This is a genomic window from Lichenicola sp. (genome assembly GCF_965198575.1).
Lineage (GTDB): Bacteria > Pseudomonadota > Alphaproteobacteria > Acetobacterales > Acetobacteraceae > Lichenicola.
Genome location: NZ_OZ240671.1, coordinates 1624191 through 1680667, shown reverse-complemented (window position 1 = coordinate 1680667; position 56477 = coordinate 1624191). Strand labels below are relative to the sequence as shown.

Here is a 56477-nt window from a genome sequence, read left to right as displayed (position 1 = left end):
GATCTCCGGGTAGGCGTCGCGGAACAGCGGGATGATCAGCGCCGACATCGCACACACCACCCGCGCGCGTCGCTCGGCGGCGAAGCGGGCGGCGTATGGAAACCAGCCGATGGTGTCGCCGAGCGTGCCGACCGGAAACTGGATCAGCACGGGTTTTCCGGCAGCGTCGTACTCGTGCGCCAGTACCGGAGGCGAGCCTTCGGGCTGGCCCAGGTCCCACGCCTCGATGCCGATCCGCACGTAGTAGCGCTTGGCCGACAGGACCATCGCGCCGCTGTTCTCGTTCTGGAACAGGATGTTTCCGGTATCGAGGTCGCGCAGCCGCACTCGCCAGCGCCGCCCGGTGGGAAGCTGCACACGGGCGCCGGCATTGAAGTCGAAGCGGATGCCCTCGGCGCCGGTCTGCGTCGGCACGGAAGCCGGGGCAGGGAAGGCCGGCTTCTTCTGCGCCGCCCCGGGCGCGTCGCCGGAAGCAGGCTCGGCCGGCGGCGGCGGCATGATCGCGGTCACTGGAACGACCGCCCCCGCCTCCCGCAAGCCCGCCTCGCCCAGCCCCGCCTCGTCCAGCTTGGCCTCTCGCGAGCCGGCATCTTCATGATCCGGGGCGATCGGCCCGCCGCCGTCAGCCGGTGACCAGGAGCCGGTGGACATGTCCGCGGGTGCGCCAGGAATCCAGGCCATCGATCAGGGCTCCCAGCCGAAACGTGGAAACATCCAGCCGAGCCGCGCGAGGATCACCGCGTTCATGTCCTCGTCGAGGGTATCCCGCCAGCCGCCGGTGGTTCCCCGGCGCATGAAGGCGTCGGATCGCTCGACGCCGCGCGCCCGCCCGCCGCTCAGCCGCTCGAAGGAGGATCGCTCGACGCATTGCGCGGTGATCTCGGGATCGTCCGAAACGCCGAGAAACCGGAACGCGCCGGCCAGCAGCCCTGCCGTATCACGCAGCAGGCCCTCGTAGGTGAGCAGCAAACACGATCTCGGGTCGGCGGCCGCAATGCGAAACATCGAGCGCGCGCCGTCATCCATCGCATCGAGCGACATGCGCACGAATTCCGGCTTGCGCGCCGACATGTCCTGGTCCGGGTGCACGCGCTGGATGAAGGCGTGCCAGGCCGAGGCCAGCACATCGCGCGGATCGCGTGCGATCGCGATCAGCCGCGCATCGGGCAGCAGGTGCTTGAGGCGGGGGAACAGGAACACGTTCTCCGGGGTCTTCTCGCCCACCGCGCGGCAGCCGGCGCCGCCGTCCGGCCGCAGCCGCATCTGCCGGTCCAGCGCCGCGAGGATGCCGGTGCCGAGCAGGAGTTCGCAATCCTCGTCCCCCGGGATCGGATACCCGCCGGTATGGGCGAACAGCTGCTCGTTCTTGCCGGCGATGGCGACGCCGCGATCCTTCACCATCGCCTGCAGCGGCAAGGCCAGATGTTGCCAGAACAGCCCTTCGCCCCGGCACGAGATTTCGGGATGCCCGTCGAGCAGGTGCTGCAGCCAGGTGGTGCCGGACCGCGGCGCGCCGCCGACAAAGAACAGCTGCCGCTCGGCCACGTCCCGCAACCGGTCGAGCCTTCGCGTCATGTCCAGCGCGACGGGGGCGGCGGCGTGCGTCACTGCGTTCATGCCGCACTCGCTGCCGCGGCGGCCGGCCGGCAGCCGTCGATCGCCGTCTGTAGCGCGTCCCGCACGGTTGCGCGCCCGTGACGCCGACGGATCAGCCGCAGACCTTCGGCGCGTGCCGTCGCATGCAGGCCGGCGTCGGCATGCAGGCGGCAGATCCGGTCGGCCAGCGCCTCGGCCTCATCGGCGACCAGCGCCTCCCGCAGCGGCGCCGACAGCGTCAGCCCTTCCGCAGCCAGGGCCGTCATGAGGCAGGGCACCCCGGCGCCAAGGCTGTTCAGCACCTTGCCCTTGATGCCGGCGCCGAAGCGCAGCGGTGCCGCGGACAGCCGCACCCGACGCCAGAGGGGCGCCAGATCGGCAACGTGGCCGAGGATCTCCACACCGGGACGGCCCAGCGCGTGGATCCGCGGCGTGATGTCGCTGCCGGCCAGCAGGCACGGGATGCTCGGATCGCGGGCCCAGACCAGCGGCATGATGGTTTCCACCAGCCAGCAGGCCGCATCCTCGTTCGGCGCGTGCCCGTAATGGCCGATGAAGGCGACGCCGGCACGCGACGTGAAATCGGGTCCGCCCGCTGCATCGACCGCCTCCTCGTCGACGGCGACCGCCCAGGGCACCTCATAGACGGCGGCGGCGGGGACCGCGCGACGCAGCAGATCGGCCTCGACCGGCGAATGGGTCAGCACCGCATGCGCCTGCCAGGCGGCCGTGCATTCCTCCAGCCTGAGCCGGTGGCTCAACCCCAGCAGCTCCGGTCGCCGCTCCGCCTTGGCCTGCCGCGACAGGCGCACATGATGCAGGTCGGCCACGCTGTAGATCAGCCGCGCTGCCGGCATGTGCCGCCGGGCGAGCGCCATATAGGCAGAGGCGGTCGCGATCCGGTGCAGATAGACGACGTCGAAGCAGTTTGCCTGCCGGCGCAGCAGATCCTCGACCGAGCCATAGACGGGCGCGCCACAGACCGTGACGCCCTGCTCGCGGAGCCGCTGCGCTGCCGGCCCGTCGGTGTGGACGTCCTCGGTGGCGGCGAAGCTCACCGCGTAACCGAGCTCCTGCAGCGCCTGCATGTGCGACAGCAGGGCCTGCGACCCGGCATCCCGGTCGGCCGATGGCGTACGCTCGTCGATCACCAAGGCACGACGCATCGGCTGTGATGCATCCGCGTGGGGGCCCTGCAGCCGCCGCTCCCGGTGCGTCCGGTCCCGGGCTACTCGGCTGGCATCGTCGTCGGCCATCTGCTGGCGCACGCGGTCCGCCTCGGACAGCAGGAACGACAGCACCCGATTGCGATCCGGGGCGCCGGCGAGGCTGCCGACCGCGTCGGCCACCACCTTTTCCAGGGTCCCGTCGAACGCGGTTGCCGGCTCGATCGCGACCGGTGAGCCGAGCAGCTCGCGGTGGCTGTTCTCGATGCGGACGTGCAGCACGTGGCGGCTGCGCGGCGACAGCTCGGCCGGCAGCTCGACCTCGAAACCATGGCGTCCGCTGCCGATCCCGGCTGCCGCGAGGTCGTGGCGATAGGCGTTGGCGACCACCCGTACCAGCAGGTGACCATCGGCAAAGACCTGCACCGCAACAGGATGGTTCGGCTCGAGGCGGTTCCACGCCCAGCCCTTGATGAGGCCGCGCTCCACCCTGTCGAGGTGACCGTAGCGGCCATCCTCGACCTCCGCGTCGGCCAGCACCGGCAGGACGTGCGGGCCCGATCCGTCCGCATCGTCCGCCGCCGGATCGAGAAACACCGGCGATGAACCGAGCTCTGCCCCGCCCAGCACCCGCTGCACCTGGATCACGTGGCGCACTCGCGGATCGAGGCCGCCCGGCACGGCGAACTCGAAGGCGTGGCGGCCATCGCCGATGCCCGTCACGACAAGATCGGGCCGCAACAGGTCGGCGTCGACGATGCCGATGGTGCGGCCGTTATCGAGGATGCGGAGCCTGGCGACGGCGCCATCCGGCTCGCGCGCCCAGCCGCGGATCATCTGGTGATCGACCTGGTCGAGATGGCCATCCAGCGGTGTCCGGCCGGCCGGTGCGACCGGCGCGGCGGACCTGGCGCGGACGGCCAGGCGCTCGCGCAGCACCTCCAGCGCCTCGCCGGCTTCCAGATGCGGGGCGCAGTAGCGTGCCGGCTGCGGCACCGCCTGCGGGTAGAGCTCGGTATATTCGCCGGCATTGTGGAACATGCCGCGGCTGCCATCGTCGATGAAGCTTTCCGCGGGGGCATTCTCGGCCAGCAGGATGTCGTGCTCGTCGAGCTCGAGGTGGAAATACTCCACGGTATCGATGGCACCCGCCTGCCGGATGCTGCTGCCGTTGACCAGCAGCATCGCCGCAACCAGGTGGCCATCCAGGAACAGCGCGTGCAGCGGAGACACGAACAGGTCCCTGCGCGGAACACCGTCGGCGAGCGCGCCGGCGCGCACCATCACCGGCAGGATGTCGCTCTTTCCGGCAGCGAAATCGCGATCGTAGGAGCGGCGTCCGATCCAGCGCAGCGGCCGCATCGCGCCCGACGCGGTGACCAGCATGTCGCCGATGCGCAACCCCTCGACCGGTACGTCGCCGGTGTCTGTCCGGATCAGCGTCCCGCGGCCGTAGCACGGCGTGCCCTCGGCGGTGATGATCGTCGCGCCATCGGCGGCGTCGGACAGCCGGAAATACAGGCCGTCATAGCTGCCCTGGAGTGCGACATCGACGCTCCGGCCACCCTCGGTGACGACGAGGGTGTCGGTGTCGGCGTCCAGCACCGCCTGGCCGCCGGACGCGAAGGCCAGGTCGTCGAGCTGGATGCCTCCCCCGGACAGCAACATCGTCGCCAGTGCCAGGCCGCCTGCGGACACCACCTCCAGGCCGCCGGACGAGACCACGGCGCCGCTGGCCGCGGCACCGGAAGAGATCAGCAGGAAGCCGCCCGATCCGACCTGGGTGTCGTCAGCGACGCCACCGGCCGACAGGACGAGATAGCCGCCGGACTCGACCGTGTCGCCGATCGTTTCCGCGCCGAACGACGCGGTCTCCACGCCGCCGCCCGAGATCACGCCGCCACTGGCGACCGCCCCGTTTCCCAGCGCCTCGGTGCCGCCGTTCTCGACCGTGGTGCCGAGAGCGGCGCCGCCGGACGATACGGCGAGGTAACCACCGGACGAGACGATCGCCCCCTGGGCAAGCCCGTTCGAGAGCACGTAGGCCTCGCCGCCGTAGCCGATCGTCGTGCCGCTCGCGGTCCCGCCAGCCGAAACGATCTCGTATCCGCCCGAATCGACGACCGTTGCGATGGAGGTGCCGCCGGCGGACAGGACCTGCATCCCGAACGCGCCGATCGTGGTGCCGGAGGCGACGCCGCCCGACAGCACGATCTCGGTTCCGCCCGACGAGATCACGTCGTTTCGCGTTATGCCGCCGGCCGAGACGCGGATGTAGCCGCCGCTCGAGACCGTGCCGCCGCTGGCCTCGCCGCCGGCCGAGACGACCAGGTAGCCGCCGCTGCCGATGCCTGCCGCGATGCTGTCGCCGCCGCTCAGGACGGTCTCGATGCCGCCGCTGTCGATCATGGATGCGGATGCCACGCCGCCGGCAGAGATCGTGTCGAAGCCGCCGGAAACAAAGGTGTCCTGCGCCATTCCGCCCGACATCACGAGCTGCGTACCGCCGGCGGACAGTACGGAGGCGCTCGCCGTGCCGCCGGCGGAAATGGACAGGTAGCCGCCCGCCCGCACCTCGGCTTCGTACGCCAATCCGCCGGACAGCACGAACGCCTCGCCGCCCGACGCGACGATCGTGTCGATGGCGGTACCGTCCGAATAAACGAATTGCGCGGCCAGTGCTCCGACCGAGGTCGCGATCGCAGTACCGCCGGCCGATACCACCTCGGTCGCGAAGGCGAGCAGCGTCGTGTCGAGGCCGTCCCCGGCGATGATGTCGCTGCCGCCCGACGAGACGAGTGCATTCAGCGTCAGCCCCCCGTACAGGACGTCGAGCGTGTCACCGGGAGCCACCACGACGCCGGAAACACTCGTACCGGAACTGACAAACTGGTTCGTCATCGATCGGATCCTCGAAGCGTGTTCCCTTGACTGCCGCAGACCAGTGCGGTGTGCGGCATTCCGGGTTCGGATTGGATTTGCTTCGTCGGACCACCCCATCCGATAGTCCGAATGGCGGGCAAAGCATCGGGTCAGTCCGTAAACGGGACGTTCGACCTCGCGCCTATGGCGTGGTGGAAATGGCCAGACGATCTGGCCGTATTAATCAGGAAGTTCCAGGCAAACGTCTAAGAGTATCCAGTTGCCCACACCGGATAATCCAAGATCTTGCGAGCCAAGCGGTGGAACGAATGACATCGACCCGAGCTGCCTCTGTCTCATGGAACGTTGCGTGGAGGTGGTCGCAACTGCCTCTTGAAATCCGACGTTCGATATCGTCAGGCAACACTCTGCGCATCCGTTGCCAAGCGGTAAAGAGGGGATATGCGCTATTTGCTGGAATTTTGATCCCGCTGCACCGGGTCGATCAAGCGGTGAGCTATTTCCGCAAAAACTGAGCGGTCTTTAGGCATATGCCTGTCGCGTTCCGATGCGGGCGCATGGCCGTTCACCGTCCGACGATCCCGTCCGATCCCGACGCAGGGCGGCAGGTCCTGCGCAGCCGGACTGCGCGTGCCGGTACCGGCTAGAGTGCCAACCGGCTGAACTCCTCGGCGGTCGCGAAGGCCTTCTGCGTGCCGGGCCGGGTGACCGAGTCTGCGGCATAGCGCGTCGCCTGGCGCAGCGCCGCGTGCAGGTCGTTGTCCTGCACGTAGTGCGCGGCGAACGCGCCGATGAAGGCGTCGCCGGCGCCGCTGGTGTCGCGCGCCACCACCTTCACCGGCGGGATCAGGCTGACCTCGTCGGCGGTCACCAGCAGCGCGCCGTCTGCGCCGAGCGTCACCACGATCGTGCCGATGCCGCGATCGAGCAGCACCCGGGCAGCGGCCTCGGCTTCACGGGCGCTGGAGGTCGGCAGGCCGGTCAGGATCGACAGCTCGGTCTGGTTCGGCATGAAGAAATCGACGTGGGCGATGCGCTCCAGCGACAGCGCCTGGGTTGCGGGCGCCGGGTTGAGCAGCACGCGCTTGCCGGCGGCGTGCGCCCAGTCGATCGCGTGATAGACGGTCTCCAGCGGGATCTCGAGCTGCAGCACGATCAGCCCGCAATCCAGCAAGTCGGCGGCTGCCTCGTCGACGCCGTCCGGCAGCAGATGATCGTTGGCGCCCTTGATGATCAGGATGCTGTTGTCGCCATTCGCGTCGACAAAAATTGGTGCCACGCCACTCGAGGCGCCCGGCACCACGTGGACGTGGCGGGTGTCGATGCCGAGGCGTTGCATGTTGGCGATCGTGTCGGCGCCGAAGACATCGTCGCCGACACGGCTGACCATCAGCACGTCGGCGCCGAGCTTGGCCGCGGCGGCCGCCTGGTTGGCGCCCTTGCCGCCGTTGCCGATCGAGAACGCCGGCGCCTCGAGCGTCTCGCCGATGCGCGGCATGCGGTCGATGGTCGTGACCAGGTCGACCATGTTGCTGCCGATGACGCCGATGCGTGCGCTCATGGCCGATGCTCCGACGGGGGTTGCAGGGCGGCGATCGCCGTGGCGGCGGCGTCGCTTTCGGGGATGTCGAGGTGGCCGAGGCCGACGCTGAAGCTCGTGCGGCCACGCGGCGGCAGCAGGCGCACGTGGCCGCGTGCGCGCTCCGCGATGTAGCCCTCGGGCAGGCACGTGGAGGGCAGCGCGAACGCGCCGACGCTCTGGTCCGGGCCGTTCAGGATCCAGCGTACGCAGAACGGGAACTCGGACGGCGCGTACTCCAGCACGAACGCATCGCCTTCCGGCCGGCGCAGCATCAGGGCGGTGCGGCCGGTGGCGTCGGTGCCGAGGCCGCTGACGTAGAACACCTGCTCGGGGTCGTACGACGCGGGCTCCTCGAGCCGCTGCATCCGCTCCGGGGTGACGGCCAACGTATCGATGAGCGCGCGGTACTCATCGGTCGGCACGACATGCGCCGGGATGCTGGTGCGGACCGCGACCTGCGCCGGGGTGAATGGTGCCGCCTGCAGGATCGTGCCGCCGGCCACGAACGCGAAGTTCACGTGGGCCATGTACATCAGCTCCATCGGCCGCCCGGAGCGGTTCTCGACGTCGAGCGTGATGTCGAAGCGGCCGCTCGCCTCGGTCAGCGTGACCGCCGGACGCGCGAGGTAGTGCGGACCGAAGCCGACCACGTGATCGCGCTCGCTGACAACGCGCAACGCCAGCATGCCGTCGTGGTCGAACAGCTCGAGCCAGGCGCGGCGCATGCGGGCGGTAGGGAACTCGCCGTGCGCCGCATGGGTGTCGGCCGCCGAGGGCACGCCGTTGCGCAGCAGGCCGCTATGGAACGCGAAGCAGCCATAGGTGCCGCCGATGCTGTCCGCCGGCAGCGGCATCTCGAAGCCGCTGCGCATGGTGAGATCCACGCCGTCGAACTCGGCGTGCCAGATCATCTGGCCGAACCACGGCAGCACGATCAGCGATCCGCGGCCGTTGCGGATGCGGAGTGCCGCGATGCCGCTCGGGTAGCGGAACAGGCTGGCCGACAGCGTGCCGGCCTGGATCACCTGGCGCTCGGTGTTGCCGGAAAAGTCCGGGTCCAGCGGCAGGGTGGCGAGCAGGCGCATCGGTCAGCGCTTCCGGGTGCGCAGGGCGTTGAGCGCGATCGACAGCAGCAGGAAGGCGCCCCAGATGAAATCCACCAGGAAGTTGCTGAACCGCATGAGCTGTAATCCCGACGAGAGCAGCATCAGCGCCACCAGGGCCAACGCGATGCCGGCGACCGATCCCCTGCCGCCGGCCGGATTGGTGCCGCCCAGCACTGCGATCAGCACCGCTTCCAGCAGGTAGGAGACGCCGTAATCGGATTTGGCGGCATTGGTGCGGCCCGAGAGGATGATGCCGGCGATGCTGGCGAGCGTGCCGCTGAGCACGTACGAGAAGAAGATGGTGCGCCCGGTATGCAGCCCGGCGAAGGTGGCGGCGCGCAGGCTGGTGCCGATCAGCTTCAGCGAGATGCCGAAGCTGGTGCGGGTGAGCATCAGCGCCACCAGGATCGCCAGGCCCAGGAACACCAGCAGCGGGATCGCCACGCCGTGCAGGCTGCCGTTGCCGATCGCGCCCCATAGCGTCGGGAAGCCGACCACCGCCGGGCCGCCGGTCAGCACCAGGGCGATGCCGGTGAAGATCTGCCCGGAGCCGATCGTCGCCAGGATCGGGGTGATGCGCGCGCGTGCCACCAGCAGGCCGTTGATCGCGCCCCCTACCATTCCGGTGGCGATCGCGATCAGCACGCCGAACGCCACCGGGCCGGCGGCCATGTGCATCAGCCCGGGGCCGCGCGCGCCGCCATGGGCGTGGAAGTACAGCCCCGCCAGGATGCCGGCCAGGTTGGCGATGCCGATCACCGACAGGTCGATGCCGCCGGTCAGCATCGACAGCATCATCGCGATCGACAGCAGGCCGAGTTCCGGCGCCACGTAGGTGATGGACTCGAACACGTACGGCCGCAGGAACTTCGCCGGGTCGAGGATCGACATGGCGGCGAAGATCAGCACCGTCAGCGCCGCCATCTGCAGCAGCGCCGGGTCGATGCGCCGGAGCAATCCGGGCGTGCGGGTGCCGCTCATCGCGCGCGCCTCCGGTCACGCCATGAGGTCAGTCCGGCGGCGACGATCACGATGCTGCCGGTGACGATGCGCTGCCAGGTGGTGTCGATATGCATGATGATCAGGCTGTTGGTCAGCATCACCAGCGTGAACACCCCGAGCATGGTGCCGAGCACGCTGCCGCGGCCGCCGAAGATGCTGACGCCGCCCAGCACCACCGCGGCAATCACGTCGAGCTCCATGCCGACCATGTCGTGCGGATTGGCGATCCAGATCATCGAGCCGTGCAGCAGGCCGGTGAACCCGGCGAGCGCCCCCGCCAGCCCGTAGATGAAGAACACCGTGCCGCGCACGCTGAACCCGGCGCGCCGTGCCGCCTCCTCGCCGCCGCCGAGTGCGTAGATGCTGCGGCCGATCAGGGTGTAGCGCAGCATCAGGTGCACGCCGATCGCCAGCGCCAGATACACCAGCACCATCGCCGAGAGCCCAACATGCTCGCCATTGTTCAGGGTGACCTGCAACAGCTCGGTGCGGCCGAAAGCGATCAGGGCGGGCGGCATGTGGTCGATGTTGATCTGGCTGGCGCCGACCGCGCCGAGCAGCAGGCCACGCACCGCTGTGCCGGTGCCGAGCGTCACGATCAGCGGGATCATCCGGAGGCCGTGCACGAACACCGCGTTGACCAGCCCGAGCAGCAGTCCGATGCCGGTCGCCATCACGAACGGCAGCACCACGCCGTCGTACGGCCAGGCGATCATCGCCTTGATGGTCAGGTACATCGCGGCGATGGCGAAGGCCGGAAACGACACGTCGATGCCGCCGGACAGCATCACCAGCATCACGCCGAGCGCGAGGATGCCGATGATGACGTTGGCGCGCAGCAGGCTGAACAGGTTGCCGGCGTTCCAGAACGCCGGGTTGATGCTGCCGATCACCAGCATCGACACCAGCGCCAGCGCGCCCACCGCAAGCTCCGGCCGACGCAGCAGCGCGGCACCGAGTGTTGCAGCCCAGTTCCGGGTGGGGGCCCCGGCAGGTTCGAGGGTGGCGGTGGTCATGCCCCGGCCTTCGTCATGCGAGCACCTTCAGGTGGTCGGAGAGGGTGCGTTCGGCGTCGCGCAGGCCTTCCGTGCCCTGGTCGTGGAGCACGCCGGGCAGCTCCTCGGCGAGCCGGCCGCGATGCATCACCAGGACGCGGTTGCAGTTGCCGACCAGCTCGGGGAGGTCGTCGGAGATCATCAGCACGGCGAGGCCACGCTCGCGGGCGAGGGCGCGGATCGCGCGGTGGATGCCGGCCTTGGACCCGACATCGACGCCGACGGTCGGGCCGTTCAGGATCAGCAGCCGCGGCTCCTGCAACAGCCAGCGGCCGATCACCACGCGTTGCTGGTTGCCGCCGGAGAGCTGCGTCACCGGCCGGTCACCGGTGGGGGTGGCAATGGCCATCTCGCGAATTGTGGTGGCGGCCGCGTTCGCCATCTGCCCGGGCCGCATCACGCCGAACCGGCTGAGCACGTCGAGCGAGGCCGCGACGATGTTGCGGTCGATCGTCTCCGGCAGGAACAGCCCCTCGGTCAGCCGGTCCTCCGGAACGTAGGCGATGCGCTGCTCGATCGCCTTGTGCACGCTGGTGAGGCGCACCGCCTTGCCGTCCATACGGACCGTGCCGGTATGGCGCGGACGCAACCCGAACAGCGCCAGCGCCAGCTCGGTCCGACCGGAGCCGAGCAGCCCTGCGATGCCGACAATCTCGCCCGGCTGCACGGTGAGCGACACGTCCTCGAGTTCGCCAGGAACCGAGAGCCCCTGCACCTCCAGCACCGGTGCTGCGAAGCCGGTGGCCGTCCACACATACGGGTCCTCGGCGATATCGAGGCCGGTCATCGCGCGGGTGATCGCCGCCTCGTCGAACTTGCCGATCGGACCGCCGGCCACCACGCGGCCGGAGCGCAGGACCGTCAGCTGCTCGCTGATATCGAGCATCTCGCGCATCTTGTGGCTGACGAACAGCACCGCGATGCCGCGCGATTGGATGTCGCGCACCACCCCGAACAGGGTGGCCACCTCGCGTCCGGTGAGTGCCGTGGTCGGCTCGTCCATGATCAGCAGCCGCGGGTCGGCCATCAGCGCGCGGGCGATTGCCACCAACTGGCGGCCGGAGGTCGGCAGGCTGTCGACGGTGGCGTCGAGGTCCAGATGCACGCCGAGCCGCTGCACCGCGGCCTCGGCATGGGCGCGCATCCGCCGCCAGTTCACGATGCGCTTCCGTTCGCGCAGTTCGGCGCCGATGGAGAGGTTCTCGGCAACCGTCAGGTTCCCGAACAGCGAGAAATCCTGGTAGATCACCTGCACGCCGAGCGCGATCGCCAGCCGCGGCGTCATCTGCTCCACGGGCTTCCCGTCGATCAGGATTTCTCCCGCATCGACGGTATTTACCCCCGACACCACCTTGATCAGCGTCGACTTGCCGGAGCCGTTCTCGCCGGCGAGGCAATGGATCTCGCCGGCGGAAATGCTGAGCGACACACCGTCCAGCGCCTTTACGCCAGAGAAGTTCTTGGCGATGTCGCGCAGTTCGAGAAGCGGTGTGGTCATGCGCGGAGCAATATTTAGAAGTTGTACTGGCTCATGTTGTCCTTGGTGACGCCGACCCAGCCCTTGCCGTCCAGCACGTTCGTACGCTTCGGATCGGCAACGGCCAAACTCTCATAGCCCTTCAACCCAAGGTTCAGGCCCGACGCGATCGGCTTCTTGGTCAGCGCCATCACCGCCAGGATGTTCATGGCGTAGCCGGCGATCGCCGGGTCCCAGAACTGGATGTAGTCGATGTCGCCATCCTTGAGGTACTGGCCTGCAACGGAAACCAGGCCGGTGCCGGAGAAGAACAGCTTTCCTTTCAGCCCACGCTCGGCGATCAGCCGTCCGGCACCGGCCGAGGTCGGCATCGGCGCACCGAGGATGCCGCGCAGGTCCGGATAGGTGGTCAGGACTTCCTTCAGCTTGTTGTAGTCGGTGGTGGCGTCGTCGTTGGTTTCGATGCGCTGGGCGACCTGGTGCATCTTCGGGAAGTTCGCCTTCTGGTAGGCGACGCCGCCATCGATCCACTCGTTCTGCGAGGTCGAGGTCAGGCTGCCGACGGTGGCGATGTAGCCGCCCTCGCCCCCCATTTGCATGCCGAGATCCTGCATCAGCTTGGCGCCGTACGCGTGGTTGTCGAACGCCTCGATGTCGTAGTCCGTCGCGGCAAGGTTCGAGGCCTCGTGCGAGATCACCACGATGCCACGGTCGCGCGCCTTCTGTAGCACCGGCTCGACGGCCTCGACCGAGAACGGAACGATGCAGATCGCGTCCACACCTTGCGCGATCAGCGTCTCGACGATCTGCACCTGGGCGGCGGCATCCGCCTGGCTCGGCCCGACCATCCAGGTGTCGTGCCCGGTATCGGCGCCGAACTGCTTCACGCCCACCCGCATGCGGTCGAACCAGGCGATGCCGTCGACCTTCACCACCGTGCCGATCGAGTATTTCTTGGTGGCCTTGGCGGTGATGTCCTTGGACACCCCGGCGGTATCGACCGCCTGGTCCGCGGCGAAGGCCGGCAACCCGGACCCGGCGAGAAGGGCGCTCGAACCTGCAAGGAGGGAGAAGTGGCGACGCGTGATGTGGATCATGGTGGTTCCCCTGAAGGCTGCCGGCTTGTCGCTGCCGTGCTTGCCCGTGACGTTTGGTCTAATGTGAAACGCTCAATAGCTGCCGGCAACCGGTGCTGTCTGGGTCACCAGGGCGATGCCGGAGCTGGTGCCGATGCGGTTCGCGCCGGCGGCGATCATCGCGTGCGCCGCCTCGATCGTGCGAACTCCACCGGACGCCTTCACGCCGAGATCCGGCCCGACCACGCCGCGCATCAGGGCGACATCCTCGGTGGTGGCGCCACCGGTCGAGAAGCCGGTCGATGTCTTGACGAAATCCGCACCCGCCTCGACCGAAAGCCGGCACGCGTCGCGCTTCTCCTGGTCGTTCAGCAGGCAGGTCTCGATGATCACCTTCAGCACCGCACCGCCGCAGGCCTCGCGCACCGCGGCGATATCGTCGCGTACGTCGTCGAGCCGGCCCTCCTTCAGCGCGCCGATCTGGATCACCATGTCGATTTCCTGGGCCCCGGCCTCGATCGCCGCCCTGGTTTCCGCCGCCTTGACTGCGGCCGGCATGGCGCCGAGCGGGAAGCCCACCACCGAACAGACCCGCACGTCGCTGCCACGTAGCTGGTCGGCCACGAACGGCACATGCACCGAGTTGACGCACACCGAGCGGAAGCCGTGCTGCCTGGCCTCGTCGCAAAAGGTGCGGACCTGCGCGCGGGTGGCGTCGGGCTTCAGGATCGTGTGGTCGATCATCAGCGCCAGTGCGGCGCCTGATACTGCATCCGACATGACCGCGGTCCTTGTTAAATTGTTCACATTTGGTATTATAGTCACATGAAGCTGATCGACGTCAACCCGCCCGTTCAGTCGGGGGATCCCCGAAGCGATGCCGTCGATCGTCGTGCCATGCGGCTGCAGCGGTTGCGCGTGCTGGCCGGCCGCGACGGCTCGCTCCGGCTGGTCGATGCTGCGCGCGCACTCGGTGTGTCGACGATGACCCTCCGGCGCGACCTGGCGGATGGCGGCGCAGGGCTGGATCTGCTGGGCGGCCATGTCGTCGATCGCCGGCCGGGGAATGCTGCCGGCTATCGGCTGGATCTCGAGCAGGGCAGCCATCTGGGAGCCAAGGTTGAGGCAGGTCGGCGGGCGGCCGCGCTGGTCGAGCCGGGGGATACGATCTTCGTAGATTGCGGAACAACGATGCCGCATCTGATGGCGGCGTTGCCGATCGACCTCGACGTCACCATCGTCTGTTACGCGCTCAACGTCGCCAATGCCGCAAGCCGCATGCAGCGCGCGCAGCTGTTCATGCTCGGAGGGCTCTTCCATTCCGCTTCAGCAACTTTTTTGGCAGAGGAGGCGTTACGCAGCCTGGAGCGCCTCGGCATCAACAAGGCGTTCCTGTCGGCGGGCGGCTTGCACCCGACGCTCGGGGTGAGCTGTTCGAACTTCAACGAGGTGCCGGTGAAGCAGGCGGTCCTGGAACGGGCAATGCGCTCCTTCCTGGTGATCGATGCCAGCAAGCTGGACCGGGTGATGCCGGCCTGGTTCGCATCTGCCAACGCTTTCGAGCAGATCATCACAGATCGCGGCTGAAGGTGATTGACACAATGTCGCCGAGCGATTATCGCCATGCCTCATAAGAGCGAGAAACGCTCATATGTGAGGAAAGATCATGGTTGGGACGTTCCGGATTAGTATCGGTGCCGTGGCCCTTGGCGCTTTGGCGCTGGGCTCGGGGATGACTGCCGGCGGGAGTGCTTCCGCGGCCGGCCTGCTGATTGGCTTCAGCCAGGCAACGCTGCAGTCGCCCTTCTATGTACAGCTCAAGACCGGTGCGGAAGCTGCGGCCAAGGCGTCTGGCGACACGCTCGTGGTGCTCGATGCGAATGGCGACGTGAACAAGCAGAACAACGACATCCAGGACCTCATCACCCGCGGCGTGAAGGTGCTGATCATCAACCCGGTCAACCCCGATGCCGTGGCACCGGCGCTGTCCGCGGCGAGCGACGCCCATATCCCGGTCATGACCGTCGACCGCGCGATCCACGGCGATGTCGTCACCTATGTCGGCCGCGACAACGAGAAGATGGGCCAGATCGTGGGCGAGGTGGTGGCCGAGCGGCTGAAGCAGGCCGGATCCGGAGCCAAGATCATCGAGATCCAGGGCGATGCCGGCGGCACGGTGATGGCAGCCCGGCGCGATGGTTTCAACAAGGTCGTGCAGGCTGCCGGCGATAAAGTGGTTATGGGCCCGTACGCTGAATACGTGCGTTCGAATGCCGTCACGGCGATGCAGGATCTCTTGCAATCGAATCCGGACGTGAAGGCGGTTTATGCGCATAACGACGACATGGCGTTGGGCGCGCTGCAGGTGCTGCGCGAGAACAATCGCAAGGACGTGCTGGTAGCCGGCGTCGATGGGCTGTCCGAGGCGGTGAACGATATCGCCACTGGCAACCAGTATGTCGCAACCGCATCCAATGATCCGATCCGGCTCGGCGCCGTCACCATCGAGACCGCGCAGAAGATCGCAAGCGGCCAGAAGGTGCCGGCCTTCATCGATGCGGGGACAGCGCTGATCGACAAGCAGACGGTCGGACAATTCGACACCAGCGGTCTTTTCGCGAAGCGCAAGTAGGTTTACGAGGCGGCGCACCGAGACGCGGACGATCCTGACAAGATCCTGACAAAATTCAGGTCTTAGCCAAATCTCCAAAGGAGAGCCAACCGATGCGCGCAGCTGTCATGTACACCCCGGGCGATATCCGGGTCGAGGACGTGCCGAAGCCGGTGGCGGGACCGGACGACGTGCTTCTCAGGGTGGCAGCGTGCGGCGTGTGCGGTTCGGATATTCCGCGCATGCTAACCAAGGGCGCGCATCGCATGCCGATCATCTGTGGCCACGAGTTCTCCGGCCATATCGTCGAGATCGGCGACCACGTCGAGGGTTACGCCGATGGTGAGCTGGTGTCGGTGGCGCCGCTGATCCCGTGCCGGCGTTGCGACCAGTGCCTGACCGGCAATTTCTCGCGTTGCCGGGACTACGACTATTTCGGCAGCCGTCGTGATGGCGCCTACGCCGAATACGTTGCCGTGCCGCGCGGCAACCTGTTGAAGACGCCGGCCGGGATCGATCCGCGTGCCGCGGCAATGACCGATCCGGCCTCGATCGCCCTGCACGCGATCTGGAAGAGCCCGATCACCATCGGCAACACCGGCGGCGTGATCGGCTGCGGACCGATCGGGCTGTTCGCGATCCAGTGGATGCGCCTGATGGGTGCGTCGCAGGTGGTCGCGGTCGACGTCTCGGAGCAGAAACTGGAGCAGGCGCGCGAGGCCGGCGCCACCCACACCTTCCTGAGCCACGGCCCGCGTCCCGAAGTGCCGCCCTGCGACCTGGTGATCGAGGCGGCGGGTCACCCCTCGACGGCCAACCTGGCGGTGCAGTTGGCGGGGCCAGGCGGCCACGTGGTGTTCATCGGCATCCCGACCCAGGATGTCGGGCTCGAGGTCGCGACCTTCAATCACATGCTGCGGCAGGAAGTGTCCCTGCATGGATCGTGGAACTCCTTCGGCGCGCCGTTCCCCGGCCCGCAATGGACCACCACGCTCGAGAAACTCGGCACCGGCGAGTTGCGCTGGGAGTTCATGATCACCCATGAGCCCGGCCTCGACGAGTTGCCCAACACGATGAACAAATTCCGTGAGCGGAACGAGTTCATCTCCAAGGTGATGGTGCGGCCCTAGGCGGTCCAGCCGGGGAGCCATCGCATGGGCCTGCTCCTGGGGTTCGATTTCGGCACCGGCGGCGTTCGGGTCGGGCTGTTCGACCTGGACCGCCGCACGATCGTGGCGACCGCCGAGCAGACCTACGAGACGCACCATCCGCAGCCCGGTTGGGCCGAGCAGTCGCCGGCAGCCTGGTGGGATGCGCTCGGCCTCGCCTGCCGGCAGACCATGCAGCTGGCCGGCCACCCGACCATCGATGGCGTGGCCCTCGCCACCACCGCCTCCACCGTGGTCGCCTGCCGGATGGACGGCACGCCGTTGCGGCCGGCGCTGCTCTGGATGGATTGCCGCGCCGGCGCCGAAGCCGCGCGCACCGCCCTGAGCCGGCATCCGGTGATGGAGCAGAGCGGCGGCAGCGACGCGGCCGAGTGGCTTGTCCCCAAGGCGATGTGGCTCGCGGCGCATGAGCCGGACACCTACGCGGCCTCGGACGTCATCTGCGAGTGCCTGGACTGGCTGAATTACCGCCTGACCGGGCGCTGGGTCGGCTCGCGGATGAACGCCACCTGCAAATGGAACTATGACGGGAACGAGGGACGATTCCACCCGGAGCTCTATGACAGCTTCGGGGCCCCCGAACTGACCCGCCGGATGCCGGGCACAGTGCTGCCGGTCGGCACGGCGATCGAGGCGCTTTCGGACGCGGCAGCCGCCCATCTCGGTCTGGGCGGGCAGCGTCCGGTCGTGGCCCAGGGCGGCATCGACGCGCATATCGGCATCCTCGGCGCCGATACGGTCGACCCCGGCAACCTGCTGATGATCGGTGGCACCTCGGTGGTGCATCTGTTCCACCTCCCCGAGGACCGTCCGGTGCCGGGGTTCTGGGGCCCGTATCCACATGCGCTGATCGAGGGGCTGTGGCTGGTCGAGGGCGGGCAGGTATCGGCGGGTTCGGTGCTGTCCTGGCTCAGCGGGCAGATCTTCCAGCTCGACCGGGAAGGCACCCGGCTGCTGATCGAGGAGGCGGGCCGCCTGCCGCCGACGCATACCGGCCTGATGACGCTCGATTACTTCATGGGCAACCGCACCCCTTATCGTGATCCGCATCTGCGCGGCGCGCTGCTGGGGCTGTCGCTCGGGCATGATCGTGCGGCACTGTATCGGTCGGCGGTGGAGGGTGTGGCGCTGGCGTCGGCGAACGTGGTGGCGCAGGCGCGGTCGGTCGACGTGCCGATCGAGCGCATCGTCAGCGCCGGCGGGTATGCCAAGAACGCGCTGTGGCTGCGGGCGACGGTCGACGCGATCGGCTTGCCGGTGCAGCTCGCGGCGGAAGAGAACCTGACCATTGTCGGCACCGCAGCCGCGGCTGCGACCGGGGTGGGGCTGTTCCCCGACTTGCGCACGGCGAGCGCCGGTGTCGCGCGCGGCGGCCGGACGATCGAGCCGGACCTGTCGGTGCACCAGTACTATCTCGATGGGTTGGAGCGTTACCGGGAGGCGACCGCCTGCCTCACGCCGATCCTGCACAAGCTGGCGGCACAGGAAGTGCGCGCTGCCGGACCGCTGCCGGTGCAGCAACGACAGAAGGACACTCCTGATGCGCGAGCTTACTGACGTGTCCCCGACGGCACACGACGAGATCGACCTCCGCACCTTGTCCAGCGCCGGCCGCGAGTCGCTGATGGTGCAGGCGGCGAAGGGGTATTACGACCTCGACCGCACGATGGGCGACATCGCCAAGTCGCTCGGCCTGACCCGCTGGCAGGTCGCCCGCCTTCTCAAGGACGCGCGCGAGCAGGGGGTGGTGCGGATCGAGATCGTGCCGCGGGCGCAGCGCCGTCCGGATCTCGAGAGCCGGCTGCAGCGCGCGCACGGGCTGCGCGAGGCGATCGTCGTGCCGGTGGTGGGCAACGATGACGGGCTGATGGTCGACAGCGTGGCGCAGGCGGCGGGCCAGTTCCTTGCCGCCCTGACGCCGCGGCCGATGCTGGTCGGCGTGTCCTGGGGCCACACCATGGCCGCGGTGGCGCACTGGCTCCCGCGCGGCTGGAACGATGGCGTCGAGGTGGTGCTGCTGAACGGTGCGATGAACATCCGCGCCAGTGCCACGCGCACCAACAACATCGCTGAGCTGTTCGCGGTCGCCGGCAACGGGCGCGCGACCGTGCTGCCGGTGCCGGCCATCGTCGGCCGCGCCGAGACCCGCGCCGTGCTGGAGCAGGATCCGGTGATCGAGAGCGTGCTGGCGCTCGGCCGCGAGGCGCCGGTGGTGTGCTTCGGGCTTGGCGGCATGACCCCGGAATCCGTGCTGGTCGGGTCCGGCTACATCACCGAGGCGGAGATCGCGCGGCTGCGCAAGGCCGGTGCCGTCGGCGACGTGCTGGGCCGGTTCGTCGACCGCAACGGCGCCGTCGTCGACACCGCGCTGGACGCCCGCACCATCGGGCTGGATCCCGCCGAGCTCCCGGGCAAGGCGATCTCGATGGGCATCGCGGTCGGGCGGGCCAAGCATCCGGTGGTGCTGGCGGCCCTGAAGTCGCGGCTGATCAACGTGCTGGTGACCGACGAACAGACGGCGCTGGTCGCGATCGAGGCGGCCCGTGGCGCCTGACATCGTTCTCGCCGTCGACCGCGCTGCCAAGATCTTTCCCGGCAACGTGGTTGCGCTCGAGGAGGCCTCGCTGTCGATCCGGCGCGGCGAGGTGCATTGCCTGCTGGGTGCCAACGGGGCCGGCAAGAGCACGCTGCTCAAGGTGATCGCCGGCGCCCACGGCATGACTCGCGGCACCCTGACGCTCGACGGGGTGGAACGGCATTTCCGCACCCCGCTCGAAGCCGCCCAGGCCGGCATCTCGATGATCTACCAGGAGCTCGACCTGGTGCCGCAGCTGACCGTCGCCCAGAACATGCTGCTGGGCCGGGTGCCGGGACGTTTCGGGCTGATCGACCGGAGCCGCCGGCTGCGCATCGCCCAGGCGGCGCTGGATCGGGTCGGCGCCGGGTTCGGTCCGACCGCGCTGGTCGGATCATTGTCGATCGCCAACCAGCAGCTGACCGCCATCGCCCGCGCCCTGACGCTCGACGCCAAGGTGATCATCATGGACGAGCCCTCGGCGGCGCTGAACGAGACCGAGCTCGAGCGGGTGTTCGAGGTGATCCGCGAGCTTGCGCGGGCCGGCATCGCGATCCTGTATGTGAGCCACCGGATGAACGAGATCCGGGCGATCGGCGATCGCGTCACGGCCTTGCGCAACGGCCGCACGGTCGAGACCTTCGACGTCGCCGGGACGCCCGAGCAGACGCTGGTCGAGGCGGTGCTGGGTCGCAACCAGGCACTGCTGGAACGGAGTGCCCGCAAGCCGGCGCGCGACACCGTGGCGCTCTCGGTGCGTCGGCTGCAGGGTCCGCAGGGGCTCGACGTGCGCGACCTGTCGGTCCGCGAGGGCGAGATCATCGGGCTGTCGGGGCTGAACGGCTCCGGCCGCACCAGCTTCCTGCACGCGCTGTTCGGCGACCTCGCCAGCACCGGCGAGATCGAGCTCGGCGGCCAGGCGTATCGCCCGAGCCGGCCAGGTGAGGCGATCGCCCGCGGCGTGGCGCTGGTGCCGGAGGATCGCAAGACCCAGGGGCTGGTGCTGGACTCCGCGATCTACCGCAACGCCATGCTGCCCTCGCTCCGGCGCCGCCGCTTCATCTCGCACGAGCGGATGCGGCGCGGCGCGAGCCCGGTGCTGGCCGATCTCTCGACGCGCTACGGCACCCTCGACCAGCCGGTGCGGCAGTTGTCCGGCGGCAACCAGCAGAAGGTCGTGTTCTCGAAATGGGTGGTCGAGGGCAGCCGGATGCTGCTGCTCGACGAGCCCTCGCGCGGCCTCGATGTCGGCGCCAAGGCCGAGCTGTATGCGCTGATCCGCAGGCTGGCCGAGGACGGTGCCGCGATCATCGTCGCCAGCAGCGAGCTCGATGAGATCTACGTCAATTGCGACCGCATCTGGGTGTTCCACGAGGGGCGCAACGTGCGCTGCTTCGACCCCACCATCGCGTCGCGCGACGACATCCTGAAGGCGGGCCTGGTCGGCCATCGGACCACGGAGACCTGATCATGAGCACGCTCGCGCATCCCGCCAGTCCGAGACCCGCGACGCCGTCACTGTCCGGACGCCGCATCGTCGAGCTGATGCTGCGCTACAACTTCATCGTCATCTTCTTCGCCGTCGTGGTGATCGCGACGCTGCTGTCGAACGACTTCCTGACGGTGCGCAACATCTCGAACCTGTTCCAGCAGGCGAGCATCGTCGGCATCGTCGCGATCGGCATGACCTTCGTGATCCTGACGGCCAACATCGACCTGTCCGTCGGCAGCGTGGTCGCGTGCGGCGGCATGGTGGTGTCGCTGCTGATGGCGGCCGGCATTCCACCGCTGCTGGCGATCGCGGCGGCGCTGCTGACCGGTGCGGCGATCGGCGCCTTGCTCGGTGCCATTTCGGCCTATGCGGCGGTGCCGAGCTTCATCGTCACCCTGGCCGGGCTGGTGACGGTGCGCGGCGTCACCTACCTGATGTCGAACGGCGTGCCGATCGGCGGCCTGCCGCACGGCTTCGGCATGTTCGGCTCGCTGCAGGTGCCGCTGCTTCCCGGCTTCGCGTTCCCGGTGCTGGCGCTGCTGTTCCTGGCCGTCTGGGGCATCGCCGCCCTGGTGCTGCGTTACACCGTGTTCGGCGAATACGTGTTCGCGACTGGCGGAAACGCAGAAGCGGCGCGCCTTTCGGGGCTCCCGGTGAAGCTGATCGTGACCATCGTGTTCGCGGTGTCGGGGCTGCTCGCCTCGCTCTCCGGCGTGCTGCTGACCGCGCGGCTACGGATCGGCCAGCCGACCGCGGCGCAGGGGATGGAGCTCGACGCCATTGCGGCGGTGGTGCTGGGCGGCACCAGCCTGTTCGGTGGACGCGGCGGCGTGGTGGGCACGCTGTTCGCGGTGATGCTGCTGCAGGTGCTGCGCAACATCTTCAACCTGCTCGGGCTGGGCTCGTTCTACCAGATGACGATCACCGGCCTGATCATCATCGCCGCCATCCTGCTGAACCGCGCGATCGACAGCCGCCAGGGCAGGCGCTGAGACCGGGCAGGCTCGAGGGACGCCGGCGGTGATCGCCTGAATGGCGGTGCGTCAGCCGGGGCAGTCGCGGCCTAAGCAGGGAACGCGCCCGGGCAGGTGGCCGGTTGGAGACGTGAGGCTTATACGTCCTGGTCGGCAGCAATCCTGGTAAGCACCATGATGCAGGTCCCCGGAGAACCTGTGCGTTATTACCGTCGGCTGGCATTCCCCGCGTGTCTCGCGTCGGCGGTTCTAAGCAGTGCGTTCTTTTACATGCAGATAACCTTTCTGCTCTTGCTGCCCGTCCTGGCGCTCTTCTTCATCGTCTGCCTGACCCGCTTTGGCTTGCGGCCGAAATGGATCGCAGGCTGGCCGACCTTCTCGTCGGGGCTTGTCTGATCGGGATCTGGGTCGGCCTCCTCGAGGCGGGGGATCGTTTCGGGGACGGCTTGCGCTGGCTCGTCTGGTCGGAGAGCTACAAGCGGATAGTGAATTCTCGACCTGCATCGTTTGTGGATGCGTTCGACCCGAACCCGCGACACATGCTCTGGCGAGTTTGGGGCGGCCTCGGGACGGATGAGGAGGCAGATCTCGCGTTCGACCGGAGTGGCGCTCTTGCGCGCGTTGCTGCCGAGAGCTGGAACGCAAGGAAAATCGTCTATGATTGCCAGGTTGTGTATGTGCGTCAGCTCGAACCTGACTGGTTCATCGTGAGCCTATATGCAAACCAAGGATGGCCGGGCTGCTGAACCGCTGGCCGCTCAGCTGACCACGGTCGACATGGCCGAAAGCGGAGGCAGCGGCCCCGGGTCTCGCCGCCGGCTTCGAAAAGCTGAAGCGCCGCGCGACCGCAAGACATGCCTCAAGCAGGTCCAGGCTCGGGCGCGCCGTAGATGGGGCGTCAGCGGTCAGGCGCTGGTTGTCACCCCGGGGTGAAGCGCTTGACCAGCGCAGACAGCTTGTGTCGACGCAGCTCGGTGCGGGCCTTGGCGCTGGACGCCATGTAGTTCAGCTGGATGGCGTAGCGGCGCCCGACGAAGGTGCGATGGCCGTGATAGGTGGTCGGGCCGTTCGGGAACACCAGCAGCGTGCCATCGACCGGTGGCACCTCGACGGCGAAATCCTCGAGGTCGTCCGGGCCACGCAGCAGGCGCAAGCAGCCCTCCTGGCGGGTCCACTCGGCACTTGCCTTGTTCAGGTACAGCAGGACCGTGACCAGCTTGGCGGTCGAGTCGGTGTGGATCTGGCCGTCCTTCTCCCGGGTCCGGCCGCGCATGGTCAGCATCGTCAGGCTGCCCTCCAGGTCCAGTCCGAAGCGCGTGGCGATCGCGTCCCGCAGGGCCGGCCCTTCGAGTTCGTGCACCAGGTCGGCAGCCGCGCCCCGCAACCTGAGCGCCGACGGGGGATAGGAGCCACCGCCCGGGATCCCGGGCAACGACTGCAACACCGCCTCGAGCTGCGCCGGTGGAACGAAGTTCGGGATGACGATGTGAGGAAACGGGTCGGTCGCCACCGGACGAGCGAAGCCGGCATAGTCGAGGCCAAGATCGACATGCTGGCGTGGCGAGCGTGGCGGGAGGGTGTCTGGCATCGTCAGCGGATCCGCACTGGAGTGGCGGCTAGTTAGGTCCGCAGCTTCCGAGGGTGCAAGCTCGGGAAGGATGCAGGTTAGCCGCGCAGCGGATGGCTGGGATGCAGGATCGTGTTGGTCGACAGGAACTGCGCGCAGCCGATCTGGCCATCGCAGCAAGGCAAGGGTGCGTCGTCGCTGGTATTCCGCCGGGTCGCCCCCGACGCGTCGGCGCCTGGCACGTATGCGACATGTGACAGCAGCTGGCCGTGACCTTCGCACGTGAAATGCGGCTTCTCGACGGTCATCCGCAGCTCCGACGCCTGGGCACCTGCGGCGGTGAACGCCAGCATCAGCGGCAGGGCCAGCATTGTCTTCTTCATCGCACCGTCTCCGTCATCGGACAGACCATCGCAGAAACAATGGCCAAACCGCTGGAAAGGTTACATCGCTCGCATTTCGTTGAACCTGATACGAAATGAGACAGGCCACGCCCCGCTCTCACGCGAAGGGTTTTTGTGCAACGCGGCATAGATCATTGATCTTGCGAGGAACTCGATGTATCGGCGGCGGATGCCGTCTTTCCAAGTTATGACGCAGACCGGAGCACCGGACCTGGGGGCTGGTCCGGGACCGGACCCGCGAGGCAATGCGGCAGGCACTGGTAGAGCACCTCTCGACCCCAAGGGTGCGTTACAAGGCCCATTATCACTGTATCGTGATCGCGTCGGCCGAGGACTTCTCGAGGAAGACCCGGTGCAGCTCGACGCCGCAGCCCGGCTGGACCGGCTTTGGCAGGAACTGAACCAGCTCCAGGCTCCGGCGACAGCCCGCGCGCGTTCCCTGATCGGCCGGCTGACCGGCCGTGCTCCCCCCAAGGCGCCAAGGGGCGTTTACCTGGTCGGCCAGGTCGGGCGCGGTAAATCGATGCTGATGGACCTGTTTTTCGAGCAGGCGCCGGTCGCGGCAAAGCGACGCATCCACTTCCACCGGTTCATGCAGGAGACGCATGCCAAGGTGCATGCGTACAAGCGCGCCCACCCGGAGGTCGCCGACCCGATCCCGCCGTTGGCCGATGCCGTGGCCGCCGAGGCCATGCTGCTCTGCTTCGACGAGTTCCAGGTCAACGACATCGCCGATGCGATGATCCTCGGGCGGCTGTTCGATGCGCTGTTCCGGCGCGGCGTGGTGATCGTGGCGACCTCGAATACCGCGCCCGAGGCGCTGTTCCAGAACCGGCCAGGTGCCGACGCCTTCAAGCCGTTCATCGCGCGCATCAGGCAGGAACTCGACACCGTGCTGCTCGACAGTCCGCGCGACTACCGGCGCGGCAACCTCCGGGGCCTGCCGACCTGGCATGCGCCGGCGGACCAGCGTGCGGAGCAGGCCCTCGATGCGGCGTTCGAGCGGCTGGCCCGCGGGCAGGCACCGCATTCGGAGGCGCTGGAGGTGATGGGGCGCCAGGTCCCGGTGCCGATGGCCGCGGAAGGTGTCGCTCGATTCGACTTCGAGGCGCTGTGTGCGCGGGCCCTGGGCGCCGGCGACTACCTGGCCCTGGCCCGGCGCTTCCGCAGCGTGATCATCGACGGCATCCCGCGCCTCGGGCCGGAAAATTTCGACGTGGCGCGGCGCTTCATCGTGCTGATCGACGCCTTGTACGAGGCGCGGGTGAAGCTGATCGCCTCCGCCGCCGACCAGCCGGACCGGATCTACGAGCATGGCGAGGGGGCCGTCGCGTTCGAGCGCACCGCCTCCCGGCTCGAGGAGATGCAGACGCAGGCCTACCTGGAATTGCAGCACCTCGAGTAGCGGCGCTTGCGGAGCGGGGCATGAAGGACTAGCAAAACCGGCCTTCCGGCGGGTTCCGGGTTCTCCGGCGGGTCTTCATCCAACCACCCGCATACCTCGGGGACACGCATGGCTCGCAAGAAGATCGCCCTCATCGGCGCAGGCAATATCGGCGGCACGCTCGCCCATCTGATCGGCCTGAAGGAGCTGGGCGACGTCGTGATGTTCGACGTGTTCGGTGGTGTCGCCGCCGGCAAGGCGCTCGACCTGGCGCAGTCCTCACCCGTCGACGATTTCGACTGCGCCTTCAGCGGCGGGTCGGATTACGCCGCGATCGCCGGCTCCGACGTGGTGATCGTCACCGCCGGCTTCCCGCGCCTGCCGGGCATGTCGCGCGACGACCTGCTGTCGAAGAACGCCGAGGTCATCGGCCAGGTCGCCGACGGCATCCGCGCCCATGCCCCGGGCGCCTTCGTGATCGTCATCACCAACCCGCTCGATGTGATGGTCGCGGTGATGCAGGAGAAGTCCGGGCTGCCGGCGAACATGGTGGTCGGCATGGCCGGCGTGCTCGACAGCGCCCGCTTCCGGCTGTTCCTGGCGCAGGAATTCAACGTCTCGGTCGAGGATGTGACCGCGTTCGTGCTGGGCGGCCATGGCGACACCATGGTGCCGCTGACCCGCTACTCGACGGTGGCGGGCGTGCCGGTGACCGACCTGATCAAGATGGGCTGGACCACGCAGGAGCGCATCGACGCGATCGTGACCCGCACGGCCAATGGCGGCGGCGAGATCGTCAAGCTGCTGGAGAAGGGGTCGGCGTTCTATGCCCCGGCCGCGTCCGCGGTGGCGATGGCCGAGAGCTTCCTCAAGGACAAGAAGCGCGTCCTGCCGTGCGCGGTGAAGCTCAACGGCGAATACGGCCAGACCGACTTCTATGTCGGCGTGCCGGTGGTGATCGGGGCCGGTGGCGCCGAGCGGGTGCTCGAGGTCGAGTTCACACCCGAGGAGAAGGCGGCGTTCGAGAAGTCCTGCGACGCGGTAAAGAAGCTGCTCGCTGATTTCCGCGCGATCGGAGCCTGAAACGCCGGAAACCTGAAGGTTCTCCATGGTTTCGCCATCGAGTTGGCACAAACCATGCGTCTAGAGCATCCCTGGGGACAGTGATTGTTAACGTGTCGGTAGCTTCCGGCACGTTATCTCCAGGCTTGCAAACGACAGGTCCGGGTTTCGCGATGCACCGGGCAGACTAGGGAGTAGCTCCATGGCGGGCGTGGACGTTCTGGCGACGGCCTTCAGTGGCGGCAATGCGGCATATCTGGCTGATCTTTACGCACGCTGGGTGTCCGATCCGGGCAGCGTCGATCAGAGCTTCGTCACCCTGTTCGCCGCCCTCGACGAGGAGGCGGTCGCGGTTCTCCAGGACGCCTCCGGAGCCACATGGGCGCCTCGCCATTTCGAGGTCGAGCGGCCGGAGCCTACACCCGTCGCCGCCAAACCCACCGTGGCAAAGGACGCCAAGGCGCCGGCTCCCGCCAAGGTCGCGCCGGTCACCGCGTCCGCACCCGACGCCGACCAGCTTCGCGCCAGCGCCGATGACAGCCTGCGCGCCATGCAACTGATCCGGGCCTACCGGGTCCGCGGCCATCTCGAAGCGCGGCTCGATCCGCTGGGCCTGCAGATCCCGAAATCGCATGCCGATCTCGATCCGGCGACATACGGCTTCGGCCCGGAGGATTATGACCGGCCGATCTATCTCGGGAAAACCAAGTCGCTGCTGCTCGGCACCGAGATCGCCAGCATCCGCGAGATCCTGAGCGCCATCCGTGCGGCGTATTGCGGCCCGATCGGCGCCGAGTTCATGCACGTGCAGGATCCGGCCCAGCGGGAATGGATCCAGGCGCAGATCGAGGGCCGCAACTGGCGCGAGAGCTTCAGCACCGACCAGAAGAAGACCATCCTGCGTCAATTGGACGAGGCTGAGGGCTTCGAGGCGTTCTGCCAGAAGCGCTATGTCGGCACCAAGCGCTTCGGGCTCGAGGGCGGCGAAGTCGCGATCCCGGCGCTGCACACCATCATCCAGCAGGCGGCGCACGACGGCGTGCGTACCGTGGCGATCGGGATGCCGCATCGTGGCCGCCTCAACACGCTCGTGAACATCGTACGCAAGCCGTACACGGCGGTGTTCAGCGAGTTCGCCGGCGCCAGCTTCAAGCCGGACGACGTGCAGGGCTCGGGCGACGTGAAGTACCATCTGGGCACTTCGACCGATCTCGAGATCGAGGGCCATAAGGTCCATATCTCGCTGCAGCCAAACCCATCGCACCTGGAGGCGGTCGATCCGGTCGTGGTCGGCAAGATCCGCGCCGGCCAGGACATGATCGGCGACACCAAGGGCCGTCACTCCGGGCTCGGCATCCTGATGCACGGGGACGCCGCCTTTGCCGGGCAGGGCCTGGTGTACGAGACGATGGCGATGAGCCAGCTGATCGGCTATCGCACCGGCGGCACCATCCACCTGGTCGTCAACAACCAGATCGGCTTCACCACGGTCTCGGCGCATGCCTATTCCGGGCTGTATTGCACCGACATCGCCAAAGCGGTGCAGTCGGCGATCCTGCACGTGAACGGCGACGAGCCGGAAGCCGTGGTGTTCTGCGCCCGGCTCTGCGCCGAGTTCCGGCAGAAGTTTGCCGCCGACATCGTGCTCGACATCGTCTGCTACCGCCGCCACGGCCACAACGAGAGCGACGAGCCGGCCTTCACCCAGCCGACCATGTACAAGGCGATCCGCGGTCGGGCGACCACGCGCTCCCTCTATGCCGAACGCCTGGTGCGTGAGGGTGCGATGACCGCCGACGAGGCGCAGGCGGGCTGGGATGCATTCCAGGCTCAGCTCGAGGGCGACTACAGGGCGTCGCAGTCCTACCGCCCGAACAAGGCGGACTGGCTCGAGGGCCAGTGGGCCGGGATGAAGCAGTCGGCGGACAAGGCGGGCTCTTCGGACCAGGCGACCGGGCTGCCGGTGGAGACGCTGAGGCAGATCGGGCAGGCGCTTGGCACGGTGCCGGCGGACTTCAACGCGCATGGCAAGATCGTCCGGCAGCTCGAGGCCAAGCTGGCGATGTTCGAGAGCGGCGAGGGTATCGATTGGGCCACCGGCGAGGCGCTGGGGTTCGGCGGGCTGCTGCTGGAGGGCCACCGGGTGCGGCTGTCGGGCGAGGATTGCCAGCGCGGCACCTTCAGCCAGCGCCACGCGGTGCTGATCGACCAGACCAACCAGAACGAGTACGTGCCGCTGAACAACATCCGAGGCGCGGATGCGGGCGGCCAGGCCGGCATCGAGATCTACAACTCGCTGCTGTCGGAGTTCGGCGTGCTCGGCTTCGAGTATGGCTACAGCCTGGCCGACCCCAGGACGCTGGTGCTGTGGGAGGCGCAGTTCGGCGACTTCGCCAACGGCGCGCAGGTCATCATCGACCAGTTCATCGCGTCCGGCGAGACCAAGTGGCTGCGCATGTCGGGGCTGGTGATGCTGCTGCCGCATGGCTACGAGGGCCAGGGTCCGGAGCACTCGTCGGCGCGCCTGGAGCGCTACCTGCAGCTCTGCGCCGAGAACAACATGCAGGTCTGCAACATCACCACGCCGGCCAATTATTTCCATGCGCTGCGCCGGCAGATGAAGCGGACCTACCGCAAGCCGCTGGTGGTGATGACGCCGAAATCGCTGCTGCGTCACAAGCTGGCGGTGAGCCCGCTCTCCGAGATGGCGGCGGGAACCTGGTTCAAGCCGGTGATCGAGGAGACCGACGCGATCGGCGCCGCCGCCAAGGTGAAGCGTGTCGTGCTGTGCTCGGGCAAGGTCTATTACGATCTGCTGGCCGAGCGTCGCGAGCGCAACCTGCAGGACGTGGCGATCGTCCGGCTCGAGCAGATCTATCCGTTCCCCGACGAAGAGCTCGGGCGAGTGCTGGCCGCATACGGCAATGCCGAGATCATCTGGTGTCAGGAAGAACCGGAGAATGCCGGTGCCTGGACCTTCGTCGATCGTCGCATCGAGGCGGTGCTGAAGCGCCTGGGCCTGAAGTCGAGCCGGCCGAGCTATGCCGGCCGGATCGCCGCCGCCAGTCCCGCGACCGGGCTTGCGCGCACCCATGCGACGCAGCAGGCCGCACTGGTGCGCGAAGCTCTGGGTGTGCAGGCGGACGTCGACGAGAGGGCGGCCTAGTCGCGCAGGCTCGACACTCCGGCGTCTGGCCACTTCCGGGTGCCAGGGGTACAAATGGGCTGGCTGCGCGCGTCCGGCTACCACGATAGACGCCGATAGATAGACTGAAGGAAGCCGATGTCTGCCGAGATCAAGGTTCCGACGCTTGGAGAAAGCGTCACCAGTGCAATCATCGCGCGCTGGCTGAAGCAGCCGGGCGAGACGGTGTCCGTGGACGAGCCGGTCGTCGAGCTCGAGACCGACAAGGTCAGCGTCGAGGTATCGGCGCCGGAAGCTGGCGTGCTCGGGCCGCATGAGGTCGAGGAAGGCGCAGAGGTCGAAGTCGGCGCGCTGCTCTCGGTGGTGGAAGCCGGTGGTGCGGCGTCGCCCGCCCAGGCAAAACCGGCCGCGGCTCCGGTTGCTGCGGCGCCAGCACCGGCACCCGCATCCGCACCCGCCGGCGCGCCGACCGGTGGGATCCAGCCGCCGCGTCCGACCAGTGGTCCGGTCGCACGTCCGGCAACGCCGCCGGCCGACGTCCAGCGGGAGGGCCATGCACCGCTGCCTGCCGCCCAGAAGATGATGACCGAGAAGAAGGTCGACGCGTCTGCGGTCGGTGACGGCACCGGCAAGGACGGCCGCATCACCAAGGGCGACGTGCTGGCGTTCCTCGATCGTCCGACCCAGCCGGCTGCGAAAGCGCCCGCGGCGAAAGGTCCGGCGCGGACCGACGACCCGCGCGAGGAGCGGGTGAAGATGACCCGGCTGCGCAAGACCATCGCCAACCGGCTGAAGGATGCGCAGAACACCGCGGCGATCCTGACGACCTTCAACGAGGTCGACATGTCCGCGGCGATGGCGATGCGCGCCCAGTACAAGGAAGCCTTCGAGAAGAAGCACGACGGCGCCCGGCTCGGCTTCATGTCGATCTTCGTGCGCGCGTGCGTGGCGGCGCTGAAGGAATTTCCGGCGGTCAATGCCGAGATCGACGGCGACGACATCGTCTATCGCAACTTCGTGCATATGGGCATTGCGGTCGGTGGCCCGAACGGACTTGTGGTGCCGGTGCTGCGCGACGCCGATCGCATGGGGTTCGCCGAGATCGAGCGGTCGATCGCAGGCTTCGGCAAGCGGGCGCGCGACGGTGCGCTGAAGCTCGACGAGCTGACCGGTGGCACCTTCTCGATCACCAACGGCGGCATCTACGGCTCGCTGATGTCGACGCCGATCCTGAACCCGCCGCAATCGGCGATCCTGGGGATGCACAAGATCCAGGAGCGGCCGATCGCCGTCGCCGGCCAGGTGGTGATCCGGCCGATGATGTACGTGGCGCTCTCGTACGATCACCGCGTGATCGACGGCAAGGAGGCGGTAAGCTTCCTGGTGCGCATGAAGGAAGGCGTGGAGGATCCGCGCCGGCTGCTGCTGGAACTCTGACCCGCCGGCGTCCTGAGCCGCAGCTGTTTTTCCTAGCCACTCGAAAGACGTGACCCATGCCGGTTGAGATCAAGGTTCCCACGCTTGGTGAGAGCGTCACCACCGCGATCGTCTCGAAGTGGCTGAAGCAGCCTGGCGAGCAGGTCGCGGCCGACGAGGCGGTGGCCGAACTCGAGACCGACAAGGTGAGCGTCGAGGTGTCGGCGCCGGAGGCCGGCGTGCTGGGCGCTCACGCGGTGGCCGAGGGTGACGAGGTCGAGGTCGGGACGGTGCTGACCACGGTCGGTGGCGAGAGCGGCGCCGTTGCCGGCTCCGAGCCGCCGGCTGATGTTTCTGCCTCCGCAAGTGCCTCCGATGCGGGGGCAGCCCCCGCTTCTGCCGGTAGCTATCTGCCGCAGCCCGAGACCGCGGCGCCGTCTGCGTCGGTGCAGAGTGAGGTGCCCGCATCGTCCGGCCAGGCGGCAAAGCCTGCACCGCCGGCGCCGACCGGTGCGCCTGCGGCGGCTCCTGCCGAGGTGGGCGAGACGGATTACGACGTGATCGTGGTGGGTTCCGGTCCGGGCGGCTACGTCTGCGCGTTGCGTGCGGCTCAGCTCGGCATGAAGGTTGCCTGCGTCGAGAAGCGCGCGACCCTCGGCGGCACGTGCCTCAATATCGGCTGCATCCCGTCCAAGGCGCTGTTGCAGAGCTCGGAGAACTTCCATGAGGCGACGGAAGGCTTCGCGGCGCACGGCATCATCGTCGGCGAGGTGAAGCTTGATCTGGCGCGGATGCACGCCCGCAAGGCCGAGGTGGTCGGCGCCAACGTCAAGGGCGTCGAGTTCCTGTTCAAGAAGAACGGCGTCACCTGGCTCAAGGGTGCCGGCCGCATCAACGCGCCGCATACGATCGAGGTCACCGGCGAGGGTGGTGCGAAAAGCTTCCGGGCGAAACACATCGTCATCGCGACCGGTAGCGACAGTGTCTCGCTGCCCGGGATCGAGATCGACGAGAAGCGGATCGTCAGCTCGACCGGGGCGCTTGAGCTGGAGAGCGTGCCGAAGCACCTGGTGGTGATCGGCGGCGGCGTGATCGGGCTCGAGCTCGGCAGCGTCTGGAAGCGTCTCGGCGCCCAGGTGACGGTGATCGAGTATCTCGATCGGCTGGTGCCGGGCATCGATGGCGAGGTCGCCAAGGCGTTCGAGCGGGTGCTGACCAAGCAGGGGCTGAAGTTCAAGCTCGGGCACAAGGTCACCAAGGTCGAGGCGAGCGAGACCGGTACCGTCGTGACGGTGGAAAAGGCCAAGGGCGGCGCTGCGGAAACGATCGAGGCCGATATCGTGCTGGTGGCGATCGGCCGTCGCGCGGTGACCGACGGGCTTGGCCTCGCGGATGTCGGCGTGGCGCTCGACAACAAGGGCCGGGTCGAGGTCGATGCGCATTACGCGACCAATATCGAGGGCATCTACGCGATCGGTGACGTGATCGCCGGACCGATGCTCGCGCACAAGGCCGAGGACGAGGGCGTGGCGCTGGCCGAGATCCTGGCCGGGCAGGCGGGTCACGTGAATTACGGGGTGATCCCGGCGGTGGTTTACACGTGGCCGGAGGTTGCCGGCATCGGCAAGATCGAGGAGGAGCTGAAGGCGGAAGGCGTCGATTACGTGGTCGGCAAGTTCCCGTTCAGCGCCAATGGCCGTGCGCGGGCGATGAATTCGACCGACGGGTTCGTGAAGATCCTGGCCGACCGCAAGACCGACCGCCTGCTCGGCGCGCACATCCTCGGACCGGATGCCGGCACGCTGATCGCCGAGCTGGCGACGGCGATGGAGTTCGGTGCCAGTGCCGAGGACGTGGCACGGATCTGTCATGCCCATCCGACCCTCAACGAGGCCGTGAAGGAAGCGGCGCTGGCGACAGGCGGGCGCGCGCTGCACGTCTGACCGCACTGGTATCCGCGCCCATGCTTGCCTTGACCATGGGGGATCCGGCCGGGATCGGCATCGAGCTGACGTTCTGGGCCTGGCATGCCCTGCGGCGGACCGGTCCCGCCTTCGTGCTGCTGGCCGATCCCGACTGGGTCGCGGGGCTTGCCAAGGGTGTGGCCGAGATGCGCGCGGTCAGCTCGCCGGAAGAGGCGCGCGAGGTGTTCGGGCAGGCGCTGCCGGTGATGGCACTGTCCGGTGATGCAGCGCTCGCCAGCACTCCGGTTCCCGGTCGGCCTGATCCGGCGAACGCAGCCGCGATCACCGGCAGCATCGCGGAGGCGGTGCGGCTGGCGATGGATGGTCGGGTCGATGGTGTGGTGACCAACCCGATTGCCAAGTCGGTACTCAAGCAGGCGGGTTTTCCGCATCCCGGCCATACGGAATATCTGGCCGAGCTGACCGGAGCATCCGGCTCCGAGGTGATGATGCTGGCGGGGCCTAGCCTGCGTGTGGTGCCGGTGACGATCCACGTGTCGCTGCGCCAGGCGCTGGACAGCCTCACCTCAGGCGAGATCGTCCGGGTCGCGCGCACCACGGCCGCCAGCCTGCGCCGGGATTTCGGTGTCTCGAACCCCCGCCTGGCGGTGGCCGGGCTCAACCCGCATGCCGGCGAGGACGGCCACATGGGCACCGAGGAAATCACCATCATCCGGCCGGCGATCGAGCGGCTGCGGGCGGAGGGTCTGGATGTCAGCGGGCCGATGCCGCCGGACACCATGTTCACCGCACCGGCGCGGGCGCGCTACGATGCGGCGATCTGCATGTATCACGACCAGGCGTTGATCCCGCTCAAGACGCTCGACATGGCGCAGGGCGTGAATGTCACCCTCGGGCTCGATCTGGTGCGGACCTCGCCGGACCATGGCACCGCGTTCGACATCGCCGGCGAGGGCGTGGCGGACCCGGCCAGCCTGATCGCAGCGTTGCGCATGGCAGGGCTGATCGCCCGCAACAGGAGTGCCGCATGAGCGCTGCCCATCCACCGGTCAGGCTTGGCGTGAACATCGATCACGTGGCGACGGTGCGGAACGCCCGCGGGGGCGCGCATCCGGATCCGCTTGCTGCCGCGTTGCTCGCAGTCAGGTCCGGCGCGGATGGCATCACGTTGCACCTGCGCGAGGACCGACGACACATCCGCGACGACGATGTCGCGCGTATCCGTGCGGCTGTGTCGGCGCCGATCAACCTGGAGATGGCCGCCACCGACGAGATGGTCGAGATCGCGCTGCGTCACGCGCCGCATGCCTGCTGCATCGTGCCCGAGCGACGCGCCGAGGTGACCACCGAGGGCGGCCTGGACGCGGCCGGCCAGATGCGGTCGCTGGCGCCGAAGGTGGCCAGGCTCCGGGCGGCCGGCATCCGCGTGTCGCTGTTCATCGATCCCGATCCGCAGCAGATCGAGGCGGCGGTGCAGCTTCGTGCGCCGGTGGTCGAGTTGCATACCGGTGCCTATGCCGAGGGCCGGGAGGGCGAACTCGAGCGGTTGCAGGCCGGGGCTGCCCTGGCGGTCTCGCATGGCATCGAGGTCCATGCGGGACATGGGTTGACCTATGCGAATGTCGGCCCGGTTGCGGCAATTCCCGGGATTGCCGAGCTCAATATCGGCCACTTCCTGATCGGCCAGGCAATCCTGGAAGGGCTGCCCGACGTTATCGGGCGGATGAAGGCGTTGATCGACGGCGCCCGCTGAAAACCGGGAGATCCAACGATGGATTATGTTCGACTGGGCCGGACGGGCCTGAAGGTCTCGCGCCTCTGCCTTGGCTGCATGACCTACGGCGAGCCGAACCGTGGTCCGCACGAGTGGACGCTGGGCGAGGAGCAGAGCCGCCCGTTCATCCGCGAGGCGCTCGAGGCCGGCATTAACTTCTTCGACACCGCCAACGTGTATTCTGCGGGTTCGAGCGAGGAGATCGTCGGACGGGCATTGAAGGATTTTGCCAAGCGCGACGAGATCGTGCTGGCGACCAAGGTGCATGGCGTGATGGGCGAGGGCCCGAACGGTCGCGGCCTGTCGCGTAAGGCGATCCTGGCCGAGATCGATAACAGCCTCAGACGTCTGGGCACGGACTATGTCGACCTCTACCAGATCCACCGCTTCGACCACGAGACGCCGATCGAGGAGACACTGGAAGCGCTGCATGACGTCGTGAAGGCCGGCAAGGCCCGCTACATCGGCGCGTCGTCGATGTATGCGTGGGAGTTCTGCAAGGCGCTCTACGTGGCCGATCAGCATGGCTGGAGCCGGTTCGTCAGCATGCAGAACCACATGAACCTGCTCTACCGCGAGGAGGAGCGCGAGATGCTGGGCCTGTGCATCGAGGAGGGGATCGGGGTGATCCCGTGGAGCCCGCTGGCACGCGGCAAGCTTGCCCGGCCGAACGGCGAAGGCGGCACCGATCGCGATCGCACCGACAAGTTTTCGCGCACCCTCTACGACGCGACGGTGGATGCCGACGCCCGTGTGGTCGATGCGGTGGGCGAGGTTGCCGAGGCACACGGTGCATCGCGGGCGGCGGTGGCTCTGGCGTGGCTGCTGGCCAAGCCCGGGATCACCGCGCCGATCATCGGAGCCTCCAAGCCGCACCACCTGAAGGATGCGCTGGCCGCACTGACGCTAACCCTCACCACAGAGCAGATCGGCCGCCTCGAGGCCGACTACGTGCCGCACGCCGTCGCGGGCTTCTGAGCGCGAAGGCGGCCGTGACCGGAAGCGGCCGCCAATGACGGTGTTCTTTACCGCCGACACGCATTTCGGACATGGCGGGGCGCGCGGCCTGTATCGACGTCCATTTGCCAGCACCGCCGAGATGGACGTGGCGATGCTGCGCGCCTGGAACGAGACGGTCGGCCTCCTGGACGAAGTATGGCATCTGGGGGATTTCGCCGTCGGACCGACACCCGACCGGACGGCGTTGCTGCTCGAGGGCCTGTCGGGGATCAAGCATCTGGTGACCGGCAACAACGACAGCGCCGGCACGCGAGCGTTGCCCGGCTGGAGCACGGTGCAGGACTATGCCGAGCTGGTCATTGAAAATACCGGCCTCGTGCTGTGCCACTACGCCTTCCGGAGCTGGCGCAACATGCAGCGCGGCTGGCTGAACCTGCACGGCCATTCGCACGGTCGACTGGCGCCGCCGATGCCCCGGCAGTTCGATGTCGGCGTCGATTGTCGCGGCTTCCGACCGGTGCAACTCGCCGACTTGCAGCGTCGCTCACCTGCACGCGCGGGTGCCGCCCGCCGTACAGGTTCGTGATGCCGCCTGGTTGCGGGGTCTTCAGCCGGCTGTAGCCACGACCTGGATATGCACCGGCTTGAGCGCCGCCTCGATCCGCGGTTCCAGGACCGGGACGACCAGGGGCAGGAGCGGCAATACCCGATCGAGAGCTTCGGCGATTGCAGGCTTGGACTCGCTCTTGGCGATCGCGATCGCGCCGCCGATCAGTGCGGTGGCCAGGGCGGTGTAGCGGGCAGGGCCGGTGAGCGCGAGCGCGCCCGCCACGGTCAGGGCCAAGGCAGACAGCCCTGCATAGGTGGAGGGTTCATCAAGTCGCGCAAGCAGGGTCGACAGGAACGAGGTCATCGTTCGGAGCTCCTGAATAAAAAGGGAATGTGGCAATGCGGGTCAGGGTGGTGCTTCGTCGGAGCAGCGGCGGCGGCCGCAGCAGACGGCTCTTCACTGCGGAAAAACGATACCCGACCCTAGATCGATGCGATAACGTAATAGGATGGCGTGGTCGATCGCAGACTCTTTAGCCGCCACGTGTCACGTCGCGCAGATATTCCGGCCCCAGCTCGTCCAGGTCGCGGACGCCCAGCAGCGCCATGCCGATATCGACCTCCCGGGCCAGCAACGACAACGCCCGATGCAGGCCGGCCTCTCCCGCCAGTGCGGTCGCGTAGAGGAAGGGCCTGCCGACCAGGACAAAATCCGCGCCGAGTGCGATCGCCTTCAACACGTCGGTGCCACGCCGGAAGCCGCTATCGACGATCACCGACATCGCGCCGCTCTCTGCCTTGATCTCACGCAGCACGTCCATCGGCGACACCGCACTCCCGAGCTGCCTGCCGCCATGGTTGGAGACGACGATCCCGTCGATGCCGCTATCGCGCGCAATCCGGGCGTCCTCGGCGGCCAGCAAGCCTTTCAGCACGAACGGGCCTTTCCACAGCCGCCGGATCAACTCCACCTCGGTCCAGGTGAAGGAGCTGTATCCGGTGACACGACCGATCTGGCGCGAAAACAACCCGATCGGTTCGCCCACCTCGACGTTGCTGATCGCCGGCATGCCGCGCCTGGCCAGCGTGCGCAGGAAGGTGCCGCCGAGCCAACGCGGATGCAGCATCGCGTCCAGACTGAGCCGCGGTGTGGGACGCAGCGGCATGCTGTAGCCGGTGCGGACGTCGGCCGGCCGGTTCGACCCGACAGGCACGTCGACCGTGAGCACGAACACCTTGATGCCGGCATCGGCAACGCGCGCCACCATCCGCTCGATCTTCGCGTGGTCGGGCGACTGGTAGGCGGCGAACCACGTCTCCGGGTTGGCCTTCACCACCTCCTCCATCGGCGTCAGGGAGTTGGCGCTCAGCAGGAACGGGACGTTGGCGGCCGCCGCGGCGCGCGCCATCCGGTTGTCGCCGTCGAAGGCGATCAATGCGGACGATCCCATCGGCGCGATGCCGAACGGCGTTGCATAGGTGTGTCCGAACAGGGTGGTCGCCTGGCTGCGGGCGCTGACGTCGCGCAGCACCCGCGTCACCATGCGCCAGCGGTCGAAAACCGCCCGGTTGCTCTGGATCACGCCGCCATCATCGGCGCCGTTGACGACATAGCCATGCACCGCCCGCGGCAGGGAGGGCTTCACCAGGCGCTGGAAATCCTCGAGTTCGAGTGCCTGTCGGAGCCGCCGCATCACGCGCGCCCGCTCGCGACGGTTGCAGGCAGCGGCAGTGGTTCGATCCGGCCGACGACGAACAGGTAGGTCGCTGCGCCGAGCAGGCAGAGGCCGCCCGCAGTGGCCAGCGGGATCACGAACGAGCCGTGGGTGATGGTGAGCATCACGCCGGTGAAGCTGGTGGTGACGACGCCAGCGAGGTTGGACGCAAAGTTCTGGATGCCGCCGATCGACGCCACCTGCGCCTTGGTCGGCGCGACGTCGCCCGGCAGCGACCAGATGCTTGCCGCGGTGAAGGCCAATGCGGCGTAGGCGATGCCGAACAAGGCGAGCGCCATCCAGGCTGCCGGGACCACGGCGGCCAGGGTGATCACCGACGACAGCAGCATGCCGCCGACCAGGCAGGTCTTGCGCGCCGCGGTCAGGCTCCAGCCGCGACGATACAGCCAGTCCGAGGTCACGCCGCCGAGCCAGCCGCCGGGAATGGCGATCAGCCCCGGAATCAGGCCGAGCGTGCCGAACTGCTTGAGCGAGAAATGCCGCGCCGTCATCAGGTAGGTCGGGAACCAGGTGATGAAGAAATAGATCACGAAGTTCAGGCAGAAAAACCCGAGCATCATGCCCCAGATGGTGCGGTAGCGGAACAGATCGATCCAGCGCATCGGCGGATCGCCGGCATCCTGCACGGCGTGACCGGCCTCGATCTCGGCCAGCGCCTCGCGACTCACATCGGGGTGCAGCTCCGGCTTGCGGTAGATCAGCAGCCAGGCGACCGCCCAGACGAGCCCGAGCAAGCCGGTCACCACGAAGGAGGCGCGCCAGCCGAACGAGGCGATCAGCCAGGCGCAGAGCGGGATCGCCACGAGGTTTCCGACGCGCGATCCGGAATCGAAGATCGAGGAGGCGACGCTGCGCTCATGCGACGGGAACCAGCGCGCGACCACCCGGGCCGATGCGGGATAGGCGCCGGCCTCGCCCGCGCCGAGCAGCAGGCGGAAGCCGAACAGGGTTGCGGCCGAGTTCGCCAGGGCGGTCAGGCCGGTGAACAGCGACCACCAGCATACGGCGATCGGGAACATCAGCCTGGCGCCGAAGCGGTCGACCAGCCATCCCATCGGCAGCTGCATCACCGCGTAGGTCCAGAAGAACGACCCCAGCAGGAACCCCATCGTGGTGTCGTTGACGCCGAGCGCGTGCTTGATGCTGGGAGCCGCGACCGCAAGGTTGGCGCGGTCGGTGTAGTTGATCGCCAGCGCCATGAAGCACAGCCACACCATGATCCAGCGTGCCTGCGGCATCAGCGTGCGTGGTCGTGCCGGGGCGATCCGGCTGGTTTCCGCGTTCGACGACATGGACGTGCCTCCCGGCAAGTGTCGGAGGCCGTTTTCCGGCCTTCCGTGGTTTTGACGCGCGATCATTGCGCCGAAACCACCGTTCGCCCAGCCGGGATGATCACGGGGGCGGCTGCGTCGCCTCGTCGAGGCGCAGGATGGTGTGGACGTTGGTGAACGACGTCGCCAGCGTGTTGATCGCGCCCGTGCGCAACGCGCCCAGGATGGCCGGCGCCTTGGTGTTCTCCGACGCGATCGCAATCACATCGGGGATCCGGTTGAGGTCCTCGCGTGAGAGCCCGATCACCCGCCCCTGCATGCCGGTGTTGGCCGGCCGGCCGTGGATGTCGATGAAATCGTAGCCCATGGTGTCGCCGATGGTGCCGGACAGCCGCGCCTCGGCGATCTCCTGCGGCGAGAACCAGCCCATGCGAACCATGTTGCTGTCCTCCGACAGGTCGCCGATGCCGATCAGCGCCATGTCGGCCCGGCGTGCCCGGTCCAGCGTCAGCTTGACGGTGTCGTTACGGTAGAGCTCGGCCCGAAGATCGGCGTTGGTCACCAATGCCGGCGCATACAGCGTCTCGCTCTCGCCGCCGAAGCGCGCAGCCAGGCGGCGGCAGATATGGTCGGGGTTCATGTTCTCGCCCGCGCGCAACGAGCCGCCGATCGCACACACGAAGGTGACGCCGGCGCGGGGCGGCATGGCCAGGGCGTCGGCCACCGCGGCGACGTTGCGACCCATGCCGACCGCCACGATCGATCCGTTGACCAGCGATTTCTCCAGGTGGCCACCGACCATCCGTGCCACGGCGCTGCGCTGTGCGTCCGCATCGCGGTGGTCGACCGAGACCAGCAGGCGGGTGATGCCGAAGCGGCGGATGAACTCGCGCTCGAGTTCGACGCCGACGGAGGCGGGCTGGTGCACCCGGATCTCGACCAGGCCCTCCTCCCGGGCACGACGTAGCAGCCGGCTGATCTTCGCCCGTGACATCGAGAAGCGCTGCGACAGCGTCTCCTGGGTCACGTCCTCATAGTAATAGAGGGTAGCGATCTCGATCAGGGTTTCGGCCCTGACCTCACCACGCTCCGGCGGCCTGGCAGCTATGATCTGCATGCGACGATCAGGTCGGTGCCGGACTGGGATGAACAAGATTTTGCCGCGACCGGCATGCAGACGATCTCCAGGCAGTCGGCACGCTCGGAAAACGACGCCGGTGCACTATCGCCATGGCTCGACCTCCCCTCCCACGGCCTATGCCGCACCGCACAAACGTCACACCGTTGAACGATTTCTCACTATGATCATATCGAGAAGGAAGATCTAGCGTCGATCCCGCCCATGAAAGCGCATCGACGCAGCGACATGCCAAGCACCGTCGGTCTGCAGGTGAAAATCCGTTCAGCGGATTGACCATTGTGCAATCGGTCTGGCATCTTCAGGCATCGGTCGGGGCGGTCAGGCCCGGCCCGTGGCAGATCCGGACAGCCTAGCGAAAAGGGACGAGCGGCATGAACCGCGTGATCAACGATCCGAACCAGGTGACCGAGGATAGTCTTGCGGGCGTCATCGCCGCGCATCCCGACCTGCTCGTCGCCACTGATCATCCTCGCGTCCTGCGCGCGGCCGAGCGGGCTGGAGAGCCGCGGGTCGGCGTCGTGACCGGCGGCGGCTCCGGGCATGAGCCGGCGTTCTTGGGCTATGTCGGGCCCGGCCTGTGCGATGCCGTCGCGATCGGCGAGGTGTTCGCATCGCCCACGGCAAAGAGCTTCCACGCGGCATTCCGCGAGGCCGACCAGGGCCAGGGCGTTGCCTGCCTGTATGGCAACTATGCCGGCGACAACATGAACGTGAAGATGGCGGTGAAGCTCGCCGCCAAGGACGACATCCGGGTCGAAACCGTGGTCGCTAATGACGATGTCGCCTCCGCATCGCCGGACGAGGCCGACAAGCGGCGTGGCGTCGCCGGCGAGATCTTCATGTGGAAGGCCGGCGGCGCCCGTGCGGCCGAAGGTGCCGATCTCGGCGAGGTCATCGGGGCTGCCCGCAAGGCGATCGACAACACGCGCTCGATCGGCATCGGCCTGTCGGCGTGCACGATTGCGGCCAACGGCAAGCCCAACTTCACCATCGAGACCGGCACCATGGAGGTCGGCATCGGCCATCACGGCGAGCACGGCATCGCCGTGCTGCCGGTGGCGCCGGCGAAGGAGATGGCCGGCATCATGCTGGAGAAGATCCTCGCCGACCTGGCTTTCGGGGGCGAGGACGTCGCCGTACTGGTGTCCGGCCTCGGCGCCACGCCGCTGATGGAGCTCTATCTTCTCTACGGCCACATCGACGAGATGCTGCGCGCCCGCAACATCACGCCGCGCCACCGCTTCGTCGGCAACTACTTCACCTCGCTCGAGATGATGGGCGTCTCGGTGACGCTGACCAGGCTCGATGCCGAGCTCGACCGGCTGCTGCGGGCGCCGGCGCGTTCGATCGGCCTGACCGTTTCCGGCTCCTGAGGAATACGCCCATGTCCGACACCGTCTCCCTGCTCGATGCCGGTCCGATCACCCTCGACATCGCGCGCGTCGTGGTGGAGGCGCAGGACCACCTGTCCGAGATCGATGCCGCCACCGGCGACGGTGATCACGGCATCAACATGGCCAAGGGGTTCCGCCTGGTGCTGAGCCGGCTGGAGGGCAAGTCGTTCGACCTGGCCGAGGGCTTCACCACCATCGGCGACACCCTGCTCGGCGATATCGGCGGCTCGATGGGTCCGCTCTATGGCTCGTTCTTCACCGAGATGGCGGACACGCTGAAGGGCCGCACCGATCTGGATCGGGACAGCTTCCAGGCCATGCTGCAGGCCGGAGAGGCCGCCATCGTCGATCTCGGCGAGGCCAAGGTCGGTGACAAGACGCTGATCGACGTGCTCACGCCGGCACGTCTGGGGTTCGAGCAGGCGGCGGCATCCGGCAGCGATTTCGCCACCTGCCTGGCGGCGTTGCGGACCGCCGCGGCGACCGGACTGGAATCCACACGCGACATGGTGGCCCGCCTCGGACGCGCCAGCCGCCTCGGCGAGCGCTCGCGCGGTGTGCTCGATGCCGGCGCCGCATCCTCCGAACTCATTCTCAGGACGCTGGCGGACGGGCTGTCCCAGCGTCTCGCGCGCTGATCCGCTGCAGCCCCCTTTCAAGGAGCGTCACCATGGATAACCTGAGCACCGTGCCGTCCACGCCGTCGGTAAACCTGCCCGCCAAGATGATGGCCGTGGTTGCCTACGAACCCGGCGATTACCGCCTCGAGGAAGTCGACGTGCCGCGTGCCGGCCCCGACGACATCATCATCGAGGTCGAGGCGTGCGGTATCTGCGCCAGCGACATCAAGACCTTCCAGGGCGCACCGTCGTTCTGGGGCGACAACAAGGGCCAGGCTCGCTACGTCAAGGCGCCGATGATCCCGGGCCACGAGTTTCTCGGACGCGCTGTCGAGATCGGTGCCAACGTCGCGGCGGCCGGGAAATACAAGGTCGGCGACCGGCTGATCTCCGAGCAGATCGTGCCCTGCGAACATTGCCGCTACTGCTCGCGCGGCGAGTACTGGATGTGCGAGAAGCACGACGTCTACGGCTTCCAGAACAACGTCAATGGCGGCATGGCGAAATACATGCGGTTCCCCAAGGAGAGCCGCACGCATCATGTGCCGGACGGCATTCCGATGGAAAAGGCCGTTCTGGTCGAGCCGTATGCGTGCTCGGTGCATGCTGTGAATCGCGGGCTGATCCAGCTCGATGACGTGGTGGTGCTGTCCGGTGCGGGCCCGCTCGGGCTCGGCATGGTCGGGGCGGCGCGGCTGAAGAACCCCTCGAAGCTGATCGTGCTCGACGGCAAGGAGGACCGGCTCGCCCTTGCCAAGAAGTTCGGCGCCGACATCGTCATGAACCCGTTCAAGGAAGACGTGGTCACGAAGGTGAAGGAACTCACCGACGGCTATGGCTGTGACGTGTATATCGAGGCGACCGGGCACGAGGCGAGCGTCACGCAAGGCCTGAACATGATCCGCAAGCTCGGCCGCTTTGTCGAGTTCTCGGTGTTCGGGCATGAAGTCACTGCCGACTGGTCGATCATCAGCGATCGCAAGCAGCTCGATCTGTACGGCGCGCATCTCGGGCCGTATTGCTATCCGCTGACGATCGCTGCGATCGGCGATGGCCGCTTGCCGACCGAGGGCGTGGTGACGCACAAGCTGCCGCTGTCGGAGTTCAAGCAGGGCTTCGACCTGATGAAAAAGGGCGAGGGCTCGATCAAGATCGTCTTGATCCCGGAATAAGCGATTGGCACGGACTGCTGATGATACGAAGACGATGGTCGGAACCGTGAAACTGCCGCCTCGCCGTGCGCTGGCCGGGGCGGTGGCGGCCGTACTGGTCGTCGCGATGGCGGTCGATACCAAGGTCGTGCGGATCGGCTCGCCCGCGGACGTGCAGGCGGACGTGTTTTCGCCGGCCAAATTCGGCGCGTCGGAGTTTTCGAAGGTTCAGGCTGCGGTCGAGAGCAAGGCGGTCGACGCCGCCGCATTGGCGACCGCGATCGGCAAGGACCAGGACGCTGCGGCGAAGCAATACGGCGTCCCGGCGGATGCAGGTTCCGAGATCCCGGTGAAGTTCACCGGCAAGGTCAGCGGCGAGGATTCCGGTGTCTGCACCGTCACGGTGCCAGGCGTTCCGGACGGCACCCAGATCACCGTGCAGACCGGACCGGCGATCATCGGTACGGATCTGCGCGATGTGACCGGCACGATCACATTCGGCCAGTTCAGGAACCAGATCGAATATCAGAACGCCGGTGCCGCTCTGAACACCGTGATGAAGCAGCAGGTCCTTTCGAAGATCGATACGAGCAAGCTTACCGGCAAGACCATATCCGTCGTCGGCGTGCTGTTGTTGACCGATCCGGGAAACTGGGTCGTCACGCCCGTGCAGCTCACCGTGCAATGAGTGCGTCTGCCCATGCGGCGGTCGATGCGGATTCGGTGGTGCTGTCGGCCCGCAACATCGCCAAGATCTACGGCAGCACGCACGCCCTGAAAGGTGTCAACTTCGACATCCACCGCGGCAAGGTGACCACGCTGTTCGGAGAGAACGGCGCCGGCAAGTCGACACTGATGAAGATCCTGTCCGGTGTCGCGACGCCGACTTCGGGCGACATCCATCTCGATGGCCGCCCGGTCACGTTTCCATCGACGGTGGCGGCGCGGGATGCCGGCATCTCGATCATCCACCAGGAATTGAGCCTGGCACCGAACCTCAGCGTGCGGGACAACATCTTCCTGGGCCGCGAGCTGCGCCACGCGACCGGCGTCGACTTTGCCGAGGAGGCGCGACAGACCCGGACGCTGATGATGGAGCTCGAGGAGGATATCGAGCCGGAGACGCTGGTCGAGGATCTGCGGCTCGGGCAGCAGCAGATCGTCGAGATCGCACGCGCGCTGTCCGTCGATGCGCGCATCCTCATCATGGACGAGCCGACGTCCGCGCTGAGTGCGACCGAAGTCGAGGTGCTGTTCAAGGTGATCCGCGACCTCACCAGCCGTGGCGTGTCGATCGTGTATATCAGCCACCATCTCGAAGAGGCTTTGCAGATCACCGACTACGCCGTGGTGCTCCGCGACGGTGCGATCACCGCAACCGCGGAAGCGCGCGATATCGATCTGCAGTGGATCGTCCACAACATGGTCGGCGACCATTACGATCGCGGCTCACCGCCCTCCGGATACCAGTTCGGCGAAGTGGTGCTTTCGGTTCGCGATGTCTGCGTCGATGACACGTCCGGTTCCGGCGCCCTGGTGGTGGACCACCTGTCGCTCGACGTGCGCGCGGGCGAAATCGTGTGCATCTACGGCCTGATGGGCGCCGGGCGAACCGAGCTGCTGGAGTCGATCGCCGGCCGCGTGCCGATGGCGAGCGGCGAGGTGTTTCTCGAACGGCAGCCGCTTGCCGGACTGAGCATTGCGCAGCGTATCGCCAAAGGCCTGGTGCTGGTGCCGGAAGATCGCCAGCGGGACGGTCTCGTGCAGACGATGTCGGTGGGCGAGAATGTCTCGCTGGCGAATATCGGGGCGTTCACAAGGCGGTTGCTGACGTCGCGGACTCGCGAACGCGCCCTGGTCGACGCGTCGATCCGAAATGTCCATATCAAGACCGCCGGCGGCAGCGTCCCGATCGGGTCGCTGTCCGGCGGCAACCAGCAGAAGGTCGTCATCGGCAAGATGCTGGCGACCAACCCCAGGATGATCCTGCTGGACGAGCCGAGCCGCGGTATCGATATCGGCGCCAAGGCCGAGGTTTTCAGGCTGCTCGGAGAAAAGGCGGAGCAGGGTCTTGCTGTCCTGTTCTCGACCTCGGAGGTGCAGGAGTGCCTGAGCATCGCGCACCGGATCGTTGTCATGCGGCGGGGGCGGATCTCCGCCGAGTTCGGACCCGACGTGCCGAAGGAGGAAATCATGGCGGCTTCCGGCGAAGCGGTCGTCAGTTGACGATGAACAGGAAGCAGAGTCTGCCAGCATGACAAAGACCATCACGCCGTCCCGGGCCGGCGGCAGATTCGAAATCGGCAGGCTGCTCCTGGAGGGCCGTGCGTTTTTTGCGTTGATCGTCATCATCGCGGTCTTTTCGCTGCTGTCGCCGTACTATTTCTCGGTCAACAACTTCCTGACCATGGCCTCGCATGTCGCGATCTTCGGCATCCTTGCGGTCGGCATGCTGCTCGTCATCCTCAATGGCGGCATCGACCTGTCGGTCGGCTCGACGCTCGGCTTGTGCGGCGTGATTGCCGGCTTCCTGATGCAGGGCGTGACGATCACGCAATTCGGCGTGACGCTCTATCCGCCGGTCTGGGTCGTGGTCATCCTGACCTGCGTGCTGGGCGGCCTGGTCGGGCTGATCAACGGCGTCCTGGTCGCGCGCTTCAAGGTGCCGGCGTTCGTCGCGACGCTGGGGGTGATGTATGTGGCACGTGGCGCGGCACTCCTGATCACCAACGGCCTGACCTACAATAATCTCGGCGGCAGGCCCGAACTCGGCAATACCGGCTTCAACTGGCTCGGCTTCAATCACCTGTTCGGGATCCCGATCGGCGTCGTCGTGCTGGTGGTCGTGGCGCTTGCAGGCAACCTCGCCCTGAGCCGAACGGCGTACGGTCGCTGGCTGTACGGCTCCGGCGGCAACGAGCGTGCGGCCGAGCTTTCCGGTGTTCCCGTCAGGACCGTGAAGGTCTCGGTTTACGTGCTCTCGGGGATCTGTGCTGCGGTTGCCGGCCTGATCCTGTCGTCGCAGTTGACTTCGGCCGGTCCGACCGCGGGAACCTCCTACGAATTGACCGCGATCGCCGCCGTGGTGATCGGCGGCGCCGCGCTCACCGGGGGTCGCGGCAACGTACGCGGCACCCTGCTCGGGGCGTTCGTGATCGGCTTCCTGTCGGACGGATTGGTCATCATCGGCATCTCGTCCTACTGGCAGACGGTATTCACAGGCGCCGTGATCGTGCTGGCAGTGCTGCTGAACGCCATCCAGTATGGCGGCCGCGCGAAACGCCCGGCCGCGGCGCAACCGAGCTAGACGGCACTAAATCTTCTATTAGGGGAACATCATGTCCAGGAAAAAACTACTTCTGACGTTCACGGCGCTCGCACTCGCGGTGCCTGTGCTGGCAGGCGTGTCCAAGCCGGCGGCGGCGGCCGGCGGCCTCATCTCGATCATCGTCAACGACCCGTCGAACCCGTACTGGCTCACCGAGGGCAAGGTCGCATCGGCCGAAGCGGAGAAGCTCGGCTACCAGTCGAAGGTCGGCGCGTCGAAGGGTGATACCAACACCGAGTCCAACCTCATCGACACCGCGATCACCAACCGCTCGGTGGCGATCATTCTCGATCCGGCCAATGCGAGCGGATCGATCGGTGCCGTGAAGCGCGCCATCGCCGCCAAAATCCCGGTGTTTCTGGTGAACGCGGAGATCAACCAGGCCGGCCTTGCAAAGGCGCAGCTGGTCTCGAACAACGCACAGGGTGCGGCCCTGGGCGCACAGCAGTGGGTCAAGGATGTCGGCCAGAAGGGCAACTATGTCGAGCTGCTGGGATCCCCGTCCGACAACAACGCAGCGACGCGCTCGAACGGATACACGACCGTCCTGACGCAGTATTCCGGCCTGGTGAAGGCCGGCTCGCAGGTCGCAAATTGGGATCGGACGCAGGGCCACGACAAGATGCAGAACCTGCTGCAGGCGCATCCCGACATCATCGGCGTGATCAGCGGCAATGACGAGATGGCGCTGGGCGCGATCGCGGCGCTGAAGGAAGCCGGCAAGCTGTCGAGCATCAAGGTCGGCGGCTTCGACGGATCCCCGGATGCCGTTGCGGCGATCAAGGCCGGCGAGCTGCAATACACCGTGCTGCAGCCGGTCGCGATCTTCTCGGCGAAGGCTGTCGACGAGGCGGACCATTTTCTGAAGACCGGCAAGACCGGAGTTGCCAACGAAAAGCAGTTGTTCAACTGTGTCCTGATCACCAAGTCCAATACCAGCCGTTACGTTTCGGCGTTCACGCTCGGCAAGTAGCCCTGCAGAAGTGGAGCTCAATCATGGCTGACGACAAACTTCGCATCGTGATCGGTTGCGACGAGGCCGGGACCAGGTTCCGTGATGCGCTGCTGGCCGACCTTCGGAAGCACCCGGGTGTTTCCGAGGTCGAGGATGTGGGTGTCGTCGGCAACGACACCACCGCATATCCGCACATCGCGGTGCGCGCGGCACGCATGGTTGCCGACGGCCGCGCCGACCGGGCGTTGCTGATCTGCGGCACCGGTCTCGGCGTCGCGATCAGCGCCAACAAGGTGCCGGGCATCCGTGCCGTGACCGCGCACGACATGTATTCCGTGCAGCGCGCGATCCTGAGCAACGACGCGCAGGTGCTGTGCCTGGGCGAGCGCGTCATCGGGCTGGAACTGGCGCGCGTGCTGGTGGGCGAATGGCTGAAGCACCGGTTCGACCCGGCCTCGAACTCGGCCTCCAAGGTGGCGGCGATCCATGAGTACGAGGCGGCGGCCGTACCTGCCGCTTAACGCCTCATCCCGCGGCGTCGTCGATATCCCGGATCAGCTCATCCAGGCTGGTCCGGATGCCGACGTAAAGCGCGCTGATCTCGTCCGTCGGCGGAAGCAGATTTGGGACCATGACCGTCATCATGCCGGCGGCGGATGCGGCGCGTATACCGTTATGCGAGTCTTCCAGCGCCAGGCACGCTCCCGGCTGGATCTGCAACCTCGATGCGGCCGTCAGGAACGTCTCCGGATGCAGCTTGGCGCACGTGACGTCGTCCCTGGTCACGACCGCGGCGAAACGGTGCAGGATCCCTGCCTCCTGCAGATGGCGTGTGGCGAGCGCCCGGCCGGTCGATGTGGCGACCGCGTGCGGCAGGCGGTGGCAATCCAGTGCATCGAGCAATGCGTGCACGCCCGGTCGTAGCGGAATCCCTCCCTCGCACAGGCGCGCGAACTCGGTCTGGAAGCGGGCATCGTAGGAGCGAAGGTCGAAGGCGGGGCCGAACGCTTCCGCCAGCCTGACCTCTGTCTGGTCCCGCGGAACGCCGATCAGCGTGCCGTGCAGCGCGTCGCTTATGGGATAGCCCAGCGCCGCAGACGCGAACTGGTGCGCCTGGCGGTAGAGCGTCTCGGTGTCGAGCAGCAGCCCGTCCATGTCGAACACGACCGCCTGCGGCATGTGCGGGAGCAGGCGAGCGATCCTGTCGTCGTGGTCTGCCATGTCTACTCGCCCTCCTCGTCGTGCCGGCCACGGGAGCGCATCGCGCTGAGCCGCCGCTTCATCTGTGCGATGCGTTTCTGGTGCTCGGCGCCGCGACGCATCGCCACACCCACGGCCAGGATGTCGATCAGCACCAGGGCCGCCAGGCGCGAGATCGTCGGTGTGTAGATATCGGTGTTCTCCAGCGTCTCGATGACCGGCAGCTCGTGGCAGAGCCGTGCCATCCGGCCACCGGCGCGGCCGGAGATGCCGATGATGGTGGCACCGGCCTCCTTCGCCACGCCCGCGACCTCGAGCAGGCCGGTGGTCTGGCCGGTGTTGGAAATTGCCACCCCGACGTCGCCCGGTTGCATCATCGAGGCGGCAATGAATTGCTGGTGGCTGTCGGAATGCACGCTGCATGGCACGCCGAACAACGGGAATTTCTGCTGCGCGTCGGCGGCGACGATCCAGGAGGCGCCGAAGCCGAAGAACTCGATCCGGGTCGCCGCCACCAGCAGGTCGATCGCGCGCGCGACCGCCTCGTGATCGAGCTGGGTGCGCGCCCAGTCGAGGCTCGTCATGGTGTAGTCGAATACCTTGTCGGTCAGTTCCTGCGGCGTGTCGGTCGCGGCCAGCACCGACTGCGTGGCCGGCACCCCGAGCGCGACGCTGTGGGCGAGCTTGAGCTTGAAGTCCTGGAACCCCTCGAACCCGAGCGCGGCGCAGAACCGCATCACCGTCGGCTCGCTGACCCCGGCGCGTCGTGCGGTTTCATCCACCGTCGCGAGCAACGCCGCCTGCGGATCGGACAGGATGTGCTCGGCCACCCGGGGGTCGGACTTTCGCAGATTCGGGAGCCGCACCAGGATCAGCTCCAGCACGTTCCGGCCCGACATCGCCGTCCGGTCGGTGCCGTGGCCGGTCTTCTCCTCGGTGCTCGACATCTGGCTCCTCGTGCGCGGTGGCGGGTTCAGGCGCCGAGCAGGAGCGCGTGTTGCGTATCGGGACGCAGAAGTCCAGGGCGCAGGTCACGCTCAGCATGGCGTTCGGCGAGAGCGTCGATCGCATCCGGATCGGCCGTGTTGAAGGCGAACAGCCCGAAATGATGCGGGATCAGGGTGGCAATCCCGGCATCCGCGGAAAGCCCGACGGCCTCCTCCAGGGTGAAGTTGCCCGGCACTCCGGCGGCAGCCCGCTCGGCGTCGCGGCCATTCACCGGCAGCAGCGCGAGATCGGCCTCGAGGCCGCGCACATGCTCCAGCAGTCCGTCATACGGGATGCAGTCCTCGCCATGGTACAGGCGCAGGCCGCTCGCCGCGATGCCGTAGCCGAGGAAACGGTGGTGCCCGGCCTCGTCCTGCTCCAGCCGCTCGTGCGCCGCCGGAATCGGGTGAAGCACCAGGTCGATGCCGCCCAACGGACGGACCTTCTGGCCCGCGTCGGCGAGGATAAGGCGGCCGGGGTCGAGCCCCAGCGCCACGGCATGCACGGACTCGGCGGCCGGAACGACGAAGTGGCAGTCCGGGTGGCGGGTGGCGATCACCGGCAACGTGCCCGGGTCCATGTGGTCGCTGTGGCGGTGGGTGCAGACCACCAGGTCGACCCGCGTGAAGCCGTCGGCGGCAATCGGCGCGGCCATCATGCGGGTATAGGATCGCGGCCCGCCACGATATTTCTCTGCCAGATGGTTTGACAGGTAGGAGTCGATCAGGATCACCGCCGGACCGATCCGAAGCACGAACCCGGCTTGCCCGAGCCAGGCGAGTGCCACGTCGGCATCAGGCGCCGCGGGCCGTGCCAGCCAGGCGCCGAGGCCGCCGTTCAGGTCCTGGCGAACGATCCGCATCTATCCGGCGTGCGCCACGCGGAGTGCCGCACGCAGGTTCTCGACCGCGCCGACGGTCGCCCGGCGCACGCTCTCTGCGGTCAGGCCACCGATATGCGGCGTGGCAATCACCCGCGGGTGCGACAGCAACGCCGACGGCGCCGGCGGCTCGATCGCGAACACGTCGGTCGCATAGACGCGCACATGCTCCCATTCGAGGGCGGCAAGCATGGCCGGCGCCGATCAGGAATGCCTCCGCGCCTGGGTGACCGGACCAATGCTCCGGCGGCACGATCGCATCCAGCGCCAGGCGTGCCGAAATCGGGTCCTTGCCATGGCCGATCAGCGTGCCATCGCGCTTCGAGAGGCAGCTCACCTCGTGCAGCGAGCGCGCGTGCGGATCGAGCTCGTCGAACAGGTCCGACGCCGCGTGCAACAGGTCGATCTTGTGCGCCGTCACCAGGGCACCCTTAGAGAGCGGATCGGCGGCGATGAAGGCGACGACCTGCCGGTAGTCTTCGGGGCGCGCGTGCAGCGGCAGGTCGATGCCGTTGATGGCGCAGTCACCGAGACCCAGCCCCTCGGCCCAGCGCGGGAAGATCGCCATGATCGAGGATTGGCCGGTGCTGACACCGACGAAGTGCAGCGTCGGCCTGGTGGCGGGGGCGGGGAGCTGCATCAGGTGGCCTCGCGTGCATCGCGGGCGAGCCGGAGCGCCTCCTCGGCATTGCGCCGGATGCCGGCCCAGTCGGCCTCGCGGATCATGTTCCGGGAGGCGATCCAGGTGCCGCCGACCGCCACCACCGACGGTTCGCGCAGCCACTCGCCCAGGTTCGTGCGGGTGACGCCGCCGGTCGGGATGAAGCGCAGCCCGTGCAGCGCGAAGGGTGCCGAGATCGAGCGCAGCATCGGGATGCCGCCGGCCGGCATGGCGGGGAAGAACTTGAAGGTGCGGATGCCGTGCGCGAGGCCGGCCTGCAGGTCGGACGGCGTCATCGCGCCCGGGACGTAGGCGAGTTCGAGCTCGTCGGCCTGCCTGATCAGAACCGTGTCGAGCCCGGGCGCCAACGCGAATGCCGCCCCCGCCTCGGCGGCGCGCTTCAGGTCGTGCGCGTTGATCACGGTGCCGGCGCCGACCATCATGTCGGGGTAGCGCTCGGCGATGCGGGCGATGACTTCGGCCGCCGCGTGGGTGCGGAAGGTGACTTCCACCACGCCAAGCCCGGCCTCGAGCAGCGTTTCGGCCAGCGCCTCGCCCTCCGCCACGCCGTCGATCTCGACCACCGGGATCACGCCGAAGACAGTCGCCTCGCGCAGGACGGGTTCGATGTCGCGCATTATTCGGTCGCTCCGGTTGCCGTGGAACGAAACCGGTAGCGCGGATTGGGCACCTGCTTCCAGCCGCCGGTGCCGTCATCGACGATCAAGTCGCGTATGCCGCCGGCGCGTTCGATGATCGCGTAGTCCTGGCCTGCATCGGCCGGATAGCAGAACAGGGTGATCAGCGGCTCGGCGCCGACATTCACGCTGCGATGGATCCAATGCGGCGCCACATACACCACGCTGTTCGGCGTCATCGGCTCGGCGCGGACGGTGCCGTCCTCGAGCTCCATCAGCATCACGCCACGCCCGGACTGGCGGACATAGATTTCCGGCCGGTCGCTGACCGCATGGATATGGCCGCGCGTGAAGATGAATTCGTCGCCGACCTTGCCCGGGTACAGGGTGCTCATCGAACACGACGAGGCGGCCGCTCGTGACGGCGCGGCACTGCTCGCCGGAGCCGGCGCCGAGGCGTCCTGGCGGCTGGTCGACGTGACCGACCCCGCGGCGCTTGACGCAGCCGCAGCCGCGATCGAACAGAAAGTCGGTGCCGTCGAGATCCTGGTGTGCTGCGCCGGCATCGCCATCAGCGGGGTCGCCGCCGAGACCGCCACGCCGGCGCAGTGGCGGCAGGTGATCGACGTCAACCTGAACGGGGTGTTCTGGTCCTGCCAGTCGTTCGGACGCGCCATGCTGGAGCGCGGCCGCGGCGCCATCGTGAACATGGGCTCGATGTCCGGCCTGGTGGTGAACCGCCCGCAGGAACAGGCGTCCTACAACGCCTCCAAGGCAGCCGTGCACCAGCTGACGAAGTCGCTGGCCGCGGAATGGGCGCCGCGTGGCATCCGCGTCAACGCGGTGGCGCCGACGTACATCGACACGCCGATGACCCGCTACGGCCTGCAGGATGAGCGCCTGAAGCAGGCCTGGCTCGACGCCACACCGATGGGCCGGGTCGGCCGCACCGACGAGATCGCCTCGGTGGTCTTGTTCCTGGCGCCGGAAGCGGCCAGCCTGCTGACCGGAAGCATCGTGGTCGCCGACGCCGGCTATACCTGCTGGTAGGCGCCTGCATCTGCTAGCGTGAGTGCCATGGCCGTCATCAACTATCTGACCCGCATCGAGTTCGAGGCAGGAGCCATCTCCAGGTTGCCGGAACTGCTGGACGGCCTCGGCGTCCGGCGGCCGCTGCTGGTGACCGATCGCGGCCTTGTCGCCACCGGCCTGGTCGACCGTGTCGTGGCGCTGCTGCCGAGCGCCACGGCAATCTTCGACCGCACCCCCGCCAATCCCACCGAAGCTGCTGCCATCGAGGCGGCGACGTTGTATCGCGGCTCCGGGTGCGACGGCATCGTCGGGCTCGGCGGCGGATCGTCGATCGATCTCGCCAAGGCGGTGCGGCTGCTCTCCGGGCATGATGGACCGCTCGCGCAATACACCGCCGTCGCCGGCGGCGTGTCGCGGATCCACGGCAGGATCTGCCCGCTGATCGCCGTCCCCACCACCGCCGGGACCGGCTCCGAGGTCGGACGCGCGGCCGTCATCATCACCGCCGACGGCCGCAAGCTCGGCATCATCAGCCCGTTCATGCTGCCGAGCATCGCGTTGTGCGACCCCGAGCTGACCCTCGGCCTGCCGCCGTTCCTCACCGCGGCGACCGGCATGGATGCGATCTCGCATTGCCTGGAAACCTACATGGCGCCGGCGATCAATCCGCCCGCCGACGCCATCGCGCTCGACGGCCTGAAGCGGGGCATCGCCAATATCCGCGTGGCTGTCACCAATGGTGCGGACCCGCAGGCGCGCTGGGAGATGATGATGTGCGCCCTCGAGGGTGCGTTGGCGTTCCAGAAGGGCCTCGGCGCGGTGCATGCGCTGACCCATCCGCTCGGCGCGATCCGCGAGCTCGGGCTGCATCACGGCACCCTCAATGCGGTCTTGATGCCGGCCGTGCTGCGCTTCAACCGTGACGTCATCGGCCGCAAGTGGCAGGTGCTGCACGACATCCTCGGCGGCGAGCCGGACGTCGTGATCGCCGATTTGTGCCGCGGGATCGGACTTCCCCGCGGCCTGGCCGAGATGGGCGTAACGGATGCGATGATGCAGCAGATCGCCGGCGAGGCGTTGCTGGACCACTGCCATCCGACCAATCCGCGCCTGCCGACACGGGAGGATTACCTCGCCTTGTTGCAGGATTCCGCATCGAGCCGGGGCACGACATGAAGGCTTCCACCCGCAGACGCTTCAAGCGCAGCGACATCGAGGTCACGAAACTCGGGATGGGCAGCGCGCCGCTCGGCGGACTGTATGCGCCGGTTTCCGCCGACGACGCGCGCGGCGCCCTCGAGGCGGCCTGGGACGCCGGCATCCGCTATTTCGATACCGCACCGATGTATGGGCGTGGCCGCTCGGAGCATCTGGTGGGCGAGTTCCTGCGCTCGCGGCCTGCTGAGGACGGCTTCCGCATCAGTACCAAGGTCGGCCGGCTGATGACCAATGCACGCCCCGGCCGGGTGCTGCCGCCCGAGGCACCCGTGAACGAGTTCGATACCGGCTGGCACAGCGGCCTGCCGTTCGTCGAGCTGTTCGACTATTCCTATGACGGCATCATGCGCAGTTTCGATGACAGCCAGCAGCGCACCGGACTGAAGCGGTTCGACATCCTCTACGTGCACGATATCGGCCGGGTGACGCACGGCGCCGCGCACGATGCGCACTGGTCTGCGCTCACCCGGGGCGGCGGTTTCCAGGCACTTTCCGCACTCCGCCAGGCCGGGCTCGTCGACGCCATCGGTCTCGGCGTCAATGAATGGGAAGTCATTCGAGACGCGATGGAGGAGATCGATCTCGATTGCTGCCTGCTGGCCGGCCGCTACACGCTGCTCGACCAGGGTGCCGCGGAGCAATTCCTGCCGCTGGCACGCGCACGCGACGTCGATGTGGTGATCGGCGGCGTGTTCAATTCCGGCATCCTCGCAGGCGTCGGTGCGGGGCCGGCAAAATTCGACTATGTCGACGCACCGCCGGCAATCATCGAGCGTGTGGAGCGGATCGCCGCGATCTGCGCCAGGCATGACATCCCGCTGGCGGCGGCGGCGATCCAGTTCCCGATCGCCCACCCGGCCGTTGCCGCCATCCTGATCGGTGGCCGAACGGCGCTGCAGGTTCAGCAGGCCGTAACCTGGTTCGAGACGCCGATTCCGCCCGGGCTGTGGGCCGACCTGCTCGCTGCCGACCTGATCCCGGCCAACATGACGCAGGGCTGATCATGCTCGATTGCCACCAGCATTTCTGGAAGCTCTCCCGCAACGACTATGACTGGATGGGCGAGCATGTCGCGCCCCTGCTGCGCGATTTCATGCCGGACGACCTGCGGCCGCTGATGGCGCGCTCGGGGATCACCCGGACGATTGTCGTGCAGGCCGCCGCGACCGAGGCGGAGACGGAATTCCTGCTCGGGTTGGCGGCGGAAACTGATTTCATCGCGGGCGTCGTCGGTTGGCTGGATCTCGATGCGGACGATTTTCCGGACCGGATGCAGCGTTTCCGGCGCAACCCGTTCTTTGTCGGCGTCAGGCCGATGCTGCAGGATCTGAGACAGGATGACTGGATCCTGCGCCCGCGTGTGCTCCGCAGCCTCGCCTGCATCGCCGATGCCGGGATGCCGCTCGACATCCTGACCTTCCCTCGACATCTGCCGCACGTGATCCGCGCATTGCGCGCGACGCCCGGCCTGAAGGCGGTCGTCGATCACCTCTCGAAGCCGCACATTGCCGGCGGAGTTCTGGATCCGTGGCGTGACCATATCCGTGAAATTGCCGCTATGCCCGACGTGTCCTGCAAGCTGTCGGGAATGGTCACCGAAGCCGCGCCCGAAGCATGGCGCCTGGAGGACCTGCGTCCCTACGTCGATCATGTCGTCCAATGTTTCGGACCCCGCCGCCTGATGTTCGGCAGCGACTGGCCAGTCTGCACGCTCGCCGCCTCCTACGGCGAGGTCAACAACGCGGTGCGGGCACTCCTTTCGGCTCATTTCGGCCCTGCCGACATGCACAGGATATTCGCCACCAACGGTGAGGCATTCTACGCGCTTCGCGCCACATAGAAGAGGCAGAAAGTCGCGAGCGGCACTGCGCAAAGCCTGGCCAAGGCGAGAATCACCGCAAGGCGAAGTGGTCAAACAGAAGCGTCTCGGCATGGTGTCTTGTTCCGATGCCGCATTATTCTTTTGCTGACCCCTGCGCGTCCGCCGAAGTGGCTTCATCCGCCGCCATTCGCCAACATGAATTGGACATCCAGGAACGCTGTCACTTGATCGAACCTAAAAGATCCAGTCGACCAACAACTCGCCGCCGGAAACTTCGAGCACCGTGCCGGTGACATACGGGTTGGTCATGAGGAAGACGGCCGCGTGCCCGACGTCGGCCGCCGTCCCGATCCGCCGGGCCGGGAAGGTCGCGCGGACCTTGGCGCGGATTTCCTCGACGGTTGCCGCGGGCAGGACGTCCCAGAAGTCGGTATCGATGAAACCCGGCCGGATCGTGTTGACGCGGATCGGGCCCAGTTCCAGGGCGAGCGAC

At 67.4% G+C, this 56477-nt stretch carries 53 protein-coding genes (2 of these 53 cut by a window edge); 30 read left to right on the top strand and 23 right to left on the bottom strand.

Annotated features, from left to right (window positions below; genetic code table 11):
- The 10 genes from ACOEQ2_RS07780 to deoC all read right to left on the bottom strand — a co-directional run.
- Nucleotides 1–498: the start of an autotransporter strand-loop-strand O-heptosyltransferase gene (locus tag ACOEQ2_RS07780; RefSeq protein WP_419731164.1), read on the bottom strand. 792 nt of this gene lie to the left of the window's left edge; the window shows 498 of its 1290 coding nt (coding positions 1–498); the start codon lies at nt 496–498; the stop codon falls past the left edge of the window.
- A 186-nt stretch (nt 499–684) separates the two neighbouring features.
- On the bottom strand, nt 685–1617 hold the full coding sequence (locus ACOEQ2_RS07775; protein ID WP_419730803.1) for a sulfotransferase: 933 nt from the start codon (nt 1615–1617) through the stop codon (nt 685–687).
- A complete protein-coding gene (locus ACOEQ2_RS07770; RefSeq protein ID WP_419730802.1) occupies nt 1614–5663 on the bottom strand; it encodes a Hint domain-containing protein in 4050 nt (1349 codons plus the stop codon). The genes ACOEQ2_RS07775 and ACOEQ2_RS07770 overlap by 4 nt, the downstream gene beginning before the upstream one ends.
- A 625-nt stretch (nt 5664–6288) precedes the next feature.
- Nucleotides 6289–7206, bottom strand: a complete 918-nt coding sequence (gene rbsK / locus ACOEQ2_RS07765; protein ID WP_419730801.1) for a ribokinase — start codon at nt 7204–7206, stop codon at nt 6289–6291.
- Nucleotides 7203–8312: a DUF4432 family protein gene (locus ACOEQ2_RS07760; RefSeq protein ID WP_419730800.1), complete on the bottom strand. Its 1110-nt coding sequence runs from the start codon at nt 8310–8312 to the stop codon at nt 7203–7205. Before ACOEQ2_RS07760 ends, rbsK begins: the two co-directional genes overlap by 4 nt.
- A 3-nt stretch (nt 8313–8315) precedes the next feature.
- Complete coding sequence (locus ACOEQ2_RS07755) at nt 8316–9314, bottom strand: ABC transporter permease (protein WP_419730799.1); 999 nt, start codon at nt 9312–9314, stop codon at nt 8316–8318.
- Nucleotides 9311–10351, bottom strand: coding sequence for an ABC transporter permease (locus ACOEQ2_RS07750; RefSeq protein WP_419730798.1), 1041 nt, complete (start codon nt 10349–10351; stop codon nt 9311–9313). The genes ACOEQ2_RS07755 and ACOEQ2_RS07750 overlap by 4 nt, the downstream gene beginning before the upstream one ends.
- 13 nt (nt 10352–10364) lie before the next feature.
- Nucleotides 10365–11888: a sugar ABC transporter ATP-binding protein gene (locus tag ACOEQ2_RS07745; protein WP_419730797.1), complete on the bottom strand. Its 1524-nt coding sequence runs from the start codon at nt 11886–11888 to the stop codon at nt 10365–10367.
- 14 nt (nt 11889–11902) lie between these two features.
- Nucleotides 11903–12964 carry an autoinducer 2 ABC transporter substrate-binding protein gene (locus ACOEQ2_RS07740; protein ID WP_419730796.1) on the bottom strand — a complete coding sequence of 354 codons (1062 nt, stop codon included), beginning with the start codon at nt 12962–12964 and terminating at the stop codon, nt 11903–11905.
- Between the two features lie 72 nt (nt 12965–13036).
- Entirely contained in the window at nt 13037–14050 is a 1014-nt protein-coding gene (gene deoC, locus ACOEQ2_RS07735; protein ID WP_419730795.1) for a deoxyribose-phosphate aldolase, read from the bottom strand.
- Here deoC and ACOEQ2_RS07730 point away from each other — a divergent pair.
- From ACOEQ2_RS07730 to ACOEQ2_RS07690, 9 genes are all read left to right on the top strand, one after another.
- Entirely contained in the window at nt 13946–14530 is a 585-nt protein-coding gene (locus ACOEQ2_RS07730) for a hypothetical protein (RefSeq protein WP_419731163.1), read from the top strand. The genes deoC and ACOEQ2_RS07730 overlap by 105 nt on opposite strands.
- A 79-nt stretch (nt 14531–14609) precedes the next feature.
- Nucleotides 14610–15575: a substrate-binding domain-containing protein gene (locus ACOEQ2_RS07725; RefSeq protein ID WP_419730794.1), complete on the top strand. Its 966-nt coding sequence runs from the start codon at nt 14610–14612 to the stop codon at nt 15573–15575.
- A gap of 92 nt (nt 15576–15667) precedes the next feature.
- Entirely contained in the window at nt 15668–16684 is a 1017-nt protein-coding gene (locus tag ACOEQ2_RS07720; protein WP_419730793.1) for a galactitol-1-phosphate 5-dehydrogenase, read from the top strand.
- Nucleotides 16685–16708: 24 nt separating this feature from the next.
- A complete protein-coding gene (locus ACOEQ2_RS07715; protein ID WP_419730792.1) occupies nt 16709–18280 on the top strand; it encodes an FGGY-family carbohydrate kinase in 1572 nt (523 codons plus the stop codon).
- Nucleotides 18264–19277, top strand: coding sequence for a sugar-binding transcriptional regulator (locus tag ACOEQ2_RS07710; RefSeq protein ID WP_419730791.1), 1014 nt, complete (start codon nt 18264–18266; stop codon nt 19275–19277). Before ACOEQ2_RS07715 ends, ACOEQ2_RS07710 begins: the two co-directional genes overlap by 17 nt.
- The gene (locus tag ACOEQ2_RS07705; RefSeq protein WP_419730790.1) at nt 19267–20766 is read left to right on the top strand and encodes a sugar ABC transporter ATP-binding protein; all 1500 of its coding nucleotides are present in this window, start codon (nt 19267–19269) and stop codon (nt 20764–20766) included. The genes ACOEQ2_RS07710 and ACOEQ2_RS07705 overlap by 11 nt, the downstream gene beginning before the upstream one ends.
- A gap of 2 nt (nt 20767–20768) precedes the next feature.
- Nucleotides 20769–21782: an ABC transporter permease gene (locus tag ACOEQ2_RS07700; RefSeq protein ID WP_419730789.1), complete on the top strand. Its 1014-nt coding sequence runs from the start codon at nt 20769–20771 to the stop codon at nt 21780–21782.
- A gap of 156 nt (nt 21783–21938) precedes the next feature.
- Entirely contained in the window at nt 21939–22160 is a 222-nt protein-coding gene (locus tag ACOEQ2_RS07695) for a hypothetical protein (RefSeq protein ID WP_419730788.1), read from the top strand.
- Nucleotides 22118–22510 (top strand): hypothetical protein, encoded by a 393-nt coding sequence (locus ACOEQ2_RS07690; RefSeq protein ID WP_419730787.1) that lies wholly within the window; start codon nt 22118–22120, stop codon nt 22508–22510. Before ACOEQ2_RS07695 ends, ACOEQ2_RS07690 begins: the two co-directional genes overlap by 43 nt.
- Before the next feature lie 173 nt (nt 22511–22683).
- On the opposite strand, the gene ACOEQ2_RS07685 is transcribed toward ACOEQ2_RS07690, so the two are convergent.
- Nucleotides 22684–23352 (bottom strand): 2OG-Fe(II) oxygenase, encoded by a 669-nt coding sequence (locus ACOEQ2_RS07685; protein ID WP_419730786.1) that lies wholly within the window; start codon nt 23350–23352, stop codon nt 22684–22686.
- A gap of 77 nt (nt 23353–23429) precedes the next feature.
- On the bottom strand, nt 23430–23714 hold the full coding sequence (locus ACOEQ2_RS07680; protein WP_419730785.1) for a hypothetical protein: 285 nt from the start codon (nt 23712–23714) through the stop codon (nt 23430–23432).
- A 373-nt stretch (nt 23715–24087) separates the two neighbouring features.
- Between ACOEQ2_RS07680 and zapE the strand changes: the two genes are divergently transcribed.
- The 9 genes from zapE (at nt 24088) to ACOEQ2_RS07635 (ending at nt 35987) form a co-directional block, all read left to right on the top strand.
- Nucleotides 24088–25140, top strand: coding sequence for a cell division protein ZapE (zapE, locus tag ACOEQ2_RS07675; protein ID WP_419730784.1), 1053 nt, complete (start codon nt 24088–24090; stop codon nt 25138–25140).
- A gap of 108 nt (nt 25141–25248) precedes the next feature.
- A complete protein-coding gene (gene mdh / locus ACOEQ2_RS07670; protein WP_419730783.1) occupies nt 25249–26202 on the top strand; it encodes a malate dehydrogenase in 954 nt (317 codons plus the stop codon).
- A 181-nt stretch (nt 26203–26383) separates the two neighbouring features.
- Complete coding sequence (locus tag ACOEQ2_RS07665; protein ID WP_419730782.1) at nt 26384–29347, top strand: 2-oxoglutarate dehydrogenase E1 component; 2964 nt, start codon at nt 26384–26386, stop codon at nt 29345–29347.
- Nucleotides 29348–29464: 117 nt separating this feature from the next.
- Complete coding sequence (odhB, locus tag ACOEQ2_RS07660) at nt 29465–30763, top strand: 2-oxoglutarate dehydrogenase complex dihydrolipoyllysine-residue succinyltransferase (protein WP_419730781.1); 1299 nt, start codon at nt 29465–29467, stop codon at nt 30761–30763.
- A gap of 56 nt (nt 30764–30819) precedes the next feature.
- The gene (gene lpdA / locus ACOEQ2_RS07655) at nt 30820–32685 is read left to right on the top strand and encodes a dihydrolipoyl dehydrogenase (protein ID WP_419730780.1); all 1866 of its coding nucleotides are present in this window, start codon (nt 30820–30822) and stop codon (nt 32683–32685) included.
- Nucleotides 32686–32705: 20 nt separating this feature from the next.
- Complete coding sequence (gene pdxA, locus ACOEQ2_RS07650; RefSeq protein ID WP_419730779.1) at nt 32706–33698, top strand: 4-hydroxythreonine-4-phosphate dehydrogenase PdxA; 993 nt, start codon at nt 32706–32708, stop codon at nt 33696–33698.
- The gene (locus ACOEQ2_RS07645) at nt 33695–34420 is read left to right on the top strand and encodes a pyridoxine 5'-phosphate synthase (protein WP_419730778.1); all 726 of its coding nucleotides are present in this window, start codon (nt 33695–33697) and stop codon (nt 34418–34420) included. Before pdxA ends, ACOEQ2_RS07645 begins: the two co-directional genes overlap by 4 nt.
- A gap of 18 nt (nt 34421–34438) precedes the next feature.
- On the top strand, nt 34439–35419 hold the full coding sequence (locus tag ACOEQ2_RS07640; protein ID WP_419730777.1) for an aldo/keto reductase: 981 nt from the start codon (nt 34439–34441) through the stop codon (nt 35417–35419).
- A gap of 34 nt (nt 35420–35453) precedes the next feature.
- On the top strand, nt 35454–35987 hold the full coding sequence (locus ACOEQ2_RS07635; RefSeq protein ID WP_419730776.1) for a metallophosphoesterase: 534 nt from the start codon (nt 35454–35456) through the stop codon (nt 35985–35987).
- A 21-nt stretch (nt 35988–36008) separates the two neighbouring features.
- On the opposite strand, the gene ACOEQ2_RS07630 is transcribed toward ACOEQ2_RS07635, so the two are convergent.
- The 4 genes from ACOEQ2_RS07630 to ACOEQ2_RS07615 all read right to left on the bottom strand — a co-directional run bounded on the left by ACOEQ2_RS07630 (nt 36009) and on the right by ACOEQ2_RS07615 (nt 40074).
- The gene (locus ACOEQ2_RS07630) at nt 36009–36314 is read right to left on the bottom strand and encodes a hypothetical protein (RefSeq protein ID WP_419730775.1); all 306 of its coding nucleotides are present in this window, start codon (nt 36312–36314) and stop codon (nt 36009–36011) included.
- 169 nt (nt 36315–36483) lie between these two features.
- The gene (locus ACOEQ2_RS07625; RefSeq protein ID WP_419730774.1) at nt 36484–37644 is read right to left on the bottom strand and encodes an alpha-hydroxy acid oxidase; all 1161 of its coding nucleotides are present in this window, start codon (nt 37642–37644) and stop codon (nt 36484–36486) included.
- The gene (locus tag ACOEQ2_RS07620; RefSeq protein WP_419730773.1) at nt 37644–38978 is read right to left on the bottom strand and encodes an MFS transporter; all 1335 of its coding nucleotides are present in this window, start codon (nt 38976–38978) and stop codon (nt 37644–37646) included. The genes ACOEQ2_RS07625 and ACOEQ2_RS07620 overlap by 1 nt, the downstream gene beginning before the upstream one ends.
- A gap of 100 nt (nt 38979–39078) precedes the next feature.
- Nucleotides 39079–40074, bottom strand: coding sequence for a sugar-binding transcriptional regulator (locus ACOEQ2_RS07615; RefSeq protein ID WP_419730772.1), 996 nt, complete (start codon nt 40072–40074; stop codon nt 39079–39081).
- Nucleotides 40075–40469: 395 nt separating this feature from the next.
- Here ACOEQ2_RS07615 and ACOEQ2_RS07610 point away from each other — a divergent pair, with 395 nt between their 5' ends.
- From ACOEQ2_RS07610 to ACOEQ2_RS07575, 8 genes are read left to right on the top strand one after another with little or no spacing between them, the layout of a single operon-like run.
- Nucleotides 40470–41471, top strand: a complete 1002-nt coding sequence (locus ACOEQ2_RS07610) for a dihydroxyacetone kinase subunit DhaK (RefSeq protein WP_419730771.1) — start codon at nt 40470–40472, stop codon at nt 41469–41471.
- Between the two features lie 11 nt (nt 41472–41482).
- Nucleotides 41483–42130: a dihydroxyacetone kinase subunit DhaL gene (dhaL, locus tag ACOEQ2_RS07605; RefSeq protein WP_419730770.1), complete on the top strand. Its 648-nt coding sequence runs from the start codon at nt 41483–41485 to the stop codon at nt 42128–42130.
- Between the two features lie 32 nt (nt 42131–42162).
- Nucleotides 42163–43284, top strand: a complete 1122-nt coding sequence (locus tag ACOEQ2_RS07600) for an alcohol dehydrogenase catalytic domain-containing protein (RefSeq protein ID WP_419730769.1) — start codon at nt 42163–42165, stop codon at nt 43282–43284.
- Between the two features lie 34 nt (nt 43285–43318).
- Entirely contained in the window at nt 43319–43951 is a 633-nt protein-coding gene (locus ACOEQ2_RS07595; protein WP_419730768.1) for a DUF2291 family protein, read from the top strand.
- A complete protein-coding gene (locus ACOEQ2_RS07590; protein ID WP_419730767.1) occupies nt 43948–45489 on the top strand; it encodes a sugar ABC transporter ATP-binding protein in 1542 nt (513 codons plus the stop codon). The genes ACOEQ2_RS07595 and ACOEQ2_RS07590 overlap by 4 nt, the downstream gene beginning before the upstream one ends.
- A 28-nt stretch (nt 45490–45517) precedes the next feature.
- A complete protein-coding gene (locus tag ACOEQ2_RS07585) occupies nt 45518–46570 on the top strand; it encodes an ABC transporter permease (protein WP_419730766.1) in 1053 nt (350 codons plus the stop codon).
- A 31-nt stretch (nt 46571–46601) separates the two neighbouring features.
- Nucleotides 46602–47564, top strand: a complete 963-nt coding sequence (locus ACOEQ2_RS07580; RefSeq protein WP_419730765.1) for a D-ribose ABC transporter substrate-binding protein — start codon at nt 46602–46604, stop codon at nt 47562–47564.
- 23 nt (nt 47565–47587) lie between these two features.
- A complete protein-coding gene (locus ACOEQ2_RS07575) occupies nt 47588–48067 on the top strand; it encodes a ribose-5-phosphate isomerase (RefSeq protein ID WP_419730764.1) in 480 nt (159 codons plus the stop codon).
- Nucleotides 48068–48071: 4 nt separating this feature from the next.
- Here ACOEQ2_RS07575 and ACOEQ2_RS07570 read toward each other — a convergent pair whose 3' ends face one another.
- From ACOEQ2_RS07570 to ACOEQ2_RS07545, 6 genes are all read right to left on the bottom strand, one after another.
- Nucleotides 48072–48767, bottom strand: coding sequence for an HAD family hydrolase (locus ACOEQ2_RS07570; RefSeq protein WP_419730763.1), 696 nt, complete (start codon nt 48765–48767; stop codon nt 48072–48074).
- 2 nt (nt 48768–48769) lie between these two features.
- A complete protein-coding gene (locus tag ACOEQ2_RS07565) occupies nt 48770–49693 on the bottom strand; it encodes an SIS domain-containing protein (protein ID WP_419730762.1) in 924 nt (307 codons plus the stop codon).
- Nucleotides 49694–49719: 26 nt separating this feature from the next.
- Nucleotides 49720–50595: an MBL fold metallo-hydrolase gene (locus tag ACOEQ2_RS07560; protein WP_419730761.1), complete on the bottom strand. Its 876-nt coding sequence runs from the start codon at nt 50593–50595 to the stop codon at nt 49720–49722.
- On the bottom strand, nt 50596–50805 hold the full coding sequence (locus tag ACOEQ2_RS07555) for an NAD(P)-dependent oxidoreductase (RefSeq protein WP_419730760.1): 210 nt from the start codon (nt 50803–50805) through the stop codon (nt 50596–50598).
- Between the two features lie 447 nt (nt 50806–51252).
- A complete protein-coding gene (gene eda / locus ACOEQ2_RS07550) occupies nt 51253–51912 on the bottom strand; it encodes a bifunctional 4-hydroxy-2-oxoglutarate aldolase/2-dehydro-3-deoxy-phosphogluconate aldolase (protein ID WP_419730759.1) in 660 nt (219 codons plus the stop codon).
- Nucleotides 51912–52307 (bottom strand): glucose-6-phosphate isomerase family protein, encoded by a 396-nt coding sequence (locus ACOEQ2_RS07545; protein WP_419730758.1) that lies wholly within the window; start codon nt 52305–52307, stop codon nt 51912–51914. The genes eda and ACOEQ2_RS07545 overlap by 1 nt, the downstream gene beginning before the upstream one ends.
- Here ACOEQ2_RS07545 and ACOEQ2_RS07540 point away from each other — a divergent pair.
- Genes ACOEQ2_RS07540 through ACOEQ2_RS07525 form a run of 4 tightly spaced genes read left to right on the top strand, consistent with a single transcriptional unit; the run spans nt 52300 to nt 56002 of the window.
- On the top strand, nt 52300–52962 hold the full coding sequence (locus ACOEQ2_RS07540; RefSeq protein WP_419730757.1) for an SDR family NAD(P)-dependent oxidoreductase: 663 nt from the start codon (nt 52300–52302) through the stop codon (nt 52960–52962). The two genes, ACOEQ2_RS07545 and ACOEQ2_RS07540, sit on opposite strands and share 8 nt — an antisense overlap.
- A gap of 27 nt (nt 52963–52989) precedes the next feature.
- Nucleotides 52990–54120 (top strand): iron-containing alcohol dehydrogenase, encoded by a 1131-nt coding sequence (locus ACOEQ2_RS07535; protein WP_419730756.1) that lies wholly within the window; start codon nt 52990–52992, stop codon nt 54118–54120.
- Nucleotides 54117–55163, top strand: a complete 1047-nt coding sequence (locus tag ACOEQ2_RS07530) for an aldo/keto reductase (protein ID WP_419730755.1) — start codon at nt 54117–54119, stop codon at nt 55161–55163. The genes ACOEQ2_RS07535 and ACOEQ2_RS07530 overlap by 4 nt, the downstream gene beginning before the upstream one ends.
- Before the next feature lie 2 nt (nt 55164–55165).
- On the top strand, nt 55166–56002 hold the full coding sequence (locus ACOEQ2_RS07525; RefSeq protein ID WP_419730754.1) for an amidohydrolase family protein: 837 nt from the start codon (nt 55166–55168) through the stop codon (nt 56000–56002).
- A gap of 216 nt (nt 56003–56218) precedes the next feature.
- Here ACOEQ2_RS07525 and ACOEQ2_RS07520 read toward each other — a convergent pair whose 3' ends face one another.
- Nucleotides 56219–56477: the final stretch of an SDR family oxidoreductase gene (locus ACOEQ2_RS07520; RefSeq protein WP_419730753.1), read on the bottom strand. 515 nt of this gene lie beyond the right edge of the window; only the last 259 of its 774 coding nucleotides appear in the window; the start codon falls outside the window, past its right edge — the gene reads right to left on this strand; the stop codon is at nt 56219–56221.

Bases quoted from the DNA above. Each gene is read 5' to 3' on its own strand.
- ACOEQ2_RS07775 (WP_419730803.1), bottom strand. From the start codon at position 1,617: ATGAACGCAGTGACGCACGCCGCCGCCCCCGTCGCGCTGGACATGACG.
- ACOEQ2_RS07770 (WP_419730802.1), bottom strand. From the start codon at position 5,663: ATGACGAACCAGTTTGTCAGTTCCGGTACGAGTGTTTCCGGCGTCGTG.
- rbsK (WP_419730801.1), bottom strand. From the start codon at position 7,206: ATGAGCGCACGCATCGGCGTCATCGGCAGCAACATGGTCGACCTGGTC.
- ACOEQ2_RS07760 (WP_419730800.1), bottom strand. From the start codon at position 8,312: ATGCGCCTGCTCGCCACCCTGCCGCTGGACCCGGACTTTTCCGGCAAC.
- ACOEQ2_RS07755 (WP_419730799.1), bottom strand. From the start codon at position 9,314: ATGAGCGGCACCCGCACGCCCGGATTGCTCCGGCGCATCGACCCGGCG.
- ACOEQ2_RS07750 (WP_419730798.1), bottom strand. From the start codon at position 10,351: ATGACCACCGCCACCCTCGAACCTGCCGGGGCCCCCACCCGGAACTGG.
- ACOEQ2_RS07745 (WP_419730797.1), bottom strand. From the start codon at position 11,888: ATGACCACACCGCTTCTCGAACTGCGCGACATCGCCAAGAACTTCTCT.
- ACOEQ2_RS07740 (WP_419730796.1), bottom strand. From the start codon at position 12,964: ATGATCCACATCACGCGTCGCCACTTCTCCCTCCTTGCAGGTTCGAGC.
- deoC (WP_419730795.1), bottom strand. From the start codon at position 14,050: ATGGCTGCCCTGCTCGAGATCCAGCCGATAGCCGGCAGCATTCCCCGG.
- ACOEQ2_RS07725 (WP_419730794.1), top strand. From the start codon at position 14,610: ATGGTTGGGACGTTCCGGATTAGTATCGGTGCCGTGGCCCTTGGCGCT.
- ACOEQ2_RS07720 (WP_419730793.1), top strand. From the start codon at position 15,668: ATGCGCGCAGCTGTCATGTACACCCCGGGCGATATCCGGGTCGAGGAC.
- ACOEQ2_RS07715 (WP_419730792.1), top strand. From the start codon at position 16,709: ATGGGCCTGCTCCTGGGGTTCGATTTCGGCACCGGCGGCGTTCGGGTC.
- ACOEQ2_RS07710 (WP_419730791.1), top strand. From the start codon at position 18,264: ATGCGCGAGCTTACTGACGTGTCCCCGACGGCACACGACGAGATCGAC.
- ACOEQ2_RS07700 (WP_419730789.1), top strand. From the start codon at position 20,769: ATGAGCACGCTCGCGCATCCCGCCAGTCCGAGACCCGCGACGCCGTCA.
- ACOEQ2_RS07695 (WP_419730788.1), top strand. From the start codon at position 21,939: ATGATGCAGGTCCCCGGAGAACCTGTGCGTTATTACCGTCGGCTGGCA.
- ACOEQ2_RS07690 (WP_419730787.1), top strand. From the start codon at position 22,118: ATGGATCGCAGGCTGGCCGACCTTCTCGTCGGGGCTTGTCTGATCGGG.
- ACOEQ2_RS07685 (WP_419730786.1), bottom strand. From the start codon at position 23,352: ATGCCAGACACCCTCCCGCCACGCTCGCCACGCCAGCATGTCGATCTT.
- ACOEQ2_RS07680 (WP_419730785.1), bottom strand. From the start codon at position 23,714: ATGAAGAAGACAATGCTGGCCCTGCCGCTGATGCTGGCGTTCACCGCC.
- mdh (WP_419730783.1), top strand. From the start codon at position 25,249: ATGGCTCGCAAGAAGATCGCCCTCATCGGCGCAGGCAATATCGGCGGC.
- ACOEQ2_RS07665 (WP_419730782.1), top strand. From the start codon at position 26,384: ATGGCGGGCGTGGACGTTCTGGCGACGGCCTTCAGTGGCGGCAATGCG.
- odhB (WP_419730781.1), top strand. From the start codon at position 29,465: ATGTCTGCCGAGATCAAGGTTCCGACGCTTGGAGAAAGCGTCACCAGT.
- lpdA (WP_419730780.1), top strand. From the start codon at position 30,820: ATGCCGGTTGAGATCAAGGTTCCCACGCTTGGTGAGAGCGTCACCACC.
- pdxA (WP_419730779.1), top strand. From the start codon at position 32,706: ATGCTTGCCTTGACCATGGGGGATCCGGCCGGGATCGGCATCGAGCTG.
- ACOEQ2_RS07645 (WP_419730778.1), top strand. From the start codon at position 33,695: ATGAGCGCTGCCCATCCACCGGTCAGGCTTGGCGTGAACATCGATCAC.
- ACOEQ2_RS07640 (WP_419730777.1), top strand. From the start codon at position 34,439: ATGGATTATGTTCGACTGGGCCGGACGGGCCTGAAGGTCTCGCGCCTC.
- ACOEQ2_RS07635 (WP_419730776.1), top strand. From the start codon at position 35,454: ATGACGGTGTTCTTTACCGCCGACACGCATTTCGGACATGGCGGGGCG.
- ACOEQ2_RS07630 (WP_419730775.1), bottom strand. From the start codon at position 36,314: ATGACCTCGTTCCTGTCGACCCTGCTTGCGCGACTTGATGAACCCTCC.
- ACOEQ2_RS07625 (WP_419730774.1), bottom strand. From the start codon at position 37,644: ATGCGGCGGCTCCGACAGGCACTCGAACTCGAGGATTTCCAGCGCCTG.
- ACOEQ2_RS07620 (WP_419730773.1), bottom strand. From the start codon at position 38,978: ATGTCGTCGAACGCGGAAACCAGCCGGATCGCCCCGGCACGACCACGC.
- ACOEQ2_RS07615 (WP_419730772.1), bottom strand. From the start codon at position 40,074: ATGCAGATCATAGCTGCCAGGCCGCCGGAGCGTGGTGAGGTCAGGGCC.
- ACOEQ2_RS07610 (WP_419730771.1), top strand. From the start codon at position 40,470: ATGAACCGCGTGATCAACGATCCGAACCAGGTGACCGAGGATAGTCTT.
- dhaL (WP_419730770.1), top strand. From the start codon at position 41,483: ATGTCCGACACCGTCTCCCTGCTCGATGCCGGTCCGATCACCCTCGAC.
- ACOEQ2_RS07600 (WP_419730769.1), top strand. From the start codon at position 42,163: ATGGATAACCTGAGCACCGTGCCGTCCACGCCGTCGGTAAACCTGCCC.
- ACOEQ2_RS07595 (WP_419730768.1), top strand. From the start codon at position 43,319: ATGGTCGGAACCGTGAAACTGCCGCCTCGCCGTGCGCTGGCCGGGGCG.
- ACOEQ2_RS07590 (WP_419730767.1), top strand. From the start codon at position 43,948: ATGAGTGCGTCTGCCCATGCGGCGGTCGATGCGGATTCGGTGGTGCTG.
- ACOEQ2_RS07585 (WP_419730766.1), top strand. From the start codon at position 45,518: ATGACAAAGACCATCACGCCGTCCCGGGCCGGCGGCAGATTCGAAATC.
- ACOEQ2_RS07580 (WP_419730765.1), top strand. From the start codon at position 46,602: ATGTCCAGGAAAAAACTACTTCTGACGTTCACGGCGCTCGCACTCGCG.
- ACOEQ2_RS07575 (WP_419730764.1), top strand. From the start codon at position 47,588: ATGGCTGACGACAAACTTCGCATCGTGATCGGTTGCGACGAGGCCGGG.
- ACOEQ2_RS07570 (WP_419730763.1), bottom strand. From the start codon at position 48,767: ATGGCAGACCACGACGACAGGATCGCTCGCCTGCTCCCGCACATGCCG.
- ACOEQ2_RS07565 (WP_419730762.1), bottom strand. From the start codon at position 49,693: ATGTCGAGCACCGAGGAGAAGACCGGCCACGGCACCGACCGGACGGCG.
- ACOEQ2_RS07560 (WP_419730761.1), bottom strand. From the start codon at position 50,595: ATGCGGATCGTTCGCCAGGACCTGAACGGCGGCCTCGGCGCCTGGCTG.
- ACOEQ2_RS07555 (WP_419730760.1), bottom strand. From the start codon at position 50,805: ATGCTTGCCGCCCTCGAATGGGAGCATGTGCGCGTCTATGCGACCGAC.
- eda (WP_419730759.1), bottom strand. From the start codon at position 51,912: ATGCGCGACATCGAACCCGTCCTGCGCGAGGCGACTGTCTTCGGCGTG.
- ACOEQ2_RS07545 (WP_419730758.1), bottom strand. From the start codon at position 52,307: ATGAGCACCCTGTACCCGGGCAAGGTCGGCGACGAATTCATCTTCACG.
- ACOEQ2_RS07535 (WP_419730756.1), top strand. From the start codon at position 52,990: ATGGCCGTCATCAACTATCTGACCCGCATCGAGTTCGAGGCAGGAGCC.
- ACOEQ2_RS07530 (WP_419730755.1), top strand. From the start codon at position 54,117: ATGAAGGCTTCCACCCGCAGACGCTTCAAGCGCAGCGACATCGAGGTC.
- ACOEQ2_RS07525 (WP_419730754.1), top strand. From the start codon at position 55,166: ATGCTCGATTGCCACCAGCATTTCTGGAAGCTCTCCCGCAACGACTAT.